General features: G+C 40.5%; 61 protein-coding genes, 4 tRNA genes, 1 rRNA gene and 1 pseudogene (1 of these 67 running past the window's edge). 64 read left to right on the plus strand and 3 right to left on the minus strand.

The genetic code is table 11. From position 1 onward, the window contains the following. The first annotated feature begins 8 nt into the window (after nucleotides 1-8). The 10 genes from rrf (at nucleotide 9) to rsmI (ending at nucleotide 6,292) form a co-directional block, all read left to right on the plus strand. Nucleotides 9-123 (plus strand): 5S ribosomal RNA (gene rrf, locus BMW30_RS06755). Nucleotides 124-227: 104 nt separating this feature from the next. Continuing rightward, nucleotides 228-1,475: an aminotransferase class I/II-fold pyridoxal phosphate-dependent enzyme gene (locus BMW30_RS06760; RefSeq protein ID WP_091475152.1), complete on the plus strand. Its 1,248-nt coding sequence runs from the start codon at nucleotides 228-230 to the stop codon at nucleotides 1,473-1,475. Nucleotides 1,476-1,479: 4 nt separating this feature from the next. Next, nucleotides 1,480-2,103 carry a dTMP kinase gene (gene tmk / locus BMW30_RS06765; RefSeq protein WP_091475154.1) on the plus strand — a complete coding sequence of 208 codons (624 nt, stop codon included), beginning with the start codon at nucleotides 1,480-1,482 and terminating at the stop codon, nucleotides 2,101-2,103. A 5-nt stretch (nucleotides 2,104-2,108) separates the two neighbouring features. Further along, on the plus strand, nucleotides 2,109-2,438 hold the full coding sequence (locus BMW30_RS06770) for a cyclic-di-AMP receptor (RefSeq protein ID WP_091475156.1): 330 nt from the start codon (nucleotides 2,109-2,111) through the stop codon (nucleotides 2,436-2,438). A 5-nt stretch (nucleotides 2,439-2,443) separates the two neighbouring features. Then, nucleotides 2,444-3,355 carry a hypothetical protein gene (locus BMW30_RS06775; RefSeq protein WP_091475158.1) on the plus strand — a complete coding sequence of 304 codons (912 nt, stop codon included), beginning with the start codon at nucleotides 2,444-2,446 and terminating at the stop codon, nucleotides 3,353-3,355. A gap of 7 nt (nucleotides 3,356-3,362) precedes the next feature. Beyond that, nucleotides 3,363-4,163 carry a PSP1 domain-containing protein gene (locus BMW30_RS06780; protein WP_245705651.1) on the plus strand — a complete coding sequence of 267 codons (801 nt, stop codon included), beginning with the start codon at nucleotides 3,363-3,365 and terminating at the stop codon, nucleotides 4,161-4,163. 2 nt (nucleotides 4,164-4,165) lie between these two features. Then, a complete protein-coding gene (locus tag BMW30_RS06785) occupies nucleotides 4,166-4,459 on the plus strand; it encodes an initiation control protein YabA (RefSeq protein WP_180366253.1) in 294 nt (97 codons plus the stop codon). Nucleotides 4,460-4,499: 40 nt separating this feature from the next. Continuing rightward, nucleotides 4,500-5,225 carry a tRNA1(Val) (adenine(37)-N6)-methyltransferase gene (locus BMW30_RS06790; RefSeq protein WP_091475162.1) on the plus strand — a complete coding sequence of 242 codons (726 nt, stop codon included), beginning with the start codon at nucleotides 4,500-4,502 and terminating at the stop codon, nucleotides 5,223-5,225. Continuing rightward, the gene (locus BMW30_RS06795) at nucleotides 5,218-5,502 is read left to right on the plus strand and encodes a GIY-YIG nuclease family protein (RefSeq protein WP_091475163.1); all 285 of its coding nucleotides are present in this window, start codon (nucleotides 5,218-5,220) and stop codon (nucleotides 5,500-5,502) included. The genes BMW30_RS06790 and BMW30_RS06795 overlap by 8 nt, the downstream gene beginning before the upstream one ends. Further along, nucleotides 5,468-6,292, plus strand: coding sequence for a 16S rRNA (cytidine(1402)-2'-O)-methyltransferase (gene rsmI / locus BMW30_RS06800; RefSeq protein WP_091475165.1), 825 nt, complete (start codon nucleotides 5,468-5,470; stop codon nucleotides 6,290-6,292). The genes BMW30_RS06795 and rsmI overlap by 35 nt, the downstream gene beginning before the upstream one ends. Before the next feature lie 107 nt (nucleotides 6,293-6,399). Here rsmI and BMW30_RS06805 read toward each other — a convergent pair whose 3' ends face one another. Beyond that, nucleotides 6,400-6,681 carry an AbrB/MazE/SpoVT family DNA-binding domain-containing protein gene (locus tag BMW30_RS06805; RefSeq protein WP_091475166.1) on the minus strand — a complete coding sequence of 94 codons (282 nt, stop codon included), beginning with the start codon at nucleotides 6,679-6,681 and terminating at the stop codon, nucleotides 6,400-6,402. 196 nt (nucleotides 6,682-6,877) lie between these two features. Between BMW30_RS06805 and metG the strand changes: the two genes are divergently transcribed. The 35 genes from metG to BMW30_RS06975 all read left to right on the plus strand — a co-directional run bounded on the left by metG (nucleotide 6,878) and on the right by BMW30_RS06975 (nucleotide 37,580). Further along, a complete protein-coding gene (gene metG / locus BMW30_RS06810; RefSeq protein ID WP_091475168.1) occupies nucleotides 6,878-8,848 on the plus strand; it encodes a methionine--tRNA ligase in 1,971 nt (656 codons plus the stop codon). 12 nt (nucleotides 8,849-8,860) lie between these two features. Next, nucleotides 8,861-9,631, plus strand: coding sequence for a TatD family hydrolase (locus BMW30_RS06815; RefSeq protein ID WP_091475170.1), 771 nt, complete (start codon nucleotides 8,861-8,863; stop codon nucleotides 9,629-9,631). 30 nt (nucleotides 9,632-9,661) lie between these two features. Further along, nucleotides 9,662-10,219, plus strand: a complete 558-nt coding sequence (rnmV, locus tag BMW30_RS06820; protein ID WP_091475172.1) for a ribonuclease M5 — start codon at nucleotides 9,662-9,664, stop codon at nucleotides 10,217-10,219. Then, nucleotides 10,215-11,102 (plus strand): 16S rRNA (adenine(1518)-N(6)/adenine(1519)-N(6))-dimethyltransferase RsmA, encoded by an 888-nt coding sequence (gene rsmA, locus BMW30_RS06825; RefSeq protein ID WP_091475519.1) that lies wholly within the window; start codon nucleotides 10,215-10,217, stop codon nucleotides 11,100-11,102. The genes rnmV and rsmA overlap by 5 nt, the downstream gene beginning before the upstream one ends. An 89-nt stretch (nucleotides 11,103-11,191) precedes the next feature. Then, nucleotides 11,192-11,452 carry a Veg family protein gene (locus BMW30_RS06830; protein ID WP_091475174.1) on the plus strand — a complete coding sequence of 87 codons (261 nt, stop codon included), beginning with the start codon at nucleotides 11,192-11,194 and terminating at the stop codon, nucleotides 11,450-11,452. A gap of 75 nt (nucleotides 11,453-11,527) precedes the next feature. Continuing rightward, a complete protein-coding gene (locus BMW30_RS06835) occupies nucleotides 11,528-12,430 on the plus strand; it encodes a response regulator transcription factor (protein WP_091475176.1) in 903 nt (300 codons plus the stop codon). Between the two features lie 195 nt (nucleotides 12,431-12,625). After that, nucleotides 12,626-13,474, plus strand: a complete 849-nt coding sequence (locus tag BMW30_RS06840; RefSeq protein ID WP_091475178.1) for an ABC transporter ATP-binding protein — start codon at nucleotides 12,626-12,628, stop codon at nucleotides 13,472-13,474. 1 nt (nucleotide 13,475) lies between these two features. Next, nucleotides 13,476-14,177, plus strand: coding sequence for an ABC transporter permease (locus BMW30_RS06845; protein ID WP_091475180.1), 702 nt, complete (start codon nucleotides 13,476-13,478; stop codon nucleotides 14,175-14,177). Nucleotides 14,178-14,227: 50 nt separating this feature from the next. Further along, nucleotides 14,228-14,953 carry an ABC transporter permease gene (locus tag BMW30_RS06850; protein ID WP_091475182.1) on the plus strand — a complete coding sequence of 242 codons (726 nt, stop codon included), beginning with the start codon at nucleotides 14,228-14,230 and terminating at the stop codon, nucleotides 14,951-14,953. A gap of 160 nt (nucleotides 14,954-15,113) precedes the next feature. Next, nucleotides 15,114-15,464 carry a hypothetical protein gene (locus BMW30_RS10410; RefSeq protein ID WP_143249002.1) on the plus strand — a complete coding sequence of 117 codons (351 nt, stop codon included), beginning with the start codon at nucleotides 15,114-15,116 and terminating at the stop codon, nucleotides 15,462-15,464. 39 nt (nucleotides 15,465-15,503) lie between these two features. Next, nucleotides 15,504-16,349, plus strand: coding sequence for a 4-(cytidine 5'-diphospho)-2-C-methyl-D-erythritol kinase (ispE, locus tag BMW30_RS06855; protein ID WP_091475184.1), 846 nt, complete (start codon nucleotides 15,504-15,506; stop codon nucleotides 16,347-16,349). Between the two features lie 902 nt (nucleotides 16,350-17,251). Beyond that, the gene (purR, locus tag BMW30_RS06860) at nucleotides 17,252-18,088 is read left to right on the plus strand and encodes a pur operon repressor (protein ID WP_091475186.1); all 837 of its coding nucleotides are present in this window, start codon (nucleotides 17,252-17,254) and stop codon (nucleotides 18,086-18,088) included. 12 nt (nucleotides 18,089-18,100) lie between these two features. Then, nucleotides 18,101-18,472 (plus strand): RidA family protein, encoded by a 372-nt coding sequence (locus tag BMW30_RS06865; protein WP_091475188.1) that lies wholly within the window; start codon nucleotides 18,101-18,103, stop codon nucleotides 18,470-18,472. 79 nt (nucleotides 18,473-18,551) lie between these two features. Further along, nucleotides 18,552-18,857, plus strand: coding sequence for a septation regulator SpoVG (gene spoVG, locus BMW30_RS06870; protein ID WP_091475190.1), 306 nt, complete (start codon nucleotides 18,552-18,554; stop codon nucleotides 18,855-18,857). A 102-nt stretch (nucleotides 18,858-18,959) separates the two neighbouring features. After that, the gene (gene glmU / locus BMW30_RS06875) at nucleotides 18,960-20,315 is read left to right on the plus strand and encodes a bifunctional UDP-N-acetylglucosamine diphosphorylase/glucosamine-1-phosphate N-acetyltransferase GlmU (protein WP_091475191.1); all 1,356 of its coding nucleotides are present in this window, start codon (nucleotides 18,960-18,962) and stop codon (nucleotides 20,313-20,315) included. A gap of 11 nt (nucleotides 20,316-20,326) precedes the next feature. After that, the gene (locus BMW30_RS06880; RefSeq protein WP_091475193.1) at nucleotides 20,327-21,298 is read left to right on the plus strand and encodes a ribose-phosphate diphosphokinase; all 972 of its coding nucleotides are present in this window, start codon (nucleotides 20,327-20,329) and stop codon (nucleotides 21,296-21,298) included. 102 nt (nucleotides 21,299-21,400) lie between these two features. Further along, nucleotides 21,401-22,057: a 50S ribosomal protein L25/general stress protein Ctc gene (locus BMW30_RS06885; RefSeq protein ID WP_091475194.1), complete on the plus strand. Its 657-nt coding sequence runs from the start codon at nucleotides 21,401-21,403 to the stop codon at nucleotides 22,055-22,057. A gap of 68 nt (nucleotides 22,058-22,125) precedes the next feature. Then, nucleotides 22,126-22,698 carry an aminoacyl-tRNA hydrolase gene (pth, locus tag BMW30_RS06890; protein ID WP_091475196.1) on the plus strand — a complete coding sequence of 191 codons (573 nt, stop codon included), beginning with the start codon at nucleotides 22,126-22,128 and terminating at the stop codon, nucleotides 22,696-22,698. Further along, complete coding sequence (gene mfd / locus BMW30_RS06895) at nucleotides 22,691-26,161, plus strand: transcription-repair coupling factor (RefSeq protein WP_091475197.1); 3,471 nt, start codon at nucleotides 22,691-22,693, stop codon at nucleotides 26,159-26,161. Before pth ends, mfd begins: the two co-directional genes overlap by 8 nt. Then, nucleotides 26,158-27,333, plus strand: coding sequence for a MazG nucleotide pyrophosphohydrolase domain-containing protein (locus tag BMW30_RS06900; RefSeq protein ID WP_091475199.1), 1,176 nt, complete (start codon nucleotides 26,158-26,160; stop codon nucleotides 27,331-27,333). The genes mfd and BMW30_RS06900 overlap by 4 nt, the downstream gene beginning before the upstream one ends. Beyond that, on the plus strand, nucleotides 27,320-27,595 hold the full coding sequence (locus BMW30_RS06905) for an RNA-binding S4 domain-containing protein (RefSeq protein WP_091475200.1): 276 nt from the start codon (nucleotides 27,320-27,322) through the stop codon (nucleotides 27,593-27,595). The genes BMW30_RS06900 and BMW30_RS06905 overlap by 14 nt, the downstream gene beginning before the upstream one ends. Nucleotides 27,596-27,652: 57 nt before the next feature. Further along, nucleotides 27,653-28,027, plus strand: a complete 375-nt coding sequence (locus tag BMW30_RS06910; RefSeq protein WP_091475202.1) for an FtsB family cell division protein — start codon at nucleotides 27,653-27,655, stop codon at nucleotides 28,025-28,027. A 200-nt stretch (nucleotides 28,028-28,227) separates the two neighbouring features. Beyond that, nucleotides 28,228-28,611 carry a S1 domain-containing RNA-binding protein gene (locus BMW30_RS06915; protein WP_091475204.1) on the plus strand — a complete coding sequence of 128 codons (384 nt, stop codon included), beginning with the start codon at nucleotides 28,228-28,230 and terminating at the stop codon, nucleotides 28,609-28,611. 43 nt (nucleotides 28,612-28,654) lie between these two features. After that, complete coding sequence (gene tilS, locus BMW30_RS06920; protein ID WP_091475206.1) at nucleotides 28,655-29,860, plus strand: tRNA lysidine(34) synthetase TilS; 1,206 nt, start codon at nucleotides 28,655-28,657, stop codon at nucleotides 29,858-29,860. Continuing rightward, complete coding sequence (gene hpt, locus BMW30_RS06925) at nucleotides 29,850-30,383, plus strand: hypoxanthine phosphoribosyltransferase (RefSeq protein WP_091475521.1); 534 nt, start codon at nucleotides 29,850-29,852, stop codon at nucleotides 30,381-30,383. Before tilS ends, hpt begins: the two co-directional genes overlap by 11 nt. Nucleotides 30,384-30,468: 85 nt before the next feature. Further along, the gene (ftsH, locus tag BMW30_RS06930) at nucleotides 30,469-32,550 is read left to right on the plus strand and encodes an ATP-dependent zinc metalloprotease FtsH (RefSeq protein ID WP_091475208.1); all 2,082 of its coding nucleotides are present in this window, start codon (nucleotides 30,469-30,471) and stop codon (nucleotides 32,548-32,550) included. A 64-nt stretch (nucleotides 32,551-32,614) separates the two neighbouring features. Beyond that, a complete protein-coding gene (hslO, locus tag BMW30_RS06935; protein WP_091475209.1) occupies nucleotides 32,615-33,481 on the plus strand; it encodes an Hsp33 family molecular chaperone HslO in 867 nt (288 codons plus the stop codon). A 173-nt stretch (nucleotides 33,482-33,654) separates the two neighbouring features. Then, complete coding sequence (gene folP, locus BMW30_RS06940; RefSeq protein ID WP_091475211.1) at nucleotides 33,655-34,437, plus strand: dihydropteroate synthase; 783 nt, start codon at nucleotides 33,655-33,657, stop codon at nucleotides 34,435-34,437. Beyond that, nucleotides 34,437-34,802, plus strand: coding sequence for a dihydroneopterin aldolase (gene folB / locus BMW30_RS06945; RefSeq protein ID WP_091475213.1), 366 nt, complete (start codon nucleotides 34,437-34,439; stop codon nucleotides 34,800-34,802). Before folP ends, folB begins: the two co-directional genes overlap by 1 nt. Beyond that, nucleotides 34,802-35,269, plus strand: a complete 468-nt coding sequence (gene folK / locus BMW30_RS06950; protein WP_091475214.1) for a 2-amino-4-hydroxy-6-hydroxymethyldihydropteridine diphosphokinase — start codon at nucleotides 34,802-34,804, stop codon at nucleotides 35,267-35,269. The genes folB and folK overlap by 1 nt, the downstream gene beginning before the upstream one ends. Before the next feature lie 27 nt (nucleotides 35,270-35,296). Continuing rightward, a complete protein-coding gene (gene lysS / locus BMW30_RS06955; protein ID WP_091475217.1) occupies nucleotides 35,297-36,787 on the plus strand; it encodes a lysine--tRNA ligase in 1,491 nt (496 codons plus the stop codon). Nucleotides 36,788-37,215: 428 nt separating this feature from the next. Then, nucleotides 37,216-37,291, plus strand: a tRNA-Val gene (locus BMW30_RS06960). A gap of 25 nt (nucleotides 37,292-37,316) precedes the next feature. Continuing rightward, nucleotides 37,317-37,391 (plus strand) — tRNA-Gly (locus BMW30_RS06965). 7 nt (nucleotides 37,392-37,398) lie between these two features. Continuing rightward, a tRNA-Leu gene (locus BMW30_RS06970) sits at nucleotides 37,399-37,484 on the plus strand. Nucleotides 37,485-37,506: 22 nt separating this feature from the next. Next, nucleotides 37,507-37,580 (plus strand) — tRNA-Ile (locus BMW30_RS06975). A gap of 37 nt (nucleotides 37,581-37,617) precedes the next feature. Here BMW30_RS06975 and pdxR read toward each other — a convergent pair. Beyond that, on the minus strand, nucleotides 37,618-38,931 hold the full coding sequence (gene pdxR / locus BMW30_RS06980) for a MocR-like pyridoxine biosynthesis transcription factor PdxR (RefSeq protein WP_091475219.1): 1,314 nt from the start codon (nucleotides 38,929-38,931) through the stop codon (nucleotides 37,618-37,620). Between the two features lie 94 nt (nucleotides 38,932-39,025). Here pdxR and pdxS point away from each other — a divergent pair, with 94 nt between their 5' ends. Together pdxS and BMW30_RS06990 are read left to right on the plus strand one after the other, a co-directional pair. Then, nucleotides 39,026-39,880, plus strand: coding sequence for a pyridoxal 5'-phosphate synthase lyase subunit PdxS (pdxS, locus tag BMW30_RS06985; protein ID WP_091475221.1), 855 nt, complete (start codon nucleotides 39,026-39,028; stop codon nucleotides 39,878-39,880). A gap of 75 nt (nucleotides 39,881-39,955) precedes the next feature. Continuing rightward, nucleotides 39,956-41,257 carry a carboxylesterase family protein gene (locus BMW30_RS06990; RefSeq protein WP_180366254.1) on the plus strand — a complete coding sequence of 434 codons (1,302 nt, stop codon included), beginning with the start codon at nucleotides 39,956-39,958 and terminating at the stop codon, nucleotides 41,255-41,257. A 47-nt stretch (nucleotides 41,258-41,304) separates the two neighbouring features. Here BMW30_RS06990 and BMW30_RS06995 read toward each other — a convergent pair. Next, nucleotides 41,305-42,523, minus strand: a pseudogene (locus BMW30_RS06995) (NupC/NupG family nucleoside CNT transporter). Between the two features lie 142 nt (nucleotides 42,524-42,665). Between BMW30_RS06995 and BMW30_RS07000 the strand changes: the two are divergent. The 17 genes from BMW30_RS07000 to rplK form a co-directional block, all read left to right on the plus strand. Continuing rightward, nucleotides 42,666-43,139: a CtsR family transcriptional regulator gene (locus BMW30_RS07000; RefSeq protein WP_091475226.1), complete on the plus strand. Its 474-nt coding sequence runs from the start codon at nucleotides 42,666-42,668 to the stop codon at nucleotides 43,137-43,139. Next, nucleotides 43,136-43,651: a UvrB/UvrC motif-containing protein gene (locus BMW30_RS07005; RefSeq protein ID WP_091475227.1), complete on the plus strand. Its 516-nt coding sequence runs from the start codon at nucleotides 43,136-43,138 to the stop codon at nucleotides 43,649-43,651. The genes BMW30_RS07000 and BMW30_RS07005 overlap by 4 nt, the downstream gene beginning before the upstream one ends. Next, complete coding sequence (locus BMW30_RS07010; RefSeq protein ID WP_245705653.1) at nucleotides 43,641-44,666, plus strand: protein arginine kinase; 1,026 nt, start codon at nucleotides 43,641-43,643, stop codon at nucleotides 44,664-44,666. The genes BMW30_RS07005 and BMW30_RS07010 overlap by 11 nt, the downstream gene beginning before the upstream one ends. A 3-nt stretch (nucleotides 44,667-44,669) precedes the next feature. After that, on the plus strand, nucleotides 44,670-47,120 hold the full coding sequence (locus BMW30_RS07015) for an ATP-dependent Clp protease ATP-binding subunit (protein WP_091475229.1): 2,451 nt from the start codon (nucleotides 44,670-44,672) through the stop codon (nucleotides 47,118-47,120). A gap of 166 nt (nucleotides 47,121-47,286) precedes the next feature. Continuing rightward, entirely contained in the window at nucleotides 47,287-48,657 is a 1,371-nt protein-coding gene (gene radA / locus BMW30_RS07020) for a DNA repair protein RadA (protein WP_091475231.1), read from the plus strand. A gap of 31 nt (nucleotides 48,658-48,688) precedes the next feature. Further along, nucleotides 48,689-49,738 (plus strand): PIN/TRAM domain-containing protein, encoded by a 1,050-nt coding sequence (locus BMW30_RS07025; RefSeq protein WP_091475233.1) that lies wholly within the window; start codon nucleotides 48,689-48,691, stop codon nucleotides 49,736-49,738. Beyond that, nucleotides 49,735-50,418 (plus strand): 2-C-methyl-D-erythritol 4-phosphate cytidylyltransferase, encoded by a 684-nt coding sequence (gene ispD, locus BMW30_RS07030; RefSeq protein ID WP_091475234.1) that lies wholly within the window; start codon nucleotides 49,735-49,737, stop codon nucleotides 50,416-50,418. The genes BMW30_RS07025 and ispD overlap by 4 nt, the downstream gene beginning before the upstream one ends. Further along, nucleotides 50,411-50,899 (plus strand): 2-C-methyl-D-erythritol 2,4-cyclodiphosphate synthase, encoded by a 489-nt coding sequence (gene ispF, locus BMW30_RS07035; RefSeq protein ID WP_091475236.1) that lies wholly within the window; start codon nucleotides 50,411-50,413, stop codon nucleotides 50,897-50,899. Before ispD ends, ispF begins: the two co-directional genes overlap by 8 nt. Continuing rightward, a complete protein-coding gene (gene gltX, locus BMW30_RS07040; RefSeq protein WP_091475238.1) occupies nucleotides 50,896-52,353 on the plus strand; it encodes a glutamate--tRNA ligase in 1,458 nt (485 codons plus the stop codon). Before ispF ends, gltX begins: the two co-directional genes overlap by 4 nt. 238 nt (nucleotides 52,354-52,591) lie before the next feature. Beyond that, a complete protein-coding gene (cysS, locus tag BMW30_RS07045) occupies nucleotides 52,592-53,986 on the plus strand; it encodes a cysteine--tRNA ligase (protein ID WP_091475239.1) in 1,395 nt (464 codons plus the stop codon). Beyond that, a complete protein-coding gene (locus tag BMW30_RS07050; RefSeq protein ID WP_091475241.1) occupies nucleotides 53,979-54,374 on the plus strand; it encodes a ribonuclease III domain-containing protein in 396 nt (131 codons plus the stop codon). The genes cysS and BMW30_RS07050 overlap by 8 nt, the downstream gene beginning before the upstream one ends. A 1-nt stretch (nucleotide 54,375) precedes the next feature. Next, on the plus strand, nucleotides 54,376-55,116 hold the full coding sequence (rlmB, locus tag BMW30_RS07055; protein WP_091475243.1) for a 23S rRNA (guanosine(2251)-2'-O)-methyltransferase RlmB: 741 nt from the start codon (nucleotides 54,376-54,378) through the stop codon (nucleotides 55,114-55,116). A gap of 3 nt (nucleotides 55,117-55,119) precedes the next feature. Further along, nucleotides 55,120-55,644: an NYN domain-containing protein gene (locus BMW30_RS07060; protein WP_091475245.1), complete on the plus strand. Its 525-nt coding sequence runs from the start codon at nucleotides 55,120-55,122 to the stop codon at nucleotides 55,642-55,644. Between the two features lie 139 nt (nucleotides 55,645-55,783). Beyond that, complete coding sequence (locus BMW30_RS07065) at nucleotides 55,784-56,365, plus strand: RNA polymerase sigma factor (RefSeq protein ID WP_091475247.1); 582 nt, start codon at nucleotides 55,784-55,786, stop codon at nucleotides 56,363-56,365. Between the two features lie 59 nt (nucleotides 56,366-56,424). Continuing rightward, nucleotides 56,425-56,601 (plus strand): preprotein translocase subunit SecE, encoded by a 177-nt coding sequence (gene secE / locus BMW30_RS07070; protein WP_091475249.1) that lies wholly within the window; start codon nucleotides 56,425-56,427, stop codon nucleotides 56,599-56,601. Nucleotides 56,602-56,618: 17 nt separating this feature from the next. Further along, entirely contained in the window at nucleotides 56,619-57,158 is a 540-nt protein-coding gene (gene nusG / locus BMW30_RS07075) for a transcription termination/antitermination protein NusG (RefSeq protein ID WP_091475251.1), read from the plus strand. Between the two features lie 153 nt (nucleotides 57,159-57,311). Next, nucleotides 57,312-57,671 carry the 5' portion of a 50S ribosomal protein L11 gene (gene rplK / locus BMW30_RS07080; protein ID WP_091475253.1) on the plus strand. 66 nt of this gene lie beyond the right edge of the window, so only the first 360 of its 426 coding nucleotides appear in the window; its start codon is at nucleotides 57,312-57,314; the stop codon falls past the right edge of the window.

The raw sequence follows: 57,671 nt of genomic DNA on the forward strand, positions 1-57,671 counted from the left end.
AGTAATTGTCCGGTGACGATTGCGGAGAGGCCACACCTGTTTCCATGCCGAACACAGTCGTTAAGCTCTCCAGCGCCGATGGTAGTTGGATGTACGTCCCGTGAGAGTAGGACGTCGCCGGGCGAATGAAGACCTTCCTTAATTGGGAGGTCTTTTTTTATTGCACTGACAGGCAGTATAAAAACATGTTACACTCAATCCATAATATTGCGATAGGTGAATAGAATATGCGTAAAAAGCTTATAGAACAGCTGAATGAACTAGAACAACATCGAGCGATTTCATTGCATGTACCTGGCCATAAAAATAGTACGATCGGTCATTTGGATATATTAGATATCGCTCATGATAAGACAGAGATAGTTGGTTTGGATAATCTGCATGAACCAGAAGAAGTATTGATGGATTTGAATGATTTTCTATCGGAAAAATATAAAGGATACATCGCGCAAGTACTGACGAACGGATCGACAACAGGTATCATTGCGGCCATTCTTGCGTACAAAGAAATTGCAAATAGGTATATCATCATGCATAATGCACACAAGTCGGTGCATCATGGCATTGATTTAGCGCACCATGAACCGGTGATTACAAATTCTATATATGATATAGATCTTCTACCAAATGATATCGTCATCGTGACGTATCCGACGTATGAAGGACGTACAGAAGATATAGAACGAATTATAGAGCATGTGCATGGTTGTGGTGCGTATATCATCGTCGATGAAGCACATGGCGCACATTTTGATATCACACCGAAATTCCCAAAGTCTGCGATGAATTTTGATGCAGATATCGTCATTCAGTCGTATCATAAAATGTTGCCTGCTTTGACGATGGGATCTGTTATTTTCGTAAATAATCGTAATATATCTACATATAGGCATGTGATGAAGTATGTCAATTATATCGAAACATCCAGTCCGTCATATTTAGTGATGGCATCCATAGAAAGTGCACATGAATTTTATTTGAATTATTCAGATGAATTATTCTTTTTGAAGCGCCAAATGATATTTGATGCATTAAAGCAGGTGGGATGTATTGTAGGGCCCCAAGATGATCCTGCGAAGCTGCTTGTCAAACATCGTGAACATACAGTATATGAATTGGAACAGGCACTAATTGATAGTCATATATACCCTGAGATGACGACAGAAGATGGCGTCCTGTTCATTTTACCGCTATCGCACGAGGATGATCGATATCCGTATCATGTACTGTTATCACGGTTAGAAGCACTCAACTTTGTTAAAAATGATATAAAAACGAATGATGAACTGTATCTGTTATCGAATAAAGTATGCATTCAACATATCATTCCGTATCCACCAGGTGTACCGTTCGTTAGAAAAGGTGAGGTAATTACTGCGGGTGATGTGAAAACACTCATTCATTTGTATCAGAATCGTGTTAAAATAGAAGGAGTAACGAGTAACATAGAATATTATATAGATAGGGAACGTTGATGTTATGGGTCATTTTATCACGTTTGAAGGTCCTGAAGGTTCTGGTAAAACGACAGTAATCGAAGGTGTTAAAGAATATTTATCCAAAAATTATAAAGTAATGACGACACGTGAACCGGGTGGTATCAGGATTAGTGAATTGATTCGTGACGTTTTGTTAGCGAAGGGTAATGAAATGGACGGTCGTACGGAAGCGCTTTTATTCGCGGCTTCACGTCGTCAGCATCTCGTGGAAAAAGTCATACCTGCACTTGAGCGCGGTGAAGTTGTGCTATGTGATCGGTTTGTCGATAGTTCATTGGCATATCAAGGGTATGGGCGAAATATAGGCGTCGATGGGATATGGTCAATTAATGAATTTGCGATTCAAGATGTCATGCCTGATTTGACGATATATTTGAAGCTTGATCCTGAAGATGGGCTTGAGCGAATTTTATCGAATAAACGTGATAGTAATCGGTTGGACAATGAAAATATCACGTTTCATAAAAACGTCGTTTTAGGGTATAATGAATTATCTGACAATTTCCCAAACCGTATTAAAACCGTGGATGCAAGTCAGTCTAAAGAAAAAGTTTTAGAAGATACATTAGCCATTATAGATAACTATTTGATAGAAAGAGGTTGAGACATATGAAGATGGTCATTGCAATCGTTCAAGATCATGATAGCCAGCGCTTGTCAGATCGTTTGAGCAAAAACAATTATAGAAATACAAAACTCGCATCAACAGGTGGATTTTTACGCGCGGGAAATACGACATTCTTATGTGGTGTCGCAGATGATCGTGTCGATGAATTACTAAGACTAATCGATGATACATGTGGGAATCGAGAGCAAACAGTCTCTCCTGTGACACCGATGGGTGGGAATGCGGATTCATACATCCCTTACCCAGTAGAAGTAGAAGTCGGTGGCGCGACTGTATTTGTATTGCCAATCGAACATTTCGAAAGATTTTAATCTACATGCAAACAATACCGGTTAAAACGTTACTTGAGCGTATCATAGACAATGATCGATTGAGTCATACGTATATGTTTGAAGGTGACTCAATTGAAACGATGAAGCGTTATGCAGAGTACTTTGCGCTGCTCATCCTTGGTGATACGTCACATAACAAAATGTTGATTGAAACACGCAATCATCCAGATTATCAGTATGTTTCTTCTGATGAACCGACGATAAAAAAACAACAAATCGAACAACTTGTACATCAGATGTATCATAAACCTGTCGCCGCACCGTATAAAGTATATGTCATTGAAGCGTTTGAAAAACTTACACTTCAAGCAGAGAACAGTATTCTAAAATTTCTAGAAGAGCCACCAGATAAAACGATAGCAATACTCTTAACTGTGGATAAATCACAGATATTACCAACAATTCATTCTAGAAGCCAACATATTCACATCAAAAGGGAACAAGATGATAGTAGCGCGCACTTGAACCATTTACATGATACAGATAAGCATATCGTCCAAACACTTGGCATGAACGCGATGCATATCTCACAACTTGAAGATAATTTTCATGAAATGATAAAAGCAACAAAGCAGTTTACAGTGCGATGGTTACAAGATGATCCGCATGCGCTAATCGACTTAATTGGCCTAGTGGAACTTGCACCTGAGCGACGTGATTATCCCATCTTGTTACAATTGATGGATGGTATCGTCAGACAATGCTTACACCAAGTGTTAGATTTGAAGATGGAGAAAGCGTTCAATGATATAGATATCACACAAATTAGCCCGCACATAAGTGCTGAGCGATTGACGCGTATGTTGGATGAAATCACGACGGCGAACCGTTTGCTGACATCTAATGTCAACGTGATGCTCGTGTTTGAAAGTATGGTAATTTCTTCGAAAGGTTGAGGTAATCATGAGAATAATTACAGCAACATACCCGGACTTTCTACAAAAAGTATATATTGAAGCGACCGATGTAGATTTAAACTATGATGATTATATAATTGTAGAAACTTCTCGTGGCAACGAGCTTTTAAAGGTACTCAAGCCACCCTATGAAGTCTCAGAGGATGATATTGTTGAAGCAGAAGGTAAAATGCTACGCATTTCGACTGCTGAGGATATGGAGCGTTATGAATCGAACAAATTAAAGGCAATGACGGCATATGATTATGCGAATGGTGCAATCAAAGAACAAGCGCTTGATATGCACTTGGTCAACGCTAAATATACGCTTGATCAGAAGAAGTTAATATTTAACTTTACAGCAACTGAACGTATTGATTTTAGAGAGCTCGTAAAAGTTTTAGCAAATAAATACCGCACGCGCATTGAACTTAGACAAATTAGTGTGAGAGATGAGGCGAAGTACCTAGGTGGTATCGGACCATGTGGACGAGCCCATTGCTGTTCGACATTTCTAGGTGACTTCATTCCGGTGAGTATTCAAATGGCAAAAAACCAAGATTTATCACTATCACCGACAAGAATCTCTGGTGCGTGTGGCCGCTTGATGTGTTGCTTAAACTATGAGGATGAGTATTATGAAGATACACGAAATAAAATGCCAGACGTCGGACAGTCGATCGACACACCAAATGGTCGAGGAAAAGTGATCGGTATCAACATATTAGACCTTGTTGTACAAGTAAAATATGAAGATGATTACATCAGAGAATATCATCAGGATGAACTAGAAGCTGAAGAGGTGTAATTGTGCGACAAGAACAGTTATTAAATTACATCGTGCAATTAGAAGAAAAGCTCAGCATGATGGACAAAGATTTAAATGAAGTTAAACATGCGGTCGTTGATCTCATAGAGGAAAATATTACATTGCAAAAACAACTCGAACATTATCAAAATGTCCATGGTGAACCGCATGATACGTCATATAAGGACAATACGTTGCAAAACTTATATGATGAAGGCTTTCACGTATGTAGCACGTTGTTTGCAAGTCCGAGAAATGGCGAAGCATGTATCTTTTGTGGTGAATTTATAAATTAAAGCGGCGATGCCGCTTTTTATTTTGTTTAGGAGGTGTCACATGATAAAACCACACGAGCGCATTGATGAATTATTCAGAGAAAATATGAAAATCATTCAAAGTAGAGAAGTGTTTTCATATTCCGTAGATGCGCTATTATTAGCAGATTTTGTGACACTGAGAAAACGCGATAGCATCATTGATTTGTGCTCGGGCAACGGCGTTATCCCATTGTTATTATCACATCGCACGGACCAACCAATCGAAGGTTTGGAAATACAAGCACCACTCGTTGATATGGCGAAACGCAGCATTGCTTTAAATGAAAAAGAGGATCAGATCAACATTGTTGAAGGCGACCTAAATGATATTAAAGCGTACTTTCCACATTCATCATTCGACGTTATCACAGTTAACCCACCATATTTCACACCAGATCAACCATTAAAAATTCGTGACGCACATGCGTATGCACGACACGAACTGTTGACAACGCTCGAGCAAGTCGTCTCTGCATGTAAACACCTCGTTAAAAACAAAGGCCGATTATTCATGGTGCACCGTGCTGAACGTAGCATGGAAGTGATACATACTTTGATGCAAGCAGGGTTCAGAGTGACGCGCACGCAATACGTCTACAATGCACCGAAGTCAGATAGTGCATTATTCGTGTTGATTGAGGCAGTTTATCATTCTAAGGCATATGTGAAAGTGTTGCCGGCATTTTACATTTATGACAACAATAGTGAATACTCGAAGGAAATGCTTGAGGTGTATTATGGCTAACTGTTACGTCTATATTTTAGAGTGTCATGATGGGACGCTGTACACGGGCTACACCGTCGATGTTGCAAAACGCGTCGATACGCATAATGCAGGACTTGGTGCAAAGTATACACGTGCCCGATTACCAGTCACATTGAAGTACCAGGAATTATGCGAATCAAAAAGCGCAGCGATGAAGCGTGAAATACAAATTAAAAAATTATCAAGAATACAAAAATTACAGTTGATAAGGGGTGAAGCAGATGCACTTGTACATCACTGGGACGCCGATCGGTAACTTGGATGATATGACGTTTCGAGCGGTCGAAACGTTGAAATCGGTCGATGCAATTTTGTGTGAGGACACGCGTAATACACGAAAGTTAACGACACATTTTAATATCGATACACCACTCTTTGCGTATCATGACCACAATAAGACAGAGATTGAGGATAAACTTATTTCGGACATGAAACGTGGTAAAACATTTGCACTCGTCAGCGATGCGGGCATGCCACTCGTCTCAGATCCGGGATATGAACTCGTCCGTCGCATGCAAGATGAGGCACTGGAATTTTGCGTCATCCCTGGACCAAGCGCTTACTTATCAGCCGTTGTCGCTTCAGGCATACCAAGCTTTCAGTTCACCTTCTTTGGATTTTTACCACGCAGTCCAAAGAAGAAACGCGAAACGATGGATGAGATTATGAATCACCGGTATACGAGTGTGCTCTATGAATCACCACATAAAATCAAAGAGACGATGAAGCTGATCACGAATCATGACCCTCATAGAGAGACTAGCATTTCAAGAGAGATCACGAAGAAATTCGAGCAGCACGTACGTGCTGAAGCAAGTGAACTTCTCGAGATGCTGGGAACAGACATACCAATAAAAGGTGAGTATGTTATCGTCATTGCACCATCAGAAGAAGAAGTTGTTGAAGCATTCGAGACGACGCCTCTTGAAGCAGTCAAAGCATTGATCGAAGCGGGCGAAAAGCCAAATAGAGCTATTAAAGATGTTGCAAACGAACGGGGATTGAAGCGTCAAGACTTGTATGATGCGTATCATAAAGAGAAGTAGTAAAGAGAAAAACGAGCTGATACATAATAAAAAGCATACTTGACTCCTTTGTGAGAGCAAGTATGCTTTCTATATTTATGTTTCAGACGCTATTGCATCTAAATCATCTATACATTTGTATGTGACGCTTTTAATTCAGACATTAACATTTCAGCACCTTCAGGGCTCACTGTAATCTTCCCATCAAATAGTGAAATCGGATTGTCTGTGTCTTTTCCTGTCACAGCACACTTCTTACGTGAAGTGAACTTTTTCAAAACGATTTGATCTTTTTCTGTAAAAATTTCGAGCTCATCTTTGACCTCGATATCTAATATTCTACGTAATTCTATTGGTATAACGATTCGTCCAAGTTCGTCTACTTTTCTAACTATTCCTGTCGCTTTCATATAAAAGACCTCCAACATCTAACAAAAGTTTAACTAGTATTTATTGTCAACTACGGTTATATTGCCAAAATATATTATAGTTGATTAGGAAGTAAATGAAGTATTCCTAAGAATATTATGAGAATTTGCTAAATTGAAAAAATAGCTAAAAAAGGTTATCATCTAACAGATAACGGCATTAGGAGGCCATCAGAAAATGGAAAAGAAGACATACTATATAACAACCCCGATTTATTATCCTAGTGGTAGATTACATATTGGAAATGCATATACAACAATTGCATGTGACGTGATGGCACGCTATAAAAGAATGCGTGGTTTTGATGTATTTTATCTTACGGGTTCGGATGAGCATGGACAAAAGATACAGACAAAAGCTGAGTCTGAAGGGGTAACACCAAAAGAGTATACAGATGGTATCGTTGCAGATATGAAATCTCTTTGGGAGAAACTAGAGATTACACACGATAAATTCATTCGTACGACAGATGAAGAACATAAAGTTGTTGTCCAAGACATTTTTGAACGTTTGTTAAAGCAAGGAGATATTTATCTTGGTGAGTATGAAGGGTGGTACTCAGTTCAAGATGAAGAATTCTTCACTGAAACACAACTTGAAGAAGTATTTCGTGATGAGGAAGGCAAAATGATTGGTGGTATTGCACCGAGTGGTCATGAAGTACAGCTGGTGAAAGAAGAGAGTTACTTCTTTAAAATGAGCAAATATGCAGATCGTTTAGTGAAGTATTATGAAGAACATCCAGAATTCATCCAACCGGACTCTCGTCGAAATGAAATGCTAAATAACTTCATTAAACCTGGGCTTGAAGACTTGGCAGTTTCTCGTACGACGTTTGATTGGGGTATTCCGGTCAAGAGTGATCCGAAGCATGTCGTTTATGTTTGGATCGATGCACTGACAAACTATATTTCAGCACTCGGTTACAGTACAGATAATGATGAATTATTTAAAAAATATTGGCCTGCTGATTTGCATATGATTGGTAAAGAAATTGTTAGATTCCACTCAATTTACTGGCCAATTATGTTGATGGCACTCGATCTTCCATTACCTAAGAAAATTTTAGGTCACGGTTGGCTTGTTATGAAAGACGGAAAGATGAGTAAGTCTAAAGGGAATGCGATCTATCCAAGTGATATTATCGACCGCTACGGTCTCGATGCGCTCCGTTATTACTTAATGCGTGAAGTGCCATTTGGAAACGATGGTGTATTCACACCTGAAGCATTCGTTGACCGTACGAATTATGACTTAGCAAATGATTTAGGTAACCTCGTAAACCGTACGATTTCAATGATCAATAAGTATTTTGATGGTGAATTACCGGCTTACGCAGGACAGTTAAATGAATTTGATGCACCACTCGAAGCATTGGTTCAAGATGAAGTGAAGAAATACGAAACAGCGATGGAAAACGTCCAGTTTAACAAGGCACTCCAAGCGGTATGGACAATCGTTAGTCGCTCGAACAAATATATCGATGAGACAACACCATGGGTACTTGCGAAAGATGAGTCGAAGAAAGAAGATCTCGCGAATGTGATGGTGCATTTAGCTGAAAATATCCGTATCGCATCCGTGTTACTCAAACCATATCTACCATTTGGACCGAAAGAAATCTTCAGACAGTTAAACATTACAGATGAAAGCTTGCAGACATTTGAGTCGATCTTAACTTACGGGAACATCAAAGTAGACGGTAAAGTGATTGAAAAGCCAGCGCCAATCTATCCACGTCTTGATACGGCAGAAGAAGTGGCGCATATTAAAGGCTTGATGACACCGAGCACTGAAGAACCTGTAGAAGAAGTCGAAGAGTCAGAAGAAATTACGATCGATGATTTTAGCAAAGTTGAATTAAAAGTTGCGACAGTCATCGATGCAGGTCCTGTTAAAAAGGCAGATAAACTACTAAAAATCCAAGTAGATCTCGGAGATGAAAAACGTCAGATTGTCTCAGGTATTGCAAAACAATACACGCCTGAAGATATCATCGGTAAAAAAGTTATCGTCGTGACAAACTTAAAACCTGTGAAACTGCGCGGGGAGCTGAGCCAAGGTATGATTTTATCGGCTGAAAAAGGGAAACAACTGACATTGATTTCTGTGCCAGACGGAATTGAAAACGGTAGTATCGTAAAATAAAGGAGTTTTATGATGTTAATTGATACACATGTCCATTTGAATGCTGACCATTATGATGAAGACTTAGATGAAGTGATCGAACGCGCGCGTGAAGCGGGCGTCACGCATTTTGTCGTCATTGGTTTTGATAACAAAACGATCGACCGTACGATGACACTCATCGATAAATACGACGATGTGTATGGTGTTATCGGTTGGCATCCGGTTGATGCAATTGATTGTACAGATGAAGACTTGGCACGTATTGAAGAATTATCACAACATCCGAAGATTGTTGGTATCGGTGAAACGGGTCTTGATTATCATTGGGATAAATCACCGAAAGATGTGCAAAAAGAGATCTTTATCAAACAGATTGAAATGGCAAAGCGCGTCAACTTACCGATCGTGATTCACAACCGTGATGCGACGGGTGACGTTGTTGATATTTTAGAAGAACACGGTGCTGAAGAAATTGGTGGTATCATGCATGCATTTAGTGGTTCTCCTGAAATTGCAGATCGTGTATTAAAGATGAACTTTATGATTTCACTGGGCGGTCCCGTTACGTTTAAAAATGCGAAACAGCCGAAAGAAGTTGCAATGCATGTACCACTCGATAAGTTGCTCGTTGAAACAGATGCACCATTTTTAACGCCGCATCCATATCGTGGTAAACGTAACGAACCAGCATATGTGAAGCTTGTTGCTGAGCAAATTGCTGAACTTCGTGAAGTCTCGTATGAGGAAGTTGCTAAAGCGACGAGCGAGAACGCGAAGAAGATATACAACATTCAATCATAAGATACGAATGTCCGAAATGAGGTTCACATAATGACGAAACCTGTCATTAAAGAAGTAATTATAGTCGAAGGTCGAGATGATACACGCAGGCTGAAAGAAGTCGTGCAGTGTGAAACGCTCGAAACGAATGGCTCTGCAATCAATGAACAGACGATGTTGGAAATTGAAGTTGCAATGCGTACGCGCGGTGCCATTGTGCTGACAGATCCTGATTATCCTGGGAAACAGATTCGTTCTAAAATACGCAGTCGGTTTCCCAATATTAAAGAAGCATTTGTCGAACGGAAAAAAGCAGAAAGTAAACGCGGCAAGTTCGGCGTTGAACACGCAGGTGACGAAGAGATTTTGCGTGCATTGAGAGACGTATTAACAAACAGTGCGCAAGTAGAAGCGTTGTATTCGTCACGTGATATGAGTTACTACAAACTCGCAGGACATCCGAAATCAAAGCAGCTCAGAATTAAAGTGTGTGAAGCACTCGGTATTGAGTATTCAAATGGCAAAGAGCTGCGCAACAAATTAAATCGTTATCAAATTCCCGTTTCAACTTTAGAGGCGGTGTTTACAGAAATAGGTGAGGACTATTAAAGATATCGCAACGCCGACACGAACGAATGAAATACTAAAAAAACATGGACTCGTACTTAAGAAAAGTCTCGGTCAGAACTTTTTAGTCGAGAGCAATGTGATTCAGCAAGTCATTCGTAAAGCAAATATTACGAAACAAACGGCTGTTATTGAAGTCGGTCCAGGTATTGGCTCTTTAACTGAGCAGCTTGCACGTACTGCAGGTCATGTCATCGCATTTGAAATCGATCAGCGCCTGATTCCAATTTTAAACGATACACTGAGCCCGTATGACAACATCACATTGATCAATGAAGATATATTAGAAGCGGATATCAGTGCTGCGATCGAAACGCATTTGGCTGAGTTTGATGAAGTAATCGTCGTCGCAAACTTACCGTATTATATTACAACACCGATTCTCATGCATTTTTTAGAGTCTGGACTCGATATTAAACGCTATTACGTCATGATGCAAAAAGAAGTCGGTGAGCGCATTAGTGCCCGACCAGGAACGAAAAGTTATGGGTCTTTATCGATTGCAATTGATTTTTACACAGAAGCGCGCACTATCCAAGACGTGCCGAAGACAGTGTTTATGCCACCACCGAATGTTGATTCTATCATCATCGAACTGATAAAAAGAGACACGCCAAAAGTCGATGTCGAGTCACCAGAAGTGTTCTTTAAACTCACGCGTGGCGGATTCGTACAACGCCGCAAGACGATATTAAATTGCTATCAGACGATTTTTGAAAATGGAAAGAAAGAAAAAGATGCAATCAGACGTTTATTGGCAGCTGCTGAAATAGAAGAAAATCGACGTGGGGAATCACTCTCAATAGAGGAATATTATCGAATCTATAAAGCGTATCAATTACAAAATACTTTGAAACTGCTTTAATTACCATTTCACATTAATTTAATGCGAATGTCATTAAATTGACAAAATTGTTCGAATTTGATATAATTCAGTTATGTGAGGTGGGGCTAATGCCAAATAATATTCCAGACATCAAAAAACTTCTTGATAGTCAATTGGGTAATCCAGTTTTACTCCGTGCGAATGGAGGGCGCAAGAAATTAATTGAAAGACGTGGGGTGCTTCGCGAAACATACCCTTCGGTGTTTATTGTTGAGCTTGACCAAGAGAAACATAACTTTGAGCGCGTGTCATATTCATATTCTGACATATTAACAGCAAATGTACAGGTGACTTTCTTTAATGACGAGTTAGAAGAAGTGCTTACATAACATATTTAAAGCCACTGCTTATCTTTTAGATAAGCAGTTTTTTTATTGTGCTAAAATGTAGTTGGAGGTGTTTTAATGAATATAGCTGTTAAAGATATAATAGATAAAAATTCAACAGAAGAAATCAGATTCATCGTCGGTGAACCGATTTCTATTCAAATGCCTTTTGAACTGACAGAAAAGATTACTGAACAAATAGATAGATCTAAAATTTCACTACTAAACGGGAAGTTTACAGGTTTTGATCGATTATCAATCCTTGAACATATTAAATTTTACAAGCAATGGAATAACACGGATATCGATGCGACAGACCTACTAAAACAATTTGATTTGGAATCATACAAAGATCAACGGTTCGTTGACTTATCGGATGAATTTAAGCAGCGACTCGCGATGATACACGTGCTACTAAGCAATCAGGAAAGTGTACTAGCAATTGATCCGTTCATGAACATGACCAATGCGAATATTCGTCTCTTTCATAAGATGATGAGTGACTTAAATTCGAGTAACCGGTCAATTATTGTCGTTGTAACGAAAACAGAAGATGCATTTTTAGTTTCTGATACGATTTATAAGCTCAATAACGAAGGCTTAAATAAAATCGAGACTGAAGCAGATGATACAGATGAACCAAACATTCGAAGAATTAAAGCACGAGCAGAAGATAAAACAATCTTCATCGATGTTGATGATATAGAATTTATTGAAAGTAACGATGGAAAAGTGTTTGTAAATGTGGGACGAGAAAAATTTGGCCTGAGCGATACGTTGACGACTCTTGAAAATCAGCTGTTGAATCAAGGTTTTTATCGTTGTCATCGTTCATATATTATCAATTTGAGGAAAGTTGCGGAAATTATTACGTGGAGTAAAAACAGTTATTCAGTTGTTATTGATAATCTAGATCAAACAAAAGTGCCATTATCACGTAATAAATTTAATGAAATCCAAGATTTATTGATGCATTATTAAGTTATAATGGCATAATAACGGTACAGATGAGCTGAAATAATTACATTTCAGGATATTCTGAGTACAGTTAAACGCTTGAGCGCATTAATTGAATATACATATGATACATCTCGCGTGGATTTTATGACGTTGAGATGTTTTTTTATTTATAGTGATGACAGAAAGACAAACGAGAAGAAAATGGAGGGTTTTCAAATGAATCACGTAATTAATGTCAGCCAACTCGAGAAGAAGTTTGGTAAACACCACGCATTAAAAGGAATTGGTTTTAAACTTGAGCCGGGTGAGGTGTTTGGTCTACTTGGACCGAGTGGTTCAGGTAAGACGACGACGATTCGTATATTAATCGGAGAACTAAAAAAATCCGGCGGTTCTATAGAAGTACTTGGATTTGGATCGAAAGAATTTACTAAAAACGAATATTTAACACAGATTGGAATTTTATCTGACCGCAGTGCATTATATGACAGGCTAACGGTTCAAGATAACTTACAGTTGTTTAGACGCTTGTATCAAGTCGAAGAATCAGTCATTGACCGCGTGTTGAAAGATGTCGGCTTGTACAACGATCGCAAGAAGAAAGTGAAAGACTTATCAAAAGGTATGAAGCAGCGCGTACTATTATGTAAGGCGATCATGCACAAACCGAAAGTAATGTTTTTAGATGAACCGACAAGTGCACTTGACCCTGCTACGACAAGTAAGATTCATGAAATACTGGAAGAGTTAAAAGCACAAGGCACGACAATTTTACTCACGACACATGATATGGAGGAAGCAACAAAATTATGCGACAACGTTGCGTTGCTCGATGATGGTGTATTTAAAGAATACGGTACACCTGAATCATTACGTCTGAAATATAAAGAAGATACGATGCATGTAATGTATAAGGATGGCAAAGAAGAAACGATCAAACGCAATGTAGAAAATAAAGAACGACTAGCGGATTTAATGGTGGATGAGAACGTCTTGAAAATCAGTTCAGACTATCCGTCACTCGGTGAAGTATTCATTAAAGTTACAGGAAGGGAGCTTGTTTAAAATGAATATGAATAATGTGAATGCAATTTTCCAAAAAGACTTAAAAGATTTTATGGCAAATATGTCTTTATTGGTTTTACCTATACTACCCATCGTAATCGCATGGTTATATAATCAGACAGTAGAAACTGCTGGAGAAGTATCGATGCCAATCGAAATGATCTATACGATCATCGCTATGGCATTTGCTGCCGTAATGTTCATGAGTATCGCGACAATGTTTGCTGAAGAAAACGAGAAGCACACGTTACGCGGCTTGTTGCAATCACCAGCTTCGATCATCGATATCATCGTTGGTAAAGTGATTGTGTCACTGTTCATTACACTTGTTTCACTCGCAATTGCGCTCTTCATTGTTGATGGCTATGAAATATTAAAACCGATTGATTATCTCGGCATGTTCCTGTTCATGATTATCATCACGTTTATGGGTGTTGCAGTTGGACTTGCAGCGAAAAGTGTCGGTACAGTAAGTGCATACTCATTACCAGTAATGTTCGGTCTTGTGTTCAGTCCGATGATAAACAACTTCGTTGAAGAAGGACACGTGTTAAGAACTATTGTGGACTACTTACCAGTGAATGCGATGGTGAATTTACACAATGAAATTACTTGGCAACCAATTCTCGTATTATTCGGATGGATTGTTGCGATGGGAATTTTAGCAGTTATTGTAATTAGCCGTGCGAAAAAAGATGATTAAAATGGTATACTTTTTGTAAATGTCGGAGGTTGGAGGTCGGAGGTAAATGTATGTGGCATAAAGTGAAAGCAACAATGTATAAAGACATAAAAGAGTTATTTCGAAATATGACGCTACTTACATCTGTCCTTGTACCGCTATTACTCGCGTGGATGTTTCGCTTCTCAAACAGCGACGTCGCATCAACTGAAGAAACAGCAGAATTATATGACCGCATCATGCTCATCCAATTCTACATCGTCTATGCGATAACACTGATGAGCGTGTTGTCGTTCAACATTACTTTGAGTATGGCAGAAGAGAACGAGAAAAAGGCATTCGCGCACTTTATCTATAGTGAAAAAGATTATCGGGCGACAATCTGGAGTAAAGTCATACTGTATAGTGCGGTGAGTATCGTTATCCTCGTGATCGTTATGATGATATTCATGCCAGATGTTAGTCTCGGTGTTTATGATTATATTGGTCTCGTCTGTCTGTTTATCGTGTTTATTTTTCTTGGCGTGTCGATGGGATTGATATCGAAGAACGTCTCACAAACATCGGTGTATATTATCCCGTTTATGATCTTCATCGTGATGACCCCGATGGGCGAAGTCGTTTTAGGAGCGAATAATGAATTTTTCCTATCGATTGCGTGGGTGAACATCTTGTACTTGAACATGATGATCAACGAAGGCGATGTATTGATCGGGATGATCGGGAATGCGGTATATTTACTCGCCGGCCTGCTGTTGATGTGGGTGTGTTATAAGAATAAACAATTTAAGATATGATTTGTTGAGTTTACCCCGAAAGTCTTTGGACTTTTGGGGGGTGTTTTTTTGTGGTGAGTGGGACTCCGGGGTTGAAATGGTGTGCTGAGTTCCAGTAAGAGGTGTTTAATGGGACTCCTGAGGTTGAAATGGTGTGCTGAGTCCCACTAGACGATAAATATTGTGCGTCAGCCCGGATTTTCTGGAGTTGCCGCACACTTTATCCTTTGAACTGTGCATCAGCCCAGATTTTACAGAGTTGCCGCACACTTTATCCTTTGAACTGTGCGTCACCTCAGATTTTCTGGAGTTGCCGCACACTTTATCCTTTGAACTGTGCGTCAGCGCAGATTTTCTGGAGTTGCCGCACACTTTAGCCTTTGAACTGTGCGTCAGCCCGGATTTTCTGGAGTTGCCGCACACTTTATCCTTTGAACTGTGCGTCAGCCCAGATTTTACAGAGTTGCCGCACACTTTAGCCTCATCACCCACCCTCAACCCACCAAAATTCGACACCACAAGGCTTACCTAAGTATGTTAAACTATTTCTAAAAACAAAGGTGGTGGACGTATGCATATTGAGACCGCACCGGCAAAGATTAATTTAACATTAGACACTCTCTTCAAGCGCGATGACGGTTATCATGAAGTGCAGATGGTCATGACTGAAGTTGACCTGAATGATCGAATGACGTTCACAAAGCGCACCGATAATAAGATTGTCATTGAGACTGAACATCAATTTATTCCCACTGATAAAAGGAACCTCGTCTATCAAGCGGTTCTACTAATGAGAGAAGCGTATGGTATCAAAACTGGGGTCAATATTTTTATCGAGAAAAACATTCCGGTTTCTGCAGGGATGGCGGGTGGTTCGACAGATGCTGCAGCAACATTCCGAGGCATCAACAAGATATTTGACATCAATGCACCGCTCGAGGATTTAGCAGAACTCTCAAGTAAAATTGGTTCGGACATTCCATTTTGTGTGTATGGTGGGACAGCGCTCGCGACGGGGCGTGGTGAAAAGATTGAACGTTTACCAAAACCACCACATGCATGGGTAGTTATTGCCAAGCCGCCCCTTTCAGTATCTACAAAAGTCATCTATGACCATTTAAAACCTGGGAAAAACAAGCCGAAATCGAGTGAGATGGTCGAGGCAATTCATAATAAGAGCTACTCTGCAATGATTGCAGCGATGAAAAATGATCTGCAAGAAGTGACGCGCAGAAAGTACTCTAAAGTAAATGTATTACTCAATAAAATGCAATCACTCGGCGCGGACAAAGCCATGATGAGCGGTAGCGGACCAACAGTTTTCGGGATTGTCCAAAAAGAACGTCAGGCGAAGCAGTTATCGAATGCCCTGCGTGGTTTTTGTAGTGAAGTATATGTCGTTCGATTGCGCGGATAACTATTTTCAACAAAAAGGAGACTCATCGAAATTTTGGTGAGTCTCCTTACTTAAATTACAATATTCAAGCTATTCAACATGTTTTACTTCTTCAAAATCTATCGTCTGCGAGTCAGTGAGCGAGTTTCATAGGAACGCAAATCGATCTGCGAGTCAGTGAGCGAGTTTCATTGGAACGCAAATCAATCTGCGTGCCAGTGAGCAACTTTCATTGGAACGCAAATCGATCTGCGAGTCAGTGAGCGAGTTTCATAGGAACGCAAATCGATCTGCGAGTCAGTGAGCGAGTTTCATTGGAACGCAAATCGATCTGCGAGTCAGTGAGCGAGTTTCATTGGCACGCAAATCGATCTGCGAGTCAGTGAGCGAGTTTCATTGGAACGCAAATCAATCTGCGTGCCAGTGAGCAACTTTCATTGGAACGCAAATCGATCTGCGAGTCAGTGAGCGAGTTTCATAGGAACGCAAATCGATCTGCGAGTCAGTGAGTGAGTTTCATTGGAACGCAAATCGATCTGCGAGTCAGTGAGCGAGTTTCATTGGAACGCAAATCGATCTGTGAGTCCGTGAGCGAGTCTCATTGGAACGCAAATCAATCTGCGAGTCTGTGAGCAACTCTCATTGGAACGCAAATCAAGCTGCGAGTCTGTGAGCGACTCTCATTGGCGCGTAAATCCATTTGAGTGACCGTGAGCGACTCTCATTGGCACGTAAACCAATCTGCGAGTCAGTGAGCAACTCTCATTGGAACGCAAATCAATCTACACTCCAATAAAAGAAAAAATGAAATACCGCGGGTTTCTATAGCGAAATATATGCCTTAACATGACGCGGATAACTAGTCAAAACACGAACTTTTATGATAAAATACCTAGTAATAATACGGAAACAGAGGTTAGAAAATGAAGTTTAAACGCAGTGAACGTTTGGTTGTAATGACGCATCATTTGACGAATCATCCTAACGAATTAGTCCCATTAAACTACTTTGTAGAAAAATTCTCACAGGCAAAATCATCGGTAAGTGAGGACATAAAAATTATTAAAGAAACATTTGAAGCGGATGGCATTGGTGAAATTAAAACGACAGCTGGTGCTGGTGGCGGGATTACGTTCCACCCGGGTATCAACATTGAACAAGCTGAACTTGTCGTCGATGCTTTTATGGAAGAGATTAAATCAAGCGATAGATTATTACCAGGCGGGTATATGTATATGTCGGACATCATCGGAAATCCAAGTCTGATGAACGACATCGGGGAACTCATCGCGACGCTTTACAAATCGAGCGAAGTCGATGCGATTGTTACGATTGCGACGAAAGGTATTCCTTTCGCAACGGCGGTTGCCCGTCAATTAAACGTGCCGATTGCAGTGATTCGTAAGGACAATAAAGTGACGGAAGGTTCGACAGTGTCGGTGAACTATGTGTCTGGATCATCTCGTAAAATCGAGACGATGGTTTTATCGAAAAGAACGCTGAAAGGAGGATTAAAAGTGCTCGTAGTCGACGACTTCTTGCGTGCTGGTGGTTCGATTACAGGGGTCTTTAATTTGATGGAGGAATTTCAAGCGGAAGTCGTTGGTGTGAGCGTGCTCGTTGAAGCGAAACAAGTAGAAAACAGACGCTTCAATGATTATACATCGATTTTAAGTGTTTCTGACATTGATGAATACAATCAAAGCTTTAACATCGAACGTGGAAATTGCATTGCACAATTAAAAGAAATGAAATCATAAGGAGATTTGGAAATGGAAACAATTAATTCAAATAATGTTGCGCCAGCGATCGGACCTTACAGTCATGCTGTGGAAATAAACGGCATGGTATACACATCCGGAATGATCCCACTCACACCGCAAGGTGACTTGGTGAGTGACGACGTTACAGAACAGACGAAACAAGTGATGGAGAACATCAAAAATGTATTAAAAGAAGTCGATTTAACGTATAATAATATAGTCAAAACAACGATCTTTATTAAGAATATGGATGACTTCCCGAAAATCAACAATGTTTACAGTACGTACTTTTCGGATAAAATACCATCAAGGTCGTGTGTTGAGGTAAGTCGTTTACCAAAAGATGTACAGGTCGAAATAGAAGTTATCGCATCGAAATAGAAGTTGTCGCATCAAGATAATCATCACATCCTAGATCATGCATAAGTTGTAGGTAAGCAGACAAATAGGAGGTTTTAAAATGAAGATTACAGATGTTAGATTAAGAAGGACGGAAAGTGAAGACAGCCGAATGAAGGCGCTCGTATCTGTTACATTCGATGACGCATTTGTTGTTCACGACATTCGTGTTATTGAAGGAAATAATGGGTTGTTTGTAGCAATGCCATCTAAACGCACACCGGATGGAGAATTTAGAGACATTGCGCATCCAATAAATTCAAGTATGAGACAGCAAATTCAAGAGATGATTATGGAAGTCTACAATCGTGATGAAGAAAACACGAACATCACACTTGTTGAAGAAGATTCATTTCAAATTGCATAATAAATTGAAGAGCGCTTCGGCGCTCTTTTTTTGACCTTTCGATTGCTTGAATCTACTCTTAGACTAAAATATAATAATAGTATTGACGATTAGGAGGATTCTATGAATACGAGAGCGATTATATTAGCTGCAGGTAAAGGTACTCGGATGAAATCTGAAACGCCAAAAGTATTACATAAAGTTTGTGGTAAGCCGATGCTTGGACATGTCGTAGATAATTTGAAAGCATCAGGTGTTGAAGATATTTATGCAGTACTTGGACATAAGGCTGACATGGTACAAGCACATTTTGGAGATGCTTTTAAAACGACTATTCAAAAAGAACAACTCGGGACAGGACATGCAGTCATGCAGTTTGAATCGCAATTAGAAGGGGCAGACGGTCAGACTGTCGTTATTTGTGGTGATACACCACTGATCAGTGACGAGACGATTCGTGGATTTATTGACCATCATAATAGTTCTGGTGCAAAGGCGACTGTATTAACTGCAACAACGGACAATCCTCACGGGTATGGACGCATTATTCGTAATGAATCGGGTACAGTAGAACGTATCGTTGAAGAAAAAGATGCAACGGACGAAGAGCGTAAAGTGACGGAAATCAATACGGGCACATTTGTCTTTGATAACAAGTCACTATTCAATGCATTAAAAGCAGTAACAAATGACAATGCACAAGGTGAATACTATTTGCCAGACGTGTTAAAGATTTTACGTGATGAAAACGAAACGGTTGCTGCATTTACATGTGAAGACTTTAGCGAAACAATCGGAATCAACGACCGCGTTGCACTTGCGGTTGCTGAAGAAACATTGCGTCAGACAATCAACCTTGGCCACATGAAAAATGGTGTGACATTGATTGATCCGAAAAACACGTACATCGACAAAGATGTTACGATTGGAAACGACACGATTATTCAACCGAATGTGACGATTAGCGGCCAGACGACAATCGGTAGCAACGTATCGATTTCATCTAGCAGTGAAATTGTCGATAGTAATATCGGAAATAACGTAACGATTAGACAATCTGTTATTCATGGCTCGGTTGTTGGAGATGGATCGAACATCGGACCATTTTCTCAGCTTCGCCCGGAATCTAATCTTGGTAAAAATATTAAAATTGGTAACTTCGTTGAGGTGAAGAAATCGACACTTGAAGATGATGTGAAAGTTTCTCACTTAAGTTACATCGGTGATGCATCAATTGGTGAAAACACGAATGTGGGCTGTGGCTCGATTACAGTAAATTACGATGGTAAGGACAAACACCTTACGAAGATTGGACGCGATTCATTCATCGGTTGTAACTCAAACTTGGTCGCGCCAGTAACGATAGGTGATAATTCATTTATCGCTGCGGGATCGACTATTACAGAAGATGTACCAGATGACAGTTTAGCAATTGGCCGTGCGCGTCAAACAAATAAAGAAGACTACTACAAAAATTAACGGAGGCCTCCATGGAAGCATTTAACGATAAGTACAAAGATTCTAAACTCAGATTGTTCTCATTGAACGGTAACGAACCGCTTGCAGAAGAAATTGCAGAAAAAATTGGTATAGAGCTCGGGCAATGTGAAGTGAAACGTTTCTCTGACGAGGAAATTTCGATCAGTATAGAAGAGAGTGTTCGAGGATGTGACTGCTTTATCGTCCAGTCTACATCACAGCCTGCAAATGAGCACTTGATGGAATTATTGATTATGATTGATGCTCTAAAACGCGCATCAGCAGCAAATATCAATGTTGTGATGCCTTACTATGGCTATGCACGTCAGGATAGAAAGAGTAAATCGCGTGAGCCAATTACGGCGAAGCTCGTTGCGAACTTGATGGAAAAAGCTGGCGCGGATCGCGTCATTGTACTTGATCTACACGCGCCACAGATTCAAGGATTCTTTGATGTTCCAATTGACCACTTGATGAGTGTTAATCTTTTATCGGATTACTTTATCGACAATATGGACTTAAACTTTGATGAAGTTGTCGTTGTGTCACCAGACCACGGTGGTGTAACGCGTGCACGTAAGATGGCAGATCGTTTAAAAACACCAATTGCAATCATCGATAAAAGACGTCCGAAACCAAATGTTTCTGAAGTGATGAATATCGTCGGTGAAATTGAAGGACGTACAGCAATTATAATCGATGACATCATCGATACAGGTGGAACGATTAAGCAAGCGGCACAAGCGCTCTTAGATAAGGGTGCGAAAGAAGTATATGCATGCTGTACACACCCTGTATTAAGTGGTCCAGCTATTGAAAGACTCGAAGAATCTGTCATTAAAGAAGTCGTTGTGACGAACTCAATTCAGCTCGGTGCAGAGAAGAAAATTGATAAGATAAAAGAATTATCAATCGCTGGATTGTTATCAGAAGCGATCATTCGCGTGTATGAAGAAGAGTCTGTGAGCACACTATTCGATTAAAACTTTTAAAAAAAATGTGTTTATGCTACAATTGGAAATGCTTTTGTGTTAAAATTATGAAATGCAAATTGTCGATTAAGTAAAGGAAGGTGGAATTCGTCCATGGCAAAATTAGATGCAGCGACTAGATCACATAAATCAAATCGCTCAGAACTTAGTGAAATCCGTAACAACGGTGGAATTCCGTGCGTTATCTATGGTTATCAAACAGAAAACATAAGTGTTTCTGTAAAAGAGAACGAATTTGTTAAAGTTATTCGTGAAGTAGGACGTAACGGGGTTATCGATTTACAAACTGGTGAAGGTGCAGTAAAAGTGATGGTTTCTGACTATCAGTTTGATGCAATGAAAAACCAAATTATGCATATTGATTTCTTAGCAATCAATATGAATGAAGAACAAACAGTTGATGTTTCAATCACATTAGTTGGTGAAGCACCTGGTGCTGACGAAGGTGGGGTTGTAGAACAACCGACATTCACTGTGAGCGTTACTGCAAAACCTGCGGATATCCCTGAAACAATTGAAGTTGATATCTCAGAAATGAATATCGGAGATACTTATTATGTATCTGACATCCGTTCTAAAGGTAACTTCGTTATCGAAGATGAAGATGATGTTGCGCTTGTAACATGTCATGTTCCTGCAGTTGAAGAGGAACCAGAAGAAGACGAAGAAATCGATGAAGCTGATGTACCAGTAATCGGTGAAGAAGATGAAGAATCTTCTGACGAGGAAGGAACAGAAAAAGAAGACTAATCTTAATAGTGAACGAAATTTTACGAGCGGTGGATCTTCCATCGCTCGTTTTTAACGAGGTGTAGACGATGAAATGTATTGTAGGATTGGGTAACCCTGGTAAAAAATACGATCAAACACGACACAACATCGGTTTTATGGTCGTAGACGCGTTATCTGATGCACTGAATATTCCGCTCGACAATAAAAAATTTAAATGTGAATATGGTATCGGTCTTGTTGGCTCAGAAAAAGTAATGCTCGTAAAACCACAAACGTTTATGAACTTATCTGGTGAAGGGGTTAGACCACTTGTCGATTATTATAATATCGAGCTTGAAGATGTGTTCGTACTCTATGATGATTTGGATCTTCCACTCGGCATGTTGAGATTGCGCCAAAAAGGAAGTGGTGGTGGACACAACGGTATCAAATCATTAAACCAACACTTCGGTTCGGAAAAGTATAAACGACTGCGCATCGGAATCGACCGACCATTACCTGGAGAATCGGTATCGCGTTATGTATTAAGCACATTCAGAAAAGATGATGCTGAATTGCTCGATAAAGTAATCGAACAATCGACAAAAGCGAGCGAAGCATTTATATCTGAACCATTCAACAATGTGATGAACAATTTTAACGGTGATGTCAATGAATGATCTCGTTCACAAACGTATAACAGAAGACTCCAGATTTAATGAAATACTCAATCATAATGATGATTTGAACATGCTCGTCAGTGGCATAAACGATGATTTCAAACCTGTACTCTTATATGAACTTTATAAGGAATCAGAAGGAAGCATTGTCATCGTCGTTAAGAATAATCACCAGATGGAAAAGCTGGCGGCAACACTCTATGACATGATGGACAATGTGTTCACGTTCCCAATTGGGGACATCATGATCGAGAACCATTCGAAGCAATCTCCGGAGTTTAAACAAGCCCGTCTCACGACATTATCTGCCTTGGCTAAGAATGAGTCAGGGCTATTTCTCGTGCCTGCACAAGCGCTCCTAAAACCCTTGATGTCTAAAGAGCGTCTTCTCTCTTATGAACATGCGATTCGTAACGGTGATCAATTGGATTATGAGAAGATTCCGAAAGAACTTGTTGCGCGTGGTTATAAACGCATGAAACAAGCAGCGAATATCGGAGAGTTCGCAATTCGTGGTGACATCATTGATATTTATATGCACAGTGGTTTTTATCGGATTGAGCTGTTTGATGATACCGTGGATTCACTCAGAGAGATTGACCCTGAAACACAGCGTTCCATTCAGAATGTATCGTCCGTATTCATCGGGGCGTTTGAAGAGTTTATATTAGAGGCGTCAGAGATTGAATTGTTACTTGAAGAATTAAATTCGCTCTATGATGACACTGTGGGTGTGATCAATGCTGATGCGAAAGAGACGCTGGATGAGTATATGGCAATCATTGGTCAAGAAGGTCTCAGGCATCAGTACTTAAGTCCTTATGCCCATTTAATACAAGATAAAAAAGTGTCGATTTTAGATTATATTAAAGGTCACAGAATCATTATCGATGAGCTGACGACAATTGAAAATGCGTATCAGACCGAAGTCGAATCCGTCTCTTCGTTTTATACATCGATGGTTGAAACCGGTCGTACTTTTAAAGGTGCAGTGTATTATCTAGAAGGAGAGCTCGAGCGTTTACTGAGCTACCCTAGATTGACTTTCTTTAATTTATTCACGAAAAGTATGCCGGTAGAAATCGGGCATATTTTGAAGATTTCGATCAAGCCAACTGAAATTTATTATGGTCAGTATGATATTTTAGCTTCTAATTTGAACAAGATGATTCAAGACGGTTATTTAATCAACATCATCTTGCAAGACGAAGCGGAATTAAAAAAGACCCATCAGGTGTTGGAAGATTTAAAGATTCATTCTTATATTCATGAAATGCCGATTGAATCCGGCATCGTCCTAACGACAGGCGTCATGCCAAAAGGATTCATCTTACCGTTCATGAGCCTTGCAGTACTCACGTCGAAAGAGCTCTACAACAAGACGGGGAAAGTGCGTAAACGACGCAAGTCGTTATCCAATGCTGAGAAGATAAAATCCTATCAAGAGCTTAATGTGGGTGACTATGTCGTACATATTCATCATGGTGTTGGACGCTATATGGGAATTGAAACGATGGAAGTTCAAGGCATCCATAATGACTACATGAAGTTGCAATATAAAGGGACGGACCAGATTTTTATCCCTGTGGATCAAATGAATCTCGTCCAAAAATATGTGTCGAGTGATGATGGTGCCCCGCGTATGCACCGCCTCGGTGGCAGTGAATGGAAGAAGACGAAGGCAAAAGTCGAAGCAAATGTTAACGAAATTGCTGAAGAGTTGTTGAAGTTGTATGAAGCACGTGCGAGTGCGGTCGGCTTCCAGTTTTCACCGGATACAGAAATGCAGGATCAGTTTGAGCTGAAGTTCCCTTACGAACCGACACCAGACCAGATTGCTTCGGTGAATGAAATCAAACGTGATATGGAAGATATTAAGCCGATGGACCGCTTGTTATGTGGTGATGTTGGTTACGGTAAAACCGAGGTAGCCATTCGTGCTGCGTTTAAAGCAGTGCAAGATGGTAAGCAAGTCGCTTTCTTAGTGCCAACGACAATTTTAGCGGCACAACATTTTGAAAGTTTCCTTGAGCGGATTGAAGACTTTCCGGTCAATGTATCGATGATGAGTCGCTTTAGAACACCAAAGCAGTTAAAGGAAACGCGTGAAGGTCTCGCCGACGGCACGATTGATATCGTCATAGGGACACATACTATATTGTCTAAAAATGTTCAATTTAAAGACTTAGGATTGCTCATTGTGGATGAAGAACAACGCTTTGGTGTGCGGCATAAAGAGCGCATCAAGCAGATGAAGACAAACGTTGATGTGTTAACACTGACAGCAACACCGATACCGAGAACGTTGCACATGAGTTTAACCGGTGTCAGAGACTTATCAGTTATCGAGACACCGCCGGAAAACAGATTCCCAGTACAAACTTATGTGCTGGAATACGATGGAAACTTCGCGAGAGAAGCGATTGAACGCGAGCTTGCACGTGATGGGCAAGTGTATTATTTACACAACCGTGTCGATACGATTTACCAGAAAAAAGATCAGGTAGAGATGATGGTGCCTGATGCAAATGTCGGTGTCATGCATGCACAAATGAGTGAAAAAGAAATTGAAGAGACGATGTTTAATTTCGTCAACGGCGCGTATGATGTCATCGTCACGACGACGATTATTGAAACGGGTGTCGATGTGCCAAATGCGAATACGCTGATCATTGACGATGCTGATCGTTTCGGGCTCAGCCAGCTGTACCAGCTGCGTGGACGCGTCGGACGAAGCAATAGAATTAGCTATGCGTATCTGTTCCATCAGCCAAACAAAGTGCTCACTGAAGTGGCAGAAAAACGCCTTGAAGCCATTAAAGAATATACAGAGCTTGGCAGTGGATTTAAAATTGCGATGCGCGATTTAAACATTCGTGGCGCCGGTAACTTACTCGGTAAACACCAGTCTGGATTCATCGATTCAGTCGGCTACGAGCTGTATTCGGAAATGTTGGAAGAAGCGGTGTTAGAAAAGCGTGGAATCGAAACAGAACCACCAGCAGAAACAGTGCCGATTGATATACAAGTCGATGCTTACTTGCCAGGTACTTATATTGCACATGAGCAATCTAAAATTGATATTTATAAACGCTTGCGCAGTGTGACGACGATACAAGGCATTATGGATATTGAAGACGAGCTCATCGACCGATTTGGTGATTATCCGGTTGAAGTGGAACGATTGATCCAACTGGTGCGTGTGCGTGTCTATGCACTACAATTCGGCATTTACAAAATTCATGAAGATAAACGGCATTTTTATCTTTCAGTGTCAGCTATTTCGACTGCACAAATCGACGGTCAAAAGCTGTTTGAAGATACCGAGAAGTTCGGGAAAATTCTAAAGATACAAGTGCAGAATAATGAGATGCAGCTGCAGCTGAGAGATAAGTCATTACACACGTTAGTTGAATTGATGGCTCTGATTCAAGACAGCTTGAAACTGGAGGAAATTGTATGAGTAAAATAAATATATACGGACTTGGTAGTTCGACGATTGATGCAATGACTGTCGGTGTGCTGAACGAATTAAAATCATCGAACCATGTTTACACACGCACGATGGACCACCCGGCGATCCAAGAACTTGAAACGCTCGGCGTCGCATTTACGAGCTTTGATGAAGTCTACGAGGCACATGAACGATTCGAAGATGTCTATGAAGAAATCGTGCACACACTAATTCAGAAATGTGCCCATGAAGAAATTACTTACGTCGTACCCGGACATCCATATTTTTACGAGACAACGACAGAGTTACTGATGACGCGTGACGTCGAGATAGAAGTGCATGGTGGTGCAAGTTTTATTGATACTGTTATTACAAGTTTGAATATACCAATCAACAGCCATTTTCAAGTGCTGGATGCGTCGACGATGAAATACGAAGACTTGTCGGCAAACAAACATACATTGATTACCCAAGTGTATGACCAGCTTACACTTGGGGAAGCTAAGCTGACGCTGCTTGAGTACTACAATGACGAAATGATCGTGACGCTTGTCGATGGTGCAGGTAGCCCTGACGAACGGATTCATGCTGTGCCGCTATTTGAACTGGATCACTTAGATATCAACAGCAACTTGCTCGCACTATACATTCCAGTTGTCCAAAGTGACAGCATTCGCCATCGTTCTATAGAATACATGAATGAAATTTTCGACACACTTGTTGATGATGAGAAAGGCTGTCCATGGGATAAAACCCAAACACACGAATCATTACAGCGCTACTTAATTGAAGAGTCCTATGAGTTTATTGAAGCCATTGAGAATGGTGATGACGACGCGATTGTCGAAGAGCTCGGTGATGTGCTCTTGCAAGTCGCACTCCATAGTGCCATCGGTAAAAAGAATGGTTACTTTGATTTCTATGATGTATTGCAAAGTCTGAATGATAAAGTCGTCAGACGCCACCCGCATATATTTGGTGATGAAGAAATCGATGACTTAGATGGTCTTGATCGCGTATGGAAATTAGCCAAGCAAAAAGAGGGTAAAGTAGAAAAGGTAAAGCATGAAAAAGATTATGCAAAGACGATATTACCGTGGATGAAAGAGACAATTCATAACGGTACGTCTCTTGTAGATATATTGAAGCAACATCGAGGTGAAGAAAATGAGAATCGATAAATTTTTAAAAGTATCTCGCATTATTAAGCGCCGTACACTTGCCAAAGAAGTGACGAGTGACGGACGTATACAAATCAATGGCAGAGTTGCAAAGCCTGGGACTGAAGTACAGGTTGGCGACACGATTGAAATACAGTTTGGTCAAAAGCATGTAACTTATGAAGTATTAGAGCTTCAAGAACATGCACGAAAAGAAGATGTAGAGCGCATGTATAAAATTGTTAAAGAAGAAAAGATTGAGAAATCTGACGGAATGTCCTAGTAATTCAAAGAGATATGGTGTATTTTTAAAGTACAAGATGTATGGGTGTGAGTGATCATGAAGGAAACAAATCAAAAGGTCACAAAGTTATCGAATGAGTATACAAAACAGAGTGATCAAAACAAAAAAATTAAACATTTAGAGCAACAAGTCGTGAGGCGACGAATGAAAGTATTCGTACCTCTATTAGCCTTGCCTATAATTTTTATTTCGTTTACTGCATTCGCCCAACATCAACAAAATCAAGAACTTGCAGATGAGCTTGCATCAACTGAACAAACATTAGAAGATGCGACAGCAAAAGAAGAACAACTGCTCAAACAAATTGAACGTCTGAATGATGACAATTACATTGCACGTATGGCACGTAGCGAATTTTATCTCTCAGAAGAGGGAGAAATCATTTTTAACTTACTTGAAGATGAAGAATAATATCAAAATAATGAACATTATCCCATCACTAAACGAAATGTTACAGTGATGGGGTATTTATTTTTTCGTGATATTAATTATGTGAGAACTTTCGCAATTCTAACTGTATGCAGTTTCATTCGGTAGATTAATAATGAAATAATATTAGAATGATGTTATTATATATAAGAATATAAATTCTGGGAGGATATTTTATACAAATGTCAGTAGAAGTGGGCAGTAAAGTAAAAGGTAAGGTTTCAGGTATTAAAAATTTCGGAGCATTTATTGAATTACCAGAAAGAAAAACAGGTCTCGTGCATATTTCAGAAGTTGCTGATCAATATGTGGATGACATCAATGAACACTTAACTGTCGGTGAAGAAGTCGAAGTTAAAGTACTGAGTATTGGTGACGATGGTAAGATTAGTCTGTCCATAAAAAAAGCGAAAGCACCAGCGCCGAAACCAAAGCCGAAAAAAGAACCAACACCAGAAGATTTCGAGAAGAAACTTGCTGGATTTTTAAAAGATAGTGAAGAACGAATTTCAACAATCAAGAAGCAAACAGAATCTCGTCGTGGTGGACGCGGCGGTAAACGATAATAAATTTAGACGATTCGTCATGAATCGTCTTTTTGATTAGAAGGTGATTTTTATCGATGTCACGTGGTCACATGATGATGACATTGCACTCGCTGTTTCTGGCGGGGTAGATTCGAATGTCTTACTCCATCTATTAATAACGAAATATCAACATACGTTTAAGACGCTCACGTTGCTCCATGTGAATCACCAGCAGCGTGTCGAGTCTATTGAAGAAGAATCATACATACGAGACTATGCATCAAGACATGGTCTAAAGCTGTACGTTAAACATCTTGAATTTGAAGATGATTCATTTTCACAGTCGAAAGCCCGTGAATTGCGCTATGCGTTTTTTATGGATGTGATGGCGGGTAAGGGAATTGAACACCTCCTCACCGCACATCATCTGGATGATGATTATGAAACGATTGCGCTTCAGCTCTTTTCAGGACGTACACCGATTGGCATTGCACCATCGCGTCAGATGGATGATATCACCATTCATCGTCCGCTCATTCATATGAGGAAAGACACGCTTTATACGTACGCAGAAAAACATCACGTTCGATATTTTGAAGACGTGACGAATCGTGAGGATAATTACACTCGAAATTTCATGCGAAATCAAATATTGTCAAAGATTGATGGACATCCACATCTGTCGGTATCGTCACTAAGTGAGATTCGTGATGATTACCAAGCAATTGAAGCCGTTCTTGCAAAACATTTTGCACATATTACAGACTCGATCTCGCGCAGGACCTTCGTTAACCTGACAGAACTTGAACAGATTTTTGTACTACGTAAACTTTCAGGAGACACATCTCTTTCACGTAAATACGCGAAAGAAATAGCTAAAGTTGCTAACGATGACACATCAAATGCAGCATTTGTTGTCAGTGAAGAGACGATTGTGATTGCATATGATTCAATTTACGTAAAAGATAAAAGAGCGTCAGATACAGCATTGGAAATCACAGCATCCGGACGACATAAATTCAACGATTACATCATCGACGTCGACGCGTCGATATTACCGATTCATGTACGTACACAAGAACCGGGCGATAAAATTCCCTTAGATTTTGGTACGAAAAAAGTGGCGAGGATTTTTATCGATGCGAAAGTGCCAACAGAAAAGAGAAATCATATTCCAATTATTACAAATACATTGGGTGAAATTATTGCGGTCGGTGTAATGTATAATATAATTGATAGGGACTTATTAAATATAGAGAGGATGACAATAGATGACACTGAGAAATGATATAAGTGACATTGTGCTTAGCGAAGAGAAAATTATATCGCTTGCGAAATCACTCGGTGAGAAAATTACTGAAGATTACAAGGATAAAAACCCATTGCTCGTCGGCTTGTTAAAAGGGTCAATCATGTTTATGGGTGACCTTATTAAATATATCGATACACATGTAGAAATTGATTTTATGGATGTGTCGAGCTACTCGGGTACAAAATCGTCTGGTGATGTGAAAATCATTAAGGATTTAAACCAATCGGTAGAAGACCGTCATATTTTATTTGTTGAAGATATCATTGATACGGGTCAAACATTAAACGCAATCATTGATCTTATTGAATATCGAAAAGCGGCTTCTGTTGAGATTGTAACTTTACTCGATAAACCAGCAAACCGTAAAGTTGATGTAGATGTGAAGTATGTCGGTACGGAAATCCCAGATGGATTCGTCGTTGGATATGGTTTAGATTTTGATGAAAAATACCGTAATTTACCTTATATCGGGTTATTAAAACCAGAAATCTATCAATAGTTCGAAATCGAGCTCAAACAGTGGCACTAGATAAGTTAAATATGTTATTATTTTTTTTAGTTGTATTAGAAATGGAGGTTTATGGATGCCTAAGAACTCAGGCCGTAACATTATCCTGTTAATTATTTTAGCAGTCGTTATGTACGGTATTTTCGCAGCGATTAGTGGAGATTCCACATTAGAAGAAGAAATACAATATAATGAATTTGTCCAACACCTAGAGTCAGGTAAGATTGCAGAGCTAACGATTCAACCTGAAAATAGTGTTTATCTTGTCGAAGGACGATTAGCATCACAAGAAGAGAATGAATCCTTTAGAACTGTTATACCATACAATAGTCAACATGATTTAGATTCTATTACTGAACAGGCAAGAGGTCAGGAAGGCTTAACATTTAATGTTGTACCCGCAACAGAACCAAGCCCGTGGATGAACATCCTCATCTTAATGATTCCTATCTTAATTATTCTATTCTTATTCTTATTCCTCATGGGTCAGTCACAAGGTGGTGGCGGCGGTGGTAACCGCATGATGAACTTCGGTAAGTCGAAAGCGAAGTTATATGACCAAAGTAAGAAGAAAGTATTATTCAAAGATGTTGCAGGTGCAGATGAAGAGAAGCAAGAGCTTATTGAAGTTGTTGATTTCTTAAAAGATCACCGTCGATTTGAACGCATCGGGGCACGTGTACCAAAAGGTGTTCTACTCGTAGGTCCACCGGGTACTGGTAAAACGTTACTCGCGAAAGCAGTCGCGGGGGAAAGTGGCGTACCATTCTTCTCAATCTCGGGTTCTGACTTCGTAGAAATGTTTGTCGGTGTCGGGGCGAGCCGTGTGCGAGATTTATTTGAAAACGCAAAGAAAAATGCGCCATGTATTATCTTTATAGATGAAATAGATGCTGTTGGTCGTCAGCGTGGTGCTGGTGTTGGTGGGGGTCACGATGAGCGTGAACAAACACTTAACCAGTTACTCGTTGAGATGGATGGTTTCGGTGAAAACGAAGGTATTATTATGATTGCAGCGACGAACCGTCAGGACATTTTAGACCCTGCGTTACTTCGTCCAGGTCGTTTTGACCGTCAAATCCCAGTTGGTCGTCCAGATGTTAAAGGACGTGAAGCGGTACTTAAAGTACATGCGAGAAACAAGCCACTTGATTCGACAGTTGACTTAAAAGCAATCGCAGCGAGAACACCAGGATTCTCTGGTGCAGACTTAGAAAACTTATTAAATGAAGCAGCACTCGTTGCAGCGCGTCGTGATAAGACGAAAATTGACATGCGTGATGTCGATGAAGCAACAGACCGTGTCATAGCAGGTCCAGCGAAAAAGAACCGCGTTATTTCGAAGAAAGAACGCAACATCGTTGCCTATCACGAGGCCGGACATACGATTATCGGTATGGTGCTAGACGATGCAGAAGCGGTTCACAAAGTAACGATTGTTCCACGTGGTCAAGCAGGTGGTTATGCCGTTATGTTACCGAAAGAAGACCGTTACTTTATGACAAAACCTGAGCTTGAAGACAAGATTGTCGGATTGCTTGCGGGTCGTGTGGCGGAAGAAATTACATTTGGCGAAGTCTCAACTGGTGCTCACAATGACTTCCAACGTTCAACTGCAATCGCACGCAGCATGGTAACTGAGTACGGTATGAGCGACCGCATCGGTCCAATCCAATTTACGGATAGTAACAACAATGTATTCCTTGGTAAAGAAATGGGTTCAGGCAACAATTTCTCAGATAAAATTGCCTACGAAATCGACCAAGAAATTCAAGATATTACAAAACGTCTATACGATAAATGTCGTGATATTTTAACAGAACATCAAGAACAATTGAATCTAATTGCTGAAACTTTACTTGAAGTTGAAACATTAGATCGTGAACAAATCGAGTCATTATTCAACGATGGTGTATTACCAGAACGCGTTTACGAGTCTGATGCAGACAAGGAAGAAGAAATCGGCAAGAGCTATGAAGACGTGAAAAAAGAGCTTCATGAAGATGAAGCGGATCCCGATGAGGATGATGAAACGTCTGAGGAAACTGAAGTTGAAACTGAAACGACAAATTTACCTGAAGACGCTACACATGAACCAAATGAAGTCGACGCGCCAGGTGAAGAAAATGAACAAGATGAGTCAAATAGAAAAGACTAGTCTAGTGTAACCACAACAAAGCTGTCTCGTATGAGACAGCTTTAATTATGGAAGGAGACTAATAATGAGTGACTATTTAATTAGAGGTATTGGAGAAGGTTTCCGAGTACTTGCTGTTGATTCAACAGAAATCGTGAACGAAGCAGTCAGACGTCATGGCACATTACCGACTGCATCAGCAGCTTTTGGTCGTGCGTTAACAATGGGCGTTATTATGGGTTCAATGTTAAAAAATGAGGAAAAAGTAACGGTGACGATTCAAGGTGGCGGACCGATTGGTGCCATCGTTATTGATAGTAATGCAAAAGGACATGTACGTGGTTACATCGGCAATCCGCATGTTCACTTTGAATTAAACGACCATGGAAAACTTGATGTGGCACGTGCTGTTGGTACAGAAGGACACATCAACGTAACGAAAGATATCGGATTAAAAGAGAACTTTATCGGCTCGACAGAAATTATTTCTGGTGAACTTGCCGAAGACTTCAGTTTCTATTTCTATTCGAGTGAACAGGTGCCTTCAATCGTTGCGCTTGGTGTTCTTGTTAATCCGGATAATACGATTAAAGCGGCAGGTGGATACATCATCCAAGTAATGCCGGATGCAACAGAAGAGCGTATCAATGAACTTCAAGAGATGTCGAAGTCATTCCGTCCAGTTTCTCAGCTGATTGATGAAGGATTGAAGCCGGAAGCGATTATCAATACATTAATCGGTGAAGATGCGTGGAGAAAACTCAGTGAAATGCCAGTGTCATTCCAGTGTAACTGTAGCAAAGAACGCTTCTTAGATGCGATTTCATCACTTGATCCAACTGAAATTATGAAGATGATTCAAGAAGATGGTGGTGCGGAGGTCGATTGTCATTTCTGCCGTAACAAAATTTGGATCGATAAGACAGAGCTTGGTCAGTTGATCCAAAGATAAGTGCAGTGATTTAAATACTTGAGCCGTGCAGTTGAGTCATCATAATGACCTCAATTGTTCGGTTCTTTCTGTTTTAAGTTGAAACATCGTTTAAATCATGAATTAGAAATACGGTGAAACATGTTATAATTAAGGCATTCTGAAACAATATATTATTTAAAAGGTGATAAACAATGCCGTTTTTGAGGATTATGGGTATTTTGAATGTAACACCCGATTCATTTAGTGATGGTGGTGCGCATAATAGCGTAGAGAAAGCAGTCAAACATGCGAAACAAATGGTTGAAGATGGTGTAAATATTATTGATGTTGGTGGATATTCTACGCGTCCAGGCCACACGCCAATTACTGTCGAAGAAGAATTGGCGCGTGTCGTACCTGTCATCGAAGCAATTCGAGATCTAGGTGTGAAAATTTCAGTCGATACGTTTCGGGGAGAAGTTGCAGATGCAGCACTGAGTGCAGGTGCGCACATGATCAATGATCAATGGGCAGGCCAGTATGATGATATAATGCTTGACGTTGTTGCGAAACATGACGCAGAGATCATTTTAATGCATAACAACGAACATGGAACATACAAGGATGTTGTCAGCACAGTGTTAAAAGAGCTTGATTATGCGATTAATCTCGCACTTCAGCATGGGATTAAGAAGAATAAAATTTGGATTGATCCAGGTATCGGTTTCGTAAAATCACGTGAAGAAGAATTGGATCTAATGAAGCGTCTTGATGAAGTTGTCGATATGGGCTACCCAGTATTACTTGGCACATCACGCAAGCGGTTTATTAAAGATTTAATGGGTGAGGATGTACCACCGAGAGAGCGAGATGCTGCAACGGCTGTGACTTCTGTACATGGCATCAACTGCGGCGTAAAAGCGGTGCGTGTACACAATGTTAAAATGAATCGTATCGTCGCAGATTCATACATGAAGTTGAGGGGACAGATGTAATGGATATCATCAATGTGAATGGTATAAAAGTTTATGGTTACCACGGTGCACTAAACGCAGAACGTGAAATCGGTCAGTACTTTATCATCGATGTCTCACTATACTTAGACTTGATGTCAGCGAGTAAAACAGACGCTTTGGATGAGACAATAAATTACGCGGAAGTTTATCAGTTAATAGAAACTGATGTAAAAAATAATCCTGTCAATCTAATCGAACATTTGGGTGGACGCATTATTGATCAGCTGTTTACCACATATGATAAAATAAACGAGATTAAACTCACAGTGACAAAACCAAGTCCGCCAATCGATGGGCATTACGACAATGTGAGTGTCACATTAAACAGAAAGCGAGTGAGTTGATGGCACAAGTCTTCTTAGGACTCGGAAGTAACATTGGCAACCGTGTAGGAAACTTAGATGAAGCGATTGAAAAGCTGGATTCGCATGAGAATATCTCAGTGGTTAGGCAGTCCAGCATCATCGAAACAGAACCATATGGTCATGTAGAGCAGGACAAATTTATGAATATGTGTATTGAAATCAATACGAATTTAAGCCCAGTCAGCTTGCTCGATGCCGTGCTTGATATCGAACAACAGATGGGACGTGTGCGTATTGAGACGTGGGGACCACGCAATATCGACATCGATATCTTACTCTACGAGGACCTAGAAATCGATTTGCAAGACTTACAAATTCCTCATGGTGAGCTCCAGAAGAGAATGTTTGTGCTCGAGCCACTTGCAGAAATTGCACCGAACTTTATTCACCCAGTGTTTAAAGAAAGTATTAAAACATTAAAGCAAAGACTTGAACAATCTGAATAAGATAAACAACAAGATAGGAGAGATATTGTGTCAGAAGAATTAAATGATCAGTTGATTGTACGTCGTGAAAAATTGCAACAACTTATTGATCTTGGCATAGACCCATTTGGCGGTCGTTTTGAACGTAGTGGTACATCTAAAACATTACAAGAAGAATGGGATCAGTATTCAAAAGAAGAGCTTGCAGAAAAAGAAGATGAGTCAAGAACAGTGATTGCGGGTCGTTTGATGACGAAGCGGGGTAAAGGGAAAGCAGGATTTGCACACATTCAAGACTTGGAAGGTCAAATTCAAATCTATGTGCGTAAAGATGCGATCGGTGATGAAGCGTTTGATAACATATGGAACAAAGCAGACTTAGGCGACATCGTCGGTGTAGAAGGTGTGATGTTTAAAACAAACACTGGAGAACTTTCTGTTAAAGCCCACACATTTACAATTTTGACGAAGACATTGCGTCCATTACCAGATAAACACCACGGCTTAAAAGATATTGAAGAACGCTACCGCCGTCGTTACCTGGATTTAATTACGTCAGAAGAATCTAAGCAGACGTTCATTAAACGCAGCCGCATCATTCAAGAGATGCGTAATTTCTTAAATTCGAAGGGCTATTTAGAAGTAGAGACGCCTATATTGCATGCAATTTCAGGTGGTGCTACAGCACGCCCGTTCAATACACATCATAATGCACTCGATATGGATCTGACATTGAGAATTGCATTGGAGTTGCACTTGAAACGATTGATCGTTGGTGGGCTGGAGAAAGTATATGAAATCGGCCGCGTATTCCGTAACGAAGGTGTGTCGACGCGACATAACCCAGAGTTTACGATGTTAGAATCATATGAAGCATATGCAGACTTCAATGACATTATGGATTTAACAGAAGAGATGGTTGCGCATATTGCACAAGCTGTCAATGGCACGATGAAGATTACGTACCAAGGGACAGAAATTGATCTGACGCCAAAATGGCGCCGTGTGCATATGGCAGAATTGGTAAAAGAAAAAACAGGCGTGGACTTCTTTAGTATTTCTTCAGATGAAGAAGCGAAGAAAGCAGCAGAAGAACACGGCATTAAAATCGATAAACACATGACGTTCGGACATATTTTAAATGAGTTCTTCGAGCAGAAATGTGAAGAAGACTTAATTCAACCGACATTTATTTATGGACACCCAATTGAAATTTCACCACTCGCGAAGAAAAACAAAGACGACGAGCGATTTACAGATCGTTTCGAAGTATTTATTGTCGGCCGCGAGTTAGGAAATGCATTCACAGAGTTGAACGACCCAATCGACCAACGCGCACGCTTCGAAGCACAGTTGTTAGAAAAAGAACAAGGAAACGACGAAGCACACGAAATGGACGAAGACTTCGTGGAATCGTTAGAGTACGGTCTGCCACCAACAGGCGGACTCGGAATCGGGATCGACCGTTTAGTCATGCTTTTAACAGACTCAGCTTCGATTCGAGATGTGTTGTTGTTCCCGCATATGAGACATAAATAAGATATTTGATAGGGGTTTCTGAATTATTTGTTGCCGTGCTTACTCGGGTTGAAAATATGCCGTGAGTAAGCACGGGTTTTGATTTCGTGCTAACTCAGGAGTGAAAAGTGCTGTGAGTAAGCACGGTTTGCCAATTGGGTCTGGAAAATGGTCATGAATTGGCAATGCGAATCTATCTGCGTGTCTGTGAGTAAGTCTCATTGGAACGTAAAGTGTGTGGCAGGTCCGAAACATCCGATTTGCCGCACATTTTGATTATCAGAGTGGGACTCCCAAGAAAAAAACAAACCTTGAGTCCCACTAATCACCGGATAACTATTAGCCAACCACTCACCAACAATTCCCCAATCCACACCACCAAAATTCCTGTTGACCAAACATCATTTATATTGTATTATTTATAAAGTTGATACAAATATTCAAATAACGGAGAATTAGCTCAGCTGGGAGAGCATCTGCCTTACAAGCAGAGGGTCGGCGGTTCGATCCCGTCATTCTCCACCATTACAAATATACAAATATGTATTGAGCGGAAGTAGTTCAGTGGTAGAACACCACCTTGCCAAGGTGGGGGTCGCGGGTTCGAATCCCGTCTTCCGCTCCATTTTTATGCCGGGGTGGCGGAACTGGCAGACGCACAGGACTTAAAATCCTGCGATAAGTGATTATCGTACCGGTTCGATTCCGGTCCTCGGCATGTTTTTTAATTACATAATCTCGGGCCTATAGCTCAGCTGGTTAGAGCGCACGCCTGATAAGCGTGAGGTCGGTGGTTCGAGTCCACTTAGGCCCACTCAAACACCATGCGATGGATTTCGCGAGGTGTTTTTTTATTGGAAAAATTCACTCAGTATTTCTTTCACTTCTTCAACGGATGATTCTCCAATACCGATCACGATGCTATCCGAATATGACTTATCGATGGCATAATCATTGAGCGGGATCAAGTCAAATGTACGTGCACGTGCTTCTATATTTTCTCCCGGCACCCTCAACCATATGTGCATGCCGGTATGCATCCCATGCACTTCGACTTCAGGATATTTTTCTGATAAAAAATCAGTAATCTCACGTGTTCTTTCCCGATAAATTTTTCGCATGCGGTTGATATGACGAGTGATAAAACCTCTCTCAAAATAATGCGCAACGATATGCTGAAGGTGTCTTGGGACATCGCATGTAAAATTTTCTTGATAGTAGCGTTCTGCTAGTGATTTAGGCAACACCATACAAGCCAAACGCAATGAAGGGAACAACACTTTTGAGAATGTCGTCATATAAATTGTTCGGTCATGTTGATCTAAGCTATGTAAAGACGGCAGCGGGTGGCCATCGTATCGAAATTCACTATCATAATCGTCTTCTATAATATATCCATTATTCGAGTTCACATACTTAAGCAGCTGAACACGTTTTTGTAAATTCAAAATCGCACCGGTCGGGAACTGATGTGATGGTGTGACATGTACGATTCTTTCGCTCACTTGATCGACATCGATACCTGTCCGTGTAACGGGCACGGGCTTAAATGCTATGCCGTGCTTATTCAATACTTTCTTTACAACGGGATATCCTGGATCTTCGATTGAAAAACTCTCATAATCCAATAAATGCATCAATTGATCTAGTAGAAACTCAGTGGAAGGCCCAATAACGATTTGATCAATTGAGCACGTGACACCTCTGTTATTGTGCATGTACTCATAAATATTCTGCTTCAAAATTTCCTCGCCACTGTCTTCTCCCTTGTTAAGTAAAGACGCGTCTCTATACACTTCCTGGGCAATTTGTCGAAATGTATCCGCCTGAATAATAGAAGTATCAATGGTCCCAAGTGGCAACCGTCTAACTTTCTCAGATGGCCTTTCAATAATCTCCGGATTCTTCTCCTCGAACTTCAACCCTTCAATCGTTTCTATGTAATATCCACTTTTATCCTTGCTATAGATAAGCCCTTCATCAATCAGCATCGTGTATGCATGTTCAATTGTTGTCATGCTGATGCCAAGATCATCTTTTAACTGGCGTTTACTCGGCAATTTTTCTTCTGCACCGATCTCATGCATTAGTATTTTATCTTTAATTTGCTTATATAGTTGTTCATAAATCGGTGTGTCCGCATTACGGTCTAACGAGACAAACATAATCTGACCTCCTAAATTTTATTCAATCTGATTCTTATTAGAGTTCAGATAATATTCTAAACTATATTCAATAAAGATTAAAGGAGATGTCGAAATGACTGAATTTGATTTTAAATATGGCGGTGTCATCATGGATGTGGTGAATGCCCAGCAAGCAAAGATTGCTGAGGCGGCGGGTGCGGTTGCAGTAATGGCGCTCGAGCGTGTGCCATCTGATATTCGAAAAGAAGGTGGTGTTGCAAGAGCAGCGGATCCACGTATTGTTGAGGAAGTACTAAATGCAGTGTCCATTCCTGTCATGGCAAAATGTAGAATCGGTCACATCAGTGAAGCGCGTGTACTCGAATCAATGGGTGTCGATTGTATCGATGAGTCTGAAGTACTGACGCCAGCGGATGAAGTGTATCATTTGGATAAGTCGATGTATGATGTTGGCTTTGTGTGCGGATGTAGAAACATTGGTGAGGCAGCGCGCAGGCTCGGTGAAGGTGCGAAGATGTTGCGCACGAAAGGTGAGCCAGGTACGGGGAATATCGTTGAAGCGGTACGACACATGAGAGAAGTGAATGCACAGATTAGACAGATCAAAGTGATGAATGATGATGAGCTGATGACCTACGCTAAAAATCATGGTGCACCATTTGAAGTACTCAAAGAAATTAAAACACTTGGTAAATTACCAGTATTGAACTTTGCCGCGGGTGGTGTTGCGACGCCTCAAGATGCTACGTTAATGATGGAACTTGGTGCGGATGGTGTGTTCGTCGGATCAGGCATTTTTAAATCAGAAAATCCCGAAAAATATGCACATGCAATTGTTCAAGCAACTGCAGACTTTAAAAACTATCAATTGATAAAAGACCTCGCAAAAGATCTTGGTCCGGCGATGAGAGGACTTGATGTCAATCAACTGAGTCCAGAAAATCGGATGTCGGAGAGAGGATGGTAACCCTTTATGGGTTACTATTTTTTTATTTTGTTGTACATTAATAAGTGAATGAAGATTGATTTAGAGGTTGATGCGATGATTTGGAAAGTTAGGAATACGGAAGTAAGAGGATGGAATGATGGCGGTATTTGGCGTGTGTCCGGTCTTAAATATGCAAATGCGGAACGCCATGATATTCCAGAGTTTAACACGATTAAAGGACGCGTCATCAATGCGACGAAACGGGCACCAGCAAGCTTTCAAAACATCAATGACAGCTTATCTCCGTTTTTTGGTGGGGAAGAAGAAAATGCACGATATACGGACTACCCACAACGTCTATCGATACATATCCCCATTGATACGAAACCAACAGACAAAAAGCCAGTCATGGTCTTTTTGCATGGTGGCAGCTACGTGGGTGGTGCTGGCGATTTAAGAATTTTTGACCCAAAGCGCATCGTTAGAGAACAAAACGTTATCGTCGTGACTGTAACAAACAGACTAGGGGTACTCGGATACTTGGGCAATAACAGTGATTATCCGAGTAATTTAGGGCTACTTGATCAAATTGAAGCACTGAGATTTGTGAACAAATATATCTCGTACTTTGGTGGAGACGATAAAAATATCACATTGTTTGGTCAATCCTCTGGTGCAGATTCAGTCATGAATTTAATGGTCATCGATGAAACAGAAGGGATGTTCCAAAAGATCATCGTGCAGAGCGCACCGTTTGGTTTAAGACAAAATCGTGAAACGATGAGTATGGAGATGTTTACGCATCAGCGTGAAGCATACAAAGATGCAGATATGAAAACATTGATGGGCATACAAGCTGATGTTGGAAAAATTGGTAGTAAATATGGGTTGAATGGATCGATGCCATTCGGTGCACAATATGGTCACCATCCATTGCCATCCTTGAAGCTGTTCGATGAGAAGTTTATTGAACGGGCAAAAAATGTATCTGTCATGATAGGATCAAATGCACGAGAAGTCGTCATGTTTTTAGAAGTTGTTCCGATACTACAACGCATGTACCAAAACGTTGTGACGCGTGTCATCCCAGAAGCTGCAATCGCTGTACTTTCAAAGCGTATCTATGCCAGTGGCGCGAAGCATTACGCAAAGCTTGCAAAAAATGCCTACTTATATGAAATTTCTTGGGGTGCGAGACAAAATCTATATCGTGCTTCACATTGCATTGAGTCACCGCTTCTATTTGGTGATGAAGATGTGTGGAAAGACAGTGTATTCATAACGGGTAAAGACTGGGCAAGTGTTGAACATGATGGAAAAAAACTAAGATATGTGTGGGCAGAATTTGCGAAACACGGCACAATTGATGTAAAACTCACACCGAAGTTTTTAAAAGTAAATCATTTCAAAAATTAAAAAAACATGTCGATGAAATTATATCGACATGTTTTTGTTTTAAACAATTATAGGAAGAATCCGACCATAACGGCACTTAATATAGATACAAGTGACGCACCGTATACGAGTTTCAGACCGAATCGTGCAACTGTATTACCACTTTCTTCATGGATACCTTTCACAGAACCGGCAATAATACCGATACTTGAGAAGTTTGCAAATGAAATTAGGAATACAGAAATCATACCTTGCGTTTTTTCAGATAATGTATCTGCAACGGCTATGAAATCGAATATAGCGACGAATTCATTTGTGATTAACTTCGTGGCCATAATACTCGCTGCAGCGTGTGCCTCTGCCCATGGGATACCCATTAAGAATGCGAGTGGCATAAATACATAACCGAGAATATCTTGGAACGTTAAGCTGTTGCCTGGAATTAATAAGAATAAGTTGTTAAGTAAAGCGATCAATGCGATATAACCGATTAACATCGCACCGACAATAACAGCAACTCTGGCACCGTCCATGATGTAATCGCCAAGCACTTGGGAAAATGATTTTCCTGCTTCTGGATTGTTACTGATTTCAACATCAGTTTCTTCTTCATGCTGTACCTGCTTCCGGATACGGATTGATGATGTGTGATACCACATAGATACCAAACAAGTTCATAAAAATTGCAACAATCACAAAACGTGGTTCTAACTGCGCCATGTATGCACCGACAATTGATAATGAAACGGAACTCATCGCTTGAGCAGACAGTGTGTATAAGCGACGCGCATTGAGCTGTGGCACGATATGTTTGAGTGTAATGAACACTTCTGATTGGCCAAGAAACATCGAAGCCGCACCATTATATGATTCAATATATGGCATTCCAGTTACTTTTGATAGGAACCAACCGATACCTTTGATGACCAGTGGCAGTATACGTAAGAACTGCAGTATACCAATAATGGCTGAAATAAAAATAATTGGCATGAGCACACCGAAGAAGAATATTGTGCCACCTTCTGGTGCAACATTCACGAGATCCCCAAAGACGAACGAAATCCCTTCTAGTGCAAATCCGAGCAAGACATTAAACCCATCTGCTAGCCATGCAACAACTGTTTCTCCAACTGTAGTAGATAAAAATATGAAGGCAAAAATAAGTTGTAAACCTAGTAGCATCAGTATGTTAATCCAATGTGAGAAGGCACGTTTTCGATCGGAACTCGCGATCCAAGCTAACACCAACGTCACTAAAATACCAACGATACCCATAACGATTGACATGAAAATCACACCTTTTGTTTTTTGGTATTTTTTTATTCTACACAAAAAGGTGAAATACTTCATCTATTAATCAAAACGATTGAAACGATTAAGATTGTGATATATAATCAAAGTCAAAGAAGGTCAAAGAGAGGTGGTCCCCATGAGAAATATGTCCGACATTATTGAAAGCTATTTAAAAGAGCTGATTAAAAAGTCGCAGCAAGAAGTAGTGGAAATAAAGCGCGCACATATTGCTGAAAAGTTCGACTGTGTACCTTCTCAGTTAAACTATGTTATTAAGACAAGGTTTACGACGGAACACGGTTACCTTGTGGAAAGCAAACGCGGTGGTGGTGGGTATATTCGAATTACTAAAATTGAAACTCACAATCAAGCGGAATATCTTGCCCATTTGAAACAAGTGATTGGTAAAAGTGTGTCCCAGCAAAAAGGAGAACATATCGTCCAATCGATGTTAGAAAACGATGTTATCACAGAAAAAGAAGCAAAGATTATTTTAACTGCAATCCATCGAGAAACATTGATTATAGATTTACCGTATCGCGACCGATTGCGTGCGCATATATTAACGAATATTGTTAACGTCATATTATATAGCGAGGAAAGCGAATGAAATGTGAAAACTGCCAAATAAATGAAGCTGTGATTCATGTATCGAAAGGTACTGGATTCCAAAAGTATGATCAGTACTTATGTGAATCGTGTGCAAATGCGTCATTTGACGTATACTTATCGCACAATAAGGATCACTCAAACATCAATCAGCTGCTAAAAGCATTGTCGAATATGCAGCGAAAACAATACCGTGATCGACCGGTTAAACGTTGTGAATCATGTGGTTCAACGGTAGACTCGATATTGAAGCATGCAAAATTTGGCTGTGCAGATTGTTATCGTACATTTCCAGATACGACGAAAGAAATCATCGCGCGTGTTCAAGCAAATCAAGTGACGCATGTCGGTAAAGTGCCAGAAAGTGCACTTGAACATCTCAAGGTGAAACAGCAGATAGAAAACTTGAAATCAGAACTTGATGCACTCGTAGAAAAACAGAACTTCGAAGATGCCGTCATTGTAAGAGATAAAATCCGTGCACTTGAAGGTGGTGACATTGATGAGCTCTAAAATCAGTACTTGGTTAGAGTCAGCAGTGGAGACGCCGATTGAAATGTCTTCACGTATACGTTTAGCGCGCAATATCGAAAGCTTGCCGTTCCCAGGTCGAAGTCAAGACGAAGAGAAATTTGCTCAGTTAGTACAAGACATGGCGATCCACCTAGAAGGGTATCAACAAGTCGATGTACGCAAGCTATCATACGAGGAACGTGGGGTGCTTGTCGAAAAGCATTTGATTTCACCGAATTTTGCCAAACATGGTCATGCATGTTTCATCAATGAAGATGAGTCGATTTCCATTATGGTGCACGAGGAAGATCATATCCGTATCCAATCACTCGGTGCGAGTGTCGATATGAATGAAATTTACGCAGCAGCAGAACAAGTCGATAAAATTCTTGAAGACAACTTCAAATATGCATTCGATGAAAACTACGGGTATTTGACAGCTTGTCCAACAAATGTCGGCACTGGATTGCGGGCATCAATCATGGTGCACTTGCCTGCACTTGCTTCTACTGGTCTGTTGCAACAATTTGTCTCGAACATCAGTCGATTTGGTTTTACATTACGTGGTATATATGGGGAAGGTAGTCAATCTATCGGTTATATATATCAACTATCAAACCAGCTGACGCTCGGGCAAACAGAAGATGAAATCATTGACAACTTACTTGAACTAAAAGAACAATTAATTGAAGAAGAAATTAGTTTGCGCGAGCGTTTTATCGGTGAGCATGAGGTGGAAACGCGAGACCGAATATTCCGTTCGTTAGGATTGCTCAGGTATGCTCAGACAATTAGTTTAAAAGAAGCAGCTAAAGCACTCAGTGATGTAAAAATCGGTGTGGATTTAGAATTATTAACGCTTGAAAAGTTTAAATTTCAACCGTTGATTCAAATGATTCAACCCGCGTTTATTAAAACATTGATTGATTCAGATGAAGTTTTATCTGTGGCAGAACTCGACAAAAAGATTGATGAGCGACGCGCAACGTTACTCAGAAACACATTAGGGGGTTAATATATGTTATTTGGAAAATTAACAGAACGTGCACAAAAAGTACTCGCTTATGCACAAGAAGAAGCGATTCAACTCAAGCACTCAAGCATTGGAACCGAGCACTTACTACTCGGATTGGTTAAAGAAAATGAAGGTATCGCGGCAAAAGTTTTAAAGTTATTTAACGCAGATGAAGACCGCATCCGTGAAGAAATCTTTAAATTGGTGAACGTTGGTACTGAGATGTCGACATCAATGCAGTACACTCCACGTGCTAAAAAAGTTATTGAATACTCAATGGATGAAGCACGTCGTTTACACCATAACTTTATCGGAACTGAGCATATGTTACTTGGTTTGATCCGTGAGAGTGAAGGTGTCGCGGCGACGGTATTATCAAATTTAGATCTTAATATTACGAAGACGCGTGCAGCTGTGATTAAAATGCTTGGTAATCCGGATATGGTTCAACAGAAAAAATCAGCGCGTAAAGAAACAGGAACGCCAACGCTGGATGGTCTTGCGCGTGACTTAACACAAATCGCGAGAGAAGACATGTTGGATCCGGTTATTGGCCGTTCTAAAGAAATCACACGCGTGATTGAGGTACTCAGTCGTCGTACGAAAAATAACCCTGTGTTAATCGGTGAGCCGGGTGTCGGTAAAACTGCAATTGCAGAAGGGTTGGCAATCGCTGTCATTAACAATGAAGTGCCAGAAACATTAAAAGATAAACGCGTTATGTCACTCGATATGGGTACGGTCGTCGCAGGTACGAAATACCGTGGTGAGTTTGAAGAGCGTCTGAAAAAAGTGATGACAGAGATAAGAGAAGCGGGTAACGTCGTACTATTCATCGATGAGTTACACACGCTGATCGGTGCGGGTGGTGCTGAAGGTGCCATTGATGCATCGAACATTTTAAAACCAGCGCTTGCACGTGGTGAGTTACAATGTATCGGTGCAACGACGCTCGAAGAGTATCGTAAGCACGTTGAGAAAGACGCGGCACTTGCAAGACGTTTCCAAGCGGTTCAAGTGGACGAACCATCTGTTGAAGATTCAATTCTAATTTTAAAAGGGTTGCGTGACAAGTATGAAGCACACCACAGAATTAGCATTACAGATGATGCAATTCAAGCAGCGGTTGTCATGAGTAACCGTTATATCCAAGATCGATTCCTACCGGATAAGGCAATTGACTTAATTGATGAAGCTTCATCAAAAGTACGCTTGAAAAGCTTTACGACGCCGCCAGATGTGAAAGATTTAGAGAATAAATTAGAAGAAATTATTAAAGAGAAGAATGCTGCCGTGCAATCTCAAGAATTTGAAGCAGCAGCGAATTTCCGTGACCAACAGTCAAAACTAGAAAAAGAAATTGAAGAGACAAAGAGCAATTGGAAGAAAGAACAAGGAAATGTCGCATCTTCAGTTGAACGCAGCGATATTGAAATCGTCATCTCAGCAATGACAGGTATTCCACTTGTGAAGATTGCTGAAGAAGAGTCTGATCGTCTGCTAAACTTAGAAGAGACCCTTCATGACCGAGTCATTGGACAAAAAGAAGCAGTATCTTCGATTTCAAAAGCTGTGCGTCGTGCACGTGCAGGATTGAAGAATCCGAAGCGTCCAATCGGAAGTTTTATCTTCTTAGGGCCGACAGGTGTGGGTAAAACTGAACTTGCTCGTGCTTTAAGCGAAGCGATGTTTGGAGAAGAAGATGCGATGATTCGTGTCGATATGAGTGAGTACATGGAGAAACACTCTGTGTCGAGACTCGTTGGTTCACCTCCAGGATATGTTGGCTATGAAGACGGTGGTCAATTGACTGAAAAAGTACGTCGTAAACCATATTCATTAATTCTCTTTGATGAGATTGAAAAAGCGCACCCAGATGTCTTTAACATGTTATTACAAGTGTTAGATGATGGACGCTTAACAGACTCAAATGGACGTACAGTCGACTTTAGAAACACAATCATCGTCATGACATCGAATGTCGGTGCACGTGAATTGAAAGATAATAAGTTCGTCGGTTTCGGTGGTGCAAAAGATACTGCAGATTACGAAACAATTCGCAGCACGATGATGAAGGAATTAAAAGAAGCCTTCCGTCCAGAGTTCATCAACCGTGTGGATGATATTATTGTATTCCATAGCCTAGAAAAAGAAGAGCTGCGTGAAATCGTCACATTGATGGTGAGCCAGCTTGCAGAGCGCTTGCAAGAGCAAAAAATTCACCTTGAGATTACAGATGCAGGTAAAGATAAGATCGTAGAAGAAGGATACGATCCAGAATACGGTGCACGTCCGCTTGCGCGTGCAATTCAAAAGAGTGTAGAAGATCGTTTAAGCGAAGCAATTCTTGCAGGTGAAGATTTTGAAGGCAAACGCGTTATCATTGATTTCAAAGATGATGAATACGATATACGTACTGAAGAAATGGAAGAAAACGATAAAATTAATATGTAATTAATGTATGCACGGAATCTATTTCATATAGATTTCGTGCTTTTCTTTAATTCTGTCACATATACATGTAATCAAATGGTGTATAAACACACTCATGCTTTATTGTTCAGCGTTTTTTATATACAATATACATACAATTGTATTTACTTTGGGGAGGTATAACTTTTTGGCAAAAACGAAAAATGTATTCGAATGTATGGCGTGTGGTTACGAATCACCAAAATGGTTCGGAAAATGCCCGAGTTGTGGCGCATGGAACCAGATGGAAGAAAAGTTAATACATAAAGAAACAAAAGTGCGCGGTACACTCGGTAAGGAATCTGCAGATAGAAAATCTCGTAGCCAAAAGTTAGAACGTGTTCAAAAGTCCGTGACACCGAGAACACGTACAGGCAGCGGTGAATTTGATCGCGTACTCGGCGGTGGTATCGTCGACGGTTCACTGATTTTAATCGGTGGGGACCCAGGTATAGGTAAATCAACAATTCTATTACAAACAGCGCTTAAGCTTTCCGAGAAACATACCGTACTCTATGTGTCGGGTGAAGAATCACTCGAACAGATTAAGTTAAGAGCAGATCGCATTGAACTCGCAAGTGAAGAATTAAATGTCTATAGTGAGACGAACTTGTTCTACATCCACGATGAAATAAAACAACTCAAGCCAGACTTCCTCATTATTGACTCAATCCAAACTATTTTTCACCCAGATGTTACAAGTGCTCCAGGTAGTGTATCCCAAGTAAGGGAATGTACACAAAGCTTGATGAATATTGCGAAATCAGGAAACATCGCGACGTTTATCGTCGGGCATGTGACAAAAGAGGGACAGATTGCCGGTCCACGTCTATTAGAACATATGGTGGATACCGTACTTTACTTTGAAGGCGATCAACACCAATCGTTTCGCGTCTTGCGCGCAGTGAAAAACCGATTTGGTTCTACGAATGAAATGGGAATTTTTGAAATGAATCAATCGGGTCTAGGTGAGGTGTTGAACCCATCAGAAATCTTCTTAGAAGAACGCTCAAAAAATGTACCAGGTTCAGCAATTGTTGCAACGATGGAAGGCACACGCGCATTGCTCGTTGAAGTTCAGTCACTCGTTACACCAACGCATTTCCATAATCCGAGACGGATGGCAACAGGCATCGATCATAACCGACTGAATTTACTCATGGCAGTCCTGGAGAAAAGTGAGCGTCATCTTATGCAACAACATGACGCGTATGTCAAAGTAGTCGGTGGTGTTAAGCTAGACGAACCAGCAGTTGATTTAAGCATCATCATTAGCATCGCCTCATCATTCAAATCAAAAGAAGTGAGAGGTGACGATTGTTTCGTCGGCGAAGTTGGATTAACAGGTGAAGTACGTCGCGTCAGCAAGCCTGAAATACGCATACAGGAAGCTGAGAAACTAGGATTTAACCGCATCATTATGCCGAAATCTAATCTTTCGGGTATAGAGTTAAACAAAAATATAGAAGTCATCGGTGTATCACACATAAACGAAGCGTTAAAGTTAGCACTACAATAATCATTAAAAAATAATAAAAGGAGGTCAACATATGCTTAAATATTTACTCTATGCATGGTTCATTATTATCGGCGCAACTCTCGGCATTTACGGCGCACCATTTATCGTAGAAATGTTTGATAATGTACCGGGTATTTTTGACAACGTGCTCGTTCACGGGGTCGTCGGTGCAGTTGTTTTTACGCTCGCATTGTACTGGACGATACCATATCTTATACGATGGATTCGTGCAATTGAAGAGTCGTTAATCAAGAGTAATGTGATGGATATCGTATTTGCATCACTTGGTATGATCATTGGGTTATTGCTTGCTGTCCTAATATCTTTTTTAATTAGCATGATAGAAATTCCACTCATCAACAATGTCGTACCATTTATACTTGCAATCGTTCTCGGTTATCTTGGTTTTCAACTCGGTCACAAGAAATTCAACGAAGCATTTAGTCAGTTACCATTGCTCAACAGAATTCAGAGGCAGACGTCACACTCACCAACAAAATATTTAGATACAAGTGCGATTATTGACGGTCGCATCATCGATGTGGTGAAAACAGGATTTTTAGAAGGTGACATCGTCGTACCACAATTCGTCCTCGATGAACTGCAGCTCATTGCTGATGCTACGGACTCTGTTAAACGCGATAAAGGTCAGCGGGGGCTCGATCTTTTATCGGAACTGAGACAAGCGAGTGATAATGTATCGATACTGGATATTGATTATAAAGAACTCGATGTGGACGCACAGCTCATTAAGTTGGCGAAGGATAATCAAGGCGTTGTCGTAACAACCGATTATAACTTAAACAAAGTGTGTCAGGTTCAAGGGATCAAAGTGTTGAATGTGAATGAACTATCCGATGCCGTACGCATGATGATTACGCAAGGCGACGTGTTAGATATCTTCGTCTCTCGTGTTGGTAAAGAAGAAGGACAAGGCGTCGGTTATTTAGATGATGGTACGATGGTCGTCGTCGAAGGTGGCAAACATCTTGTCAATGCGCAGATTAAAGCTGAAGTTAAGAGTGTTTTACAAACGAATTCAGGGCGTATTATATTTACGAAACAAGTGGAAGCATCATGAGTTACACAGTGTTAATCCCTGCTGCAGGTAGCGGTAAACGCATGGGTGCGCCTCAGAATAAGATGTTGCTACCACTTTTAGATATACCAATCATTGTGCATACAGTGGAACAGTTCGAAGCGGATGAAAATTGTGCTGCAATCTATGTTGCGACGAAGCGTGATGAACGTGAGATATTCAGTGAAATTTTATCGTTTAGTTCAAAGCTAAAAGAGATCGTTGACGGTGGCGATGAACGCCAAGATAGTATATACAATATGTTACAGCAAATGGAAGAGCATGAATGGGTGATGGTGCATGACGGTGCCAGACCATTCATCAGTAAAAGTGTTTTGAATGCTTTGTATGAATCTGTGCAAACAAATGATGCTGTCATCTGTGGTGTGCGTCCGAAAGATACGCTAAAGCGTGTCAATCAAGACATCGTCAAAGACACGGTAAACCGTGATGAAGTCATAATGGTGCATACGCCACAAGCTTTTAGTTATACCTTATTAAAACGCGCATATGAACATGCGTATGCACAAAATCTCGTCGTCACGGACGATTCAATGATGGTTGAAGCGCTCGGTGAGCGCGTCCATGTCGTTGAATCAGACTACAACAACATTAAGATTACGACGCAAGATGATATGTTAACAGGTGAAAGAATACTATTGGGTAGGGATAATCATGTTTAGAATAGGTCATGGATTTGATGTACACGCATTCGATAAAGACCGACCGCTAATTCTCGGTGGTATAGAAATCGATCATCATCAAGGGTTGATTGGTCACTCCGATGCGGATGTATTATTGCATACAATCGCAGACAGCATACTTGGGGCGCTTGCACTCGGTGATATTGGGAAGTTTTTCCCGGATACGGATGCAGCCAACAAAGATTTGGATTCTAAAGTACTACTGCGTGAAGTTGTAGAGAAGATGACTGATATGAATTATGAAGTGAATAATATTGATGCAACCGTTATGGCAGAACAGCCAAAATTGCGACCGCACATCGATGACATGCGTGAAGTCGTTGCAAGTTTATTAAATGTACCGATAAATCATGTTAATATAAAAGCGACAACAACTGAAAAATTAGGATTTACTGGCCGAGAAGAAGGTATGGCAGCGGAAGCTGTCGTATTGCTTAAGAAAATGGAGGAATTGTCATGAGTAAAGTGCGTTTAAGATATGCCCCTAGTCCAACGGGTTTTTTACATATAGGAAATGCGAGAACGGCATTATTTAACTGTTTGTTTGCCCGTTCTAAAGGTGGAGACTTCATCATCCGTGTGGAAGATACAGATACTGCACGAAACATTGAAGCAGGTGAAGAATCACAGTTAAGAAACTTAAAATGGCTTGGTATTGATTGGGATGAGTCTGTCGATCAAGACGGTGGATACGGTCCGTATCGTCAATCTGAGCGCAGAGAAATTTATCAGAAATATGCAGAACAACTGATTGAAGAAGGAAAAGCATATCGTTGCTATATGACTTCTGAAGAGCTTGAATCTGAGCGTGAAGAGCAAATTGCACGTGGTGTCATGCCACGCTATGGTGGAAAACATGCGAATTTATCATCTGCTGAAGAGCAAGCATTGATCGATGAAGGACGCGAACCGAGCGTACGTATCCGTGTACCACAAAACGTCACATACACATTTGATGACATCGTTAAAGGTGACGTATCGTTTGATTCAAACAACATCGGTGACTGGGTCATCATGAAAAAAGATGGTATGGCAACATACAACTTTGCCTGTGCAATCGATGATCATTTGATGGAAATCTCTCACGTGTTACGCGGTGATGATCACATTTCAAATACACCAAAACAGATGATGGTCTATGAAGCACTCGGATGGGATTATCCACAGTTCGGTCACATGACATTGATTGTAAACGAGCAAAAGAAAAAATTATCGAAGCGTGATGCAGGTATTCTTCAGTTCATTGAACAATACAAAGATTTAGGTTATTTACCAGAAGCACTATTCAACTTCATCACGTTGCTTGGATGGACACCTGAAGGTGAAGAGGAAGTATTTAGCCAAGAAGAATTCATCAAGCTATTCGATGAAAAACGACTTTCAAAATCACCGGCATTCTTCGATAAACAAAAGTTAATGTGGATCAACAACCAGTACATGAAGACGAAAGATAGCGACACAGTGTTCAACATGGCTGTTCAGTTTTTAGAGGCTGAAGGTTTAGTGGAAAAAGAACGCACACCAGAACAGGAAGATTGGGCACGTCGTTTAGTGGCACTTTATCAGCCGCAGATGAGCTATGCTGCTGAAATTGTGGAACTAAGCGAACAATTCTTCAAACCAGAACTGAGCTACTCTGAAGATGCTGAAGCGGTATTATCACAAGAACATATTCCAGAATTGTTGCCAGCACTTCGCGATGCATTTACAGAAGTTCCAGTAGAAGAATTTACACCAGAACAAGTGAAAGCAGCAATTAAATCAGTGCAAAAATCAACTGGCTTTAAAGGGAAGCAATTGTTTATGCCGGTGCGTGCTGCAGTTACGGGTGAAACACGTGGGCCGGAATTGCCGGACGCAATTGCTTTAATTGGTCGAGACGTTGCACTGGAGAGAATAAACGCACGCATTTAAAGAACAATGTATTTGACGTGTCTATTCATTTCGATAATAATAGACATGAGTAGAAAGAGCCATGGACATTTAGAGATTATCTGGTGGTGAGAAGATAACGAAAACTCTTTCGAATTGCAACAGCTTAATATTTAAAGGCTATTTAAAAATAGTGAACCAGAGTGGAACCGTGTTAACAACACCTCTGTCCGTTATCGGGCAGAGGTGTTTTTCTTTATAAGAAGTAGGGAGGATAAAAATGATTAAAATTTACAACACATTGACGCGTCAGAAAGAAACGTTTGAACCGATTGAACCTGGTAAGGTGAAGATGTATGTGTGTGGTCCGACCGTGTACAACTATATACACATCGGAAACGCGAGACCGGCAATTGTCTTTGATACAGTGAGACGCTATTTAGAGTACTCAGGATTTGACGTAAAGTATGTTGCCAACTTTACGGATGTAGATGACAAATTGATTAAGGCGAGCCAAGAGCTCGGAGAAGAAGTGCCTGCAATTGCTGAGCGTTTTATTGAAGCGTTCTTTAATGATACTGGTGCATTGAATGTAAAGAAAGCAACAGTACATCCACGTGTAATGGATCATATGGCAGACATCGTGGACTTTATTGAGGTGTTGATTGAAAAAGACTATGCGTATGAATCAGATGGCGACGTTTACTTTAAGACGCGTGCATTTGATGACTACGGTCAATTATCACAACAGTCGGTCGATGATTTAAGAGTCGGTGCGCGTATAGAAGCGGGTGAGAAGAAAAATGATCCTCTAGACTTTGCATTGTGGAAACAAGCAAAAGACAATGAAATCAAATGGGATTCGCCATGGGGTGAAGGTCGACCAGGTTGGCACATCGAGTGTTCAGTGATGGCGCGTAAACACCTCGGTGATACAATTGATATACATGCGGGTGGTCAAGATTTGACGTTCCCACACCACGAGAATGAAATTGCACAGAGTCAGTGCCGCACAGATAAAACTTTCGCGAACTATTGGATGCACAACGGCTACATTAACATTGATAATACGAAGATGAGTAAGTCACTCGGGAACTTTATCTTGGTGAATGACATCATTAAAGAAGTTGACCCGAATGTACTGCGATTCTTCATGATCAGCGTGCATTATCGCAACCCGATCAACTACAATCGTGAACTCGTTAAAGCGGCAGGTAATGGTTTGAAGCGTATTCAGGACAGCTATCAAGAAGTGGTTACACGTTTAGAATCAGCTGTTCTAGATGAGCCCGATAAAGTCGTTGAAGATATTATCGATGCAAATCTAGCTGCGTTTGAAAATCATATGAACGATGATTTCAATACGGCAAATGCAGTGACAGCTTGGCATGACCTCGTTTCTGAAACGAATAAATATTTACGTCGTCCGTCGACAAGCACACACGTCTTACAGCGAATCATCGATGCACACCTCGCTTATAAAGAAGTACTCGGTGTCACACTAGATATTGAAGAAGTGCTCCTTGATGAAGAAATCGAAAAATTGATCGAAGAGCGAAATACAGCGCGTAACAATAAAGATTTTGCACGTGCAGATGAGATTAGAGATTACTTAAAAGAGCAAAATATCATCCTTGAAGATACGAAAGATGGTGTGAGATTTAAACGTGGATAAAGAAATGCGCGCCATGATGAATCTCGCTTCTATTGCACAAGTGGGAGATGCGGTTTACGCGGCACGCGTACGCACGCATCTGTTGCATCTCAGTCCGTATAGCAAGCCAAAAGCGTTGCATCAAAAATATGCAATGTGTGAGAGTGCACGTTTTCAAGCCAAGTGCTTAGTATATTTAATAGATATCGCTTTCTTCAATGAAGATGAATTAGATATTATTAACCGTGCGAAAAATAAAAGTACGCAGACAAAGGCAAAAAATGCATCAAAGGAAGAGTATCGATTCGCAACAGCGCTTGAGGCAATTATCGGTTACTATAAATTAGAACAAAATGATGATCGACTCAATGAAATTTTTGAAATTATATATGAGAAGTGTGGTGAATGATATGGAAGAAGTCGTAGCAGGTAGACATGCGGTTAAAGCATTACTTCGTTCTGAACAGACGATAAATAAAATATTCATACAAGATAGTGCGAACCGCGGGCAGTTGGAAGATATTTTAAAACTGGCGAAAGCGAACAAAGTAAATGTACAGTTTGCACCAAAAAATAAACTAGATGGTTTAACAGATGAGCGGCATCAAGGTGTAGTGGCGATGACGAGTCCACAGGATTACATGGACATTAAAGAATTGATTTCGAAATGTGAGCATCCGAATAGTCATGTCATGATTTTAGATGGTTTGGAAGATCCGCATAATCTCGGTTCAATTTTAAGAACCGCTGATGCGACAGGTTTCAAAGGTATCATTATTCCGAAGCACCGCGCAGTCGGATTGACTTCAACGGTTGCAAAGACTTCTACGGGTGCAATTCAACATGTGCCTGTTTCACGCGTCGGGAATATCAATCAGACAATTGATCAATTGAAGGACGCTGGTTTTTGGATCGTCGGTACAGATGGTGATGCAAAGACAGACTATCGGGATATTCCAGGTGATGTGAATTTAGCTATTATCATCGGCAATGAAGGTAATGGTATTAGTAAAAAGACATTGGAAAAATGCGATTTCACAGTGAGGATCCCTATGGTGGGTACAGTGACGAGTTTAAATGCTTCCGTATCTGCTGCGCTGCTTATGTATGAGGTGTACCGAAAGCATCAACCACGTACTTCAAAGGGATGATACATGATGAAAAAGAAGTCTAGAATATTATTGGTAGATGGTTATAATTTAATCGGTGCAGATCGGGAACTCAGTTCAGAATCAAAAGTGTCACTTGAAGGTGCGCGCGAGCAACTGCTCTCCCATTTAGCGGAATACGGTGCGACTTCGACTTACGACATCACTTGTGTCTTCGATGCGTATATGGTGAATTCAACAGAGACGATACTTGATTATTACGGCATCACTGTCGTTTATACGAAAGAAAAAGAGACGGCGGATGAATACATTGAACGCTTCGTCCAACAGAATTACAATAAGCACTTGACTGAGATTACCGTTGTGACGAGTGACTACAGTGAACAGAAAACGATTTTCGGTCTCGGTGCGCTGCGTAAATCAAGCCGGGAGATGTGGGAGTCATTGCGATTCTCTAAAAACAAAATACGTAAGAAAATCTCTGGTGATTTAAGTCAAAAACCGCGTCAGCGATTGAATGTCGACCAACAAGTTTTAGCAAAACTTGAAAAACTGCGACGCGGTACATAATGCGCAGTTGCTCGTACGTGATTAACTTTATATACTACAGTTAAATCATTGACGGAAGTGGGCGAGTGCGATATATACGATTCGGCAAATTGTATTCTTTTGTGGTGAAAAAGATTATCGAGCGATTGATCATGCTGCAGTGGCATTTGCGAAAGGTGACATAGAGGCGTTTGAACACATCTATGCTTGCCTATTTGATCGGACAGAGTATATGATTCGAACGTTTATCATGGATTACAATGATCACGAAGATATTTTTCAAGATCTGATGATGTTAACGTTCCGATTATGCCGCAAGTATAATCCTGAGTTAGGTCATTTTGAACATTATGCGTATCGCACGTTTCGTTTTGAACTCATAAAGATCGCACAGCGCAAAGCGATTGTTCAAAGAATTCGCCGCTCATATGTTCATGTAAAAAAAGAATTGATCGATTTTATTGATGAAGATATAGAACGCTTGCCTGAGGATCGCTTGCTGGGAATTGAAATGATGCGTGAATCGTTAGAAAAAATTGTATCATCGGCACGTTTTAGTCAATTAGAACGTTCGGTATTGAGCGGTTTAATGACAGGACAATCACCGATGGAAGTGCGTGAAACACTCGGTCTTGATGACACGAGTTACACGAACGCTTTTTATCGGATGCGGAACAAAGTGAAATATCACCCAATGTTAGTTCCAATTGACAATGAAACGCATAATAGTTATAGTATTTAAGAATGAGTACATATGTCCGAAGCGCACTCGAACTTAATGTTTGTAGGAGGAATATTTGAGTGAATAATAACCGAAACTTCTTCGCGAATGTTGTAAGTGAAATGAAAAAGGTTCACTGGCCAACAGGTCAAGAAGTCGTAAAATACACAGTACTAGTCGCAATTGCAGTTATTTTCTTCTTAGCATTTTTCTATGCAATCGACTTAATCATTACTTATGTCATCGAATTAATCTAAATTAAAGGAGCATCAGTATGTCAGGGGTTAAAGAATGGTATGCAGTCCACACATACTCAGGGTATGAGAATAAGGTAAAGGCAAATCTAGAGGCACGTTTAGAATCTATGAACATGCAAGATTTGATTTTCAGAGTCGTTGTACCTGAGGAAGAAGAAACTACATTTAAAGAGGGTAAGAAAAAGACTGCAGTCAAAAAGACGTTCCCTGGATACGTACTTGTTGAGCTCGTTATGACAGATGAGTCATGGTATGTTGTTCGCAACACACCTGGAGTTACTGGCTTCGTCGGTTCTCAAGGTGCCGGTAGCAAACCGAACCCGCTGTTACCTGAAGAAGTTAAGTTCATCTTAAAATCAATGGGAATGCAAGAGCGTACAGTGGACTTCGAAGTGGATCAAGGTGAAGTTGTTAGTATTATCGACGGGCCATTCAGTGGTCAGAGTGGCGAGGTTAAATCAATTGATGTCGAACGCTTCAAGCTGACGGTGATGGTTGAAATGTTTGGTCGAGAAACACCGGTTGAAGTAGAGTTTGACCAGATTGAAAAAATATAAAATAAAACTTGAAAGCACAATCTAAAAGTGATAACATGTGATAGTTGGAATTTTCCAACTATCTTTTGTGTTTTTACACGACAGATAATGAGTGGGAGGATGAAATATCAGCATCCATATGACCACATCACGATAATCTAGGAGGTGCGAATCGTGGCTAAAAAAGTGATTAATATTGTTAAGTTACAGATTCCTGCAGGTAAGGCGAATCCAGCGCCACCGGTTGGTCCAGCATTAGGGCAAGCGGGTATTAATATCATGGGGTTCTGTAAAGAGTTCAACGCGAAAACACAAGAACAAGCAGGTTTAATTATCCCTGTTGAAATTTCAGTGTTTGAAGACCGTTCATTTACTTTCATCACAAAAACACCACCAGCTGCAGTATTACTTAAAAAAGCTGCCGGTGTCGATAAAGGATCTGGCGAACCAAACAAAAACAAAGTTGCAACAGTAACTGAAGCACAAGTACGTGAAATTGCTGAGTCTAAGATGGAAGATCTAAATGCAGCAGAC

The sequence above is a fragment of the Aliicoccus persicus genome (assembly GCF_900110815.1).
Lineage (GTDB): Bacteria > Bacillota > Bacilli > Staphylococcales > Salinicoccaceae > Aliicoccus > Aliicoccus persicus.

Bases quoted from the DNA above. Each gene is read 5' to 3' on its own strand.
- BMW30_RS07000 (WP_091475226.1), top strand. From the start codon at position 42,666: ATGAGAAATATGTCCGACATTATTGAAAGCTATTTAAAAGAGCTGATT.
- gltX (WP_091475238.1), top strand. From the start codon at position 50,896: ATGAGTAAAGTGCGTTTAAGATATGCCCCTAGTCCAACGGGTTTTTTA.
- BMW30_RS06830 (WP_091475174.1), top strand. From the start codon at position 11,192: ATGCCAAATAATATTCCAGACATCAAAAAACTTCTTGATAGTCAATTG.
- spoVG (WP_091475190.1), top strand. From the start codon at position 18,552: ATGAAGATTACAGATGTTAGATTAAGAAGGACGGAAAGTGAAGACAGC.
- BMW30_RS06990 (WP_180366254.1), top strand. From the start codon at position 39,956: ATGATTTGGAAAGTTAGGAATACGGAAGTAAGAGGATGGAATGATGGC.
- BMW30_RS06880 (WP_091475193.1), top strand. From the start codon at position 20,327: ATGGAAGCATTTAACGATAAGTACAAAGATTCTAAACTCAGATTGTTC.
- folB (WP_091475213.1), top strand. From the start codon at position 34,437: ATGGATATCATCAATGTGAATGGTATAAAAGTTTATGGTTACCACGGT.
- BMW30_RS06805 (WP_091475166.1), bottom strand. From the start codon at position 6,681: ATGAAAGCGACAGGAATAGTTAGAAAAGTAGACGAACTTGGACGAATC.
- BMW30_RS06885 (WP_091475194.1), top strand. From the start codon at position 21,401: ATGGCAAAATTAGATGCAGCGACTAGATCACATAAATCAAATCGCTCA.
- tmk (WP_091475154.1), top strand. From the start codon at position 1,480: ATGGGTCATTTTATCACGTTTGAAGGTCCTGAAGGTTCTGGTAAAACG.
- BMW30_RS06790 (WP_091475162.1), top strand. From the start codon at position 4,500: ATGATAAAACCACACGAGCGCATTGATGAATTATTCAGAGAAAATATG.
- BMW30_RS06850 (WP_091475182.1), top strand. From the start codon at position 14,228: ATGTGGCATAAAGTGAAAGCAACAATGTATAAAGACATAAAAGAGTTA.
- BMW30_RS07005 (WP_091475227.1), top strand. From the start codon at position 43,136: ATGAAATGTGAAAACTGCCAAATAAATGAAGCTGTGATTCATGTATCG.
- cysS (WP_091475239.1), top strand. From the start codon at position 52,592: ATGATTAAAATTTACAACACATTGACGCGTCAGAAAGAAACGTTTGAA.
- ispF (WP_091475236.1), top strand. From the start codon at position 50,411: ATGTTTAGAATAGGTCATGGATTTGATGTACACGCATTCGATAAAGAC.
- BMW30_RS07010 (WP_245705653.1), top strand. From the start codon at position 43,641: ATGAGCTCTAAAATCAGTACTTGGTTAGAGTCAGCAGTGGAGACGCCG.
- mfd (WP_091475197.1), top strand. From the start codon at position 22,691: ATGAATGATCTCGTTCACAAACGTATAACAGAAGACTCCAGATTTAAT.
- metG (WP_091475168.1), top strand. From the start codon at position 6,878: ATGGAAAAGAAGACATACTATATAACAACCCCGATTTATTATCCTAGT.
- BMW30_RS07015 (WP_091475229.1), top strand. From the start codon at position 44,670: ATGTTATTTGGAAAATTAACAGAACGTGCACAAAAAGTACTCGCTTAT.
- BMW30_RS06910 (WP_091475202.1), top strand. From the start codon at position 27,653: ATGAAGGAAACAAATCAAAAGGTCACAAAGTTATCGAATGAGTATACA.
- BMW30_RS06905 (WP_091475200.1), top strand. From the start codon at position 27,320: ATGAGAATCGATAAATTTTTAAAAGTATCTCGCATTATTAAGCGCCGT.
- BMW30_RS06900 (WP_091475199.1), top strand. From the start codon at position 26,158: ATGAGTAAAATAAATATATACGGACTTGGTAGTTCGACGATTGATGCA.
- pth (WP_091475196.1), top strand. From the start codon at position 22,126: ATGAAATGTATTGTAGGATTGGGTAACCCTGGTAAAAAATACGATCAA.
- BMW30_RS07060 (WP_091475245.1), top strand. From the start codon at position 55,120: ATGATGAAAAAGAAGTCTAGAATATTATTGGTAGATGGTTATAATTTA.
- BMW30_RS06770 (WP_091475156.1), top strand. From the start codon at position 2,109: ATGAAGATGGTCATTGCAATCGTTCAAGATCATGATAGCCAGCGCTTG.
- BMW30_RS06835 (WP_091475176.1), top strand. From the start codon at position 11,528: ATGAATATAGCTGTTAAAGATATAATAGATAAAAATTCAACAGAAGAA.
- purR (WP_091475186.1), top strand. From the start codon at position 17,252: ATGAAGTTTAAACGCAGTGAACGTTTGGTTGTAATGACGCATCATTTG.
- pdxR (WP_091475219.1), bottom strand. From the start codon at position 38,931: ATGTTTGTCTCGTTAGACCGTAATGCGGACACACCGATTTATGAACAA.
- rsmI (WP_091475165.1), top strand. From the start codon at position 5,468: ATGCACTTGTACATCACTGGGACGCCGATCGGTAACTTGGATGATATG.
- hslO (WP_091475209.1), top strand. From the start codon at position 32,615: ATGAGTGACTATTTAATTAGAGGTATTGGAGAAGGTTTCCGAGTACTT.
- BMW30_RS06780 (WP_245705651.1), top strand. From the start codon at position 3,363: ATGAGAATAATTACAGCAACATACCCGGACTTTCTACAAAAAGTATAT.
- ftsH (WP_091475208.1), top strand. From the start codon at position 30,469: ATGCCTAAGAACTCAGGCCGTAACATTATCCTGTTAATTATTTTAGCA.
- rnmV (WP_091475172.1), top strand. From the start codon at position 9,662: ATGACGAAACCTGTCATTAAAGAAGTAATTATAGTCGAAGGTCGAGAT.
- pdxS (WP_091475221.1), top strand. From the start codon at position 39,026: ATGACTGAATTTGATTTTAAATATGGCGGTGTCATCATGGATGTGGTG.
- ispD (WP_091475234.1), top strand. From the start codon at position 49,735: ATGAGTTACACAGTGTTAATCCCTGCTGCAGGTAGCGGTAAACGCATG.
- BMW30_RS06840 (WP_091475178.1), top strand. From the start codon at position 12,626: ATGAATCACGTAATTAATGTCAGCCAACTCGAGAAGAAGTTTGGTAAA.
- BMW30_RS06815 (WP_091475170.1), top strand. From the start codon at position 8,861: ATGTTAATTGATACACATGTCCATTTGAATGCTGACCATTATGATGAA.
- BMW30_RS06865 (WP_091475188.1), top strand. From the start codon at position 18,101: ATGGAAACAATTAATTCAAATAATGTTGCGCCAGCGATCGGACCTTAC.
- BMW30_RS06845 (WP_091475180.1), top strand. From the start codon at position 13,476: ATGAATATGAATAATGTGAATGCAATTTTCCAAAAAGACTTAAAAGAT.
- BMW30_RS06915 (WP_091475204.1), top strand. From the start codon at position 28,228: ATGTCAGTAGAAGTGGGCAGTAAAGTAAAAGGTAAGGTTTCAGGTATT.
- ispE (WP_091475184.1), top strand. From the start codon at position 15,504: ATGCATATTGAGACCGCACCGGCAAAGATTAATTTAACATTAGACACT.
- nusG (WP_091475251.1), top strand. From the start codon at position 56,619: ATGTCAGGGGTTAAAGAATGGTATGCAGTCCACACATACTCAGGGTAT.
- rlmB (WP_091475243.1), top strand. From the start codon at position 54,376: ATGGAAGAAGTCGTAGCAGGTAGACATGCGGTTAAAGCATTACTTCGT.
- BMW30_RS07025 (WP_091475233.1), top strand. From the start codon at position 48,689: ATGCTTAAATATTTACTCTATGCATGGTTCATTATTATCGGCGCAACT.
- folP (WP_091475211.1), top strand. From the start codon at position 33,655: ATGCCGTTTTTGAGGATTATGGGTATTTTGAATGTAACACCCGATTCA.
- BMW30_RS06775 (WP_091475158.1), top strand. From the start codon at position 2,444: ATGCAAACAATACCGGTTAAAACGTTACTTGAGCGTATCATAGACAAT.
- BMW30_RS06795 (WP_091475163.1), top strand. From the start codon at position 5,218: ATGGCTAACTGTTACGTCTATATTTTAGAGTGTCATGATGGGACGCTG.
- BMW30_RS06760 (WP_091475152.1), top strand. From the start codon at position 228: ATGCGTAAAAAGCTTATAGAACAGCTGAATGAACTAGAACAACATCGA.
- glmU (WP_091475191.1), top strand. From the start codon at position 18,960: ATGAATACGAGAGCGATTATATTAGCTGCAGGTAAAGGTACTCGGATG.
- folK (WP_091475214.1), top strand. From the start codon at position 34,802: ATGGCACAAGTCTTCTTAGGACTCGGAAGTAACATTGGCAACCGTGTA.